The organism is Paracoccus sp. C2R09 (assembly GCF_018860625.1).
GTDB lineage: Bacteria > Pseudomonadota > Alphaproteobacteria > Rhodobacterales > Rhodobacteraceae > Paracoccus.
The window spans coordinates 1-57,671 of record NZ_JAHKQB010000019.1 but is presented as its reverse complement, the minus strand read 5'-3'; the positions used below and the strand labels follow the sequence as shown (position 1 = coordinate 57,671).

The window sequence follows — 57,671 nt, the reverse complement described above, 5'->3', positions numbered from 1 at the left end:
TTCCAGCCGCTTCAACAGCGGCGTCAGCGTGCTGCTGTCCAGCCCCAGATGCGCGCCGATTTCCCCGACCGCAAGATCACCTTCGCGCCACAGCGTCATCAGGACCAGATACTGCGGATAGGTGACCCCGAGCGGGTCCAGAAGCGGCTTGTAGATCCGACCGAATGCCAGGTTCAGGGCATACACATCGAAGCAGAGCATTTCAGCCATGGGCGAGTGATCGATCTTGGACATGCTGTTCTCCGCCATAGAAAAAGAGATACGCGACCTCATATCCTAAAGGATAGGAATACATCGAATTAACCTCAAGGTAGAAACGAACCATACGGTTTGGTCGATTGATCAATCAGGAAACCCTGAAGTTTTGGAATCATTTCCTAACGATCCGTAAACGGGCGTATCTGTTAAGGATTATTGTAGCGGCACGATTTTTCGCGCCAAAGTTGCGCGCGACAACGAACCGCATCGGCTAACATTAATCGAGGCCCGACATCGTCCTATCGACGCATCTCGGCGGTCATCTTCACCGCCAGCCAGCCGCGATTCGTCGACTCGCGCATGAAAAAGGCCCCCTCCGCGATCGCGAAGGGGGCCGTGATGCATCGCCATGGCGGCGTATCACGCAGGGGCGGGATCGCCCCCCGGGGCGGGCTTGCCGGCCTTCGGGACGGATGTGACCGCCGGGATCACGCTCGACGGGGTGTCATCGTCATCGCCGTCCAGCGATTCGCCCCGGATGATGCGGCCGATCTCTTCGCCGGTCAGGGTTTCGTATTCCAGAAGCCCCTTGGCCAGACGCTCGAACTCTTCGGACTTGTCCAGAAGGATCTGGCGCGCCTCCTGATAGCCGGTCTCGATCAGATCGCGCACTTCCTGCTCGATCAGCTCCTTGGTCGAGGCCGAGACCGAGAACCCGCCGGTATTGCCGGAATACCCCTCATGCGCCTCGGCGTAATCCACGGCACCGACCTTGTCGGACATGCCCCAACGCATGACCATCGCGCGCGCCAGCTGGCTGGCCTGCTGGATGTCGCCTGCGGGTCCGTTCGACACGCCCTCTTCGCCGTATTTGATGATCTCGGCGGCCTTGCCGGCCATGGTCATCGTGATCTTCTGCTTGGCTTCGTCCTTGTGGAAGTTCAGCCGATCCATCTCGGGCAGGCTGACGACCATGCCCAGGGCACCGCCGCGCGGAATGATCGTCGCCTTGTAGACGGGATCGCATTTCGGCATCGACAGCCCGACGATGGCGTGACCGGCCTCGTGATAGGCAGTCTTTTCCTTCTGTTCGGGCGTCAGGACCAGGCTGCGGCGTTCGACACCCAGCATGACCTTGTCCTTGGCGTTCTCGAAATCGGCCATGCTGACGAAACGGCGACCGATCCGCGCGGCGGTCAGCGCGGCCTCGTTCACCAGGTTCATCAGATCGGCACCCGAGAAGCCGGGCGTCCCCCGCGCGATTAGGCGCAGATCGACATCGGGACCGACAGGAACCTTGCGTGCATGGACCGACAGGATCTTTTCGCGGCCCTTGATGTCGGGGTTCGGCACGTGAATCTGGCGGTCGAAACGGCCCGGGCGCAGCAGCGCGGGGTCCAGCACGTCCTTGCGGTTGGTCGCGGCAACGATGATGATGCCTTCGTTCGCCTCGAAGCCGTCCATCTCGACCAGCAGCTGGTTCAGCGTCTGTTCGCGTTCGTCGTTGCCGCCGCCGATGCCGACGCCGCGCGCACGGCCCACGGCGTCGATCTCGTCGATGAAGACGATGCAGGGGGCGGACTTCTTGGCCTGCTCGAACATGTCACGGACACGGCTTGCGCCGACGCCCACGAACATCTCGACGAAGTCCGAACCCGAGATGGTGAAGAAGGGCACGCCAGCCTCGCCCGCGATGGCACGGGCCAGCAGCGTCTTGCCGGTGCCCGGAGGGCCGACCAGCAGCGCGCCTTTCGGGATCTTGCCGCCCAGACGGCTGAACTTCTGCGGGTTGCGCAGGAACTCGACGATCTCCTCCAGCTCTTCCTTGGCTTCGTCGATGCCGGCGACATCGTCGAAGGTAACGCGGCCGTGCTTTTCGGTCAGCAGCTTGGCGCGCGACTTGCCAAAGCCCATCGCCCCGCCTTTGCCGCCGCCCTGCATGCGGTTCATGAAGAAGATCCAGACGCCGATCAGGAGGATGAAGGGCAGCCAGACGCCCAGAAGCGACATGAAGCCCGAGCTCTGCTGCTTGACCACGCGGACATCGATGTCACGTTCGATCAACCGGTCCGAGATCTCTTCGCCCATGGGGCGGACGGTGGCGTATTGCTGGCCATCGGCACCGGTGAAGGTCAGATCCTCGCCGTCGATGGTGACGGCACTGACCTGATCGTTCTCGACCCTCTGAATAAAGTCCGAGTAGCTGATCTGGCGGCTGTTCATGGTGCCTGGTCCGTCGCTGAACAGGTTGAACAGCGCCAGGATCATCAGGAACAGGACCACCCAGAAGGCGAGGTTGCGAGCGTTGCCCAAATCGGGTTCCTCCGGCGGAAAAGCGGTTTGCCCATGAAGATAGGGATTATCTGAGAAGGTTCAATGCGCCTTCACCAGACTGCGGAAATCTGCCGCGCCCCGAAGCGGTCGCAGCAGGTCATCGGGATCGTCGCGCAGCAGGGGTGCGTCGACCACCATATCACCTTTCCAGATCGCGGGCGAGGCCGCGGCCTCGTCGCGCAGCAATCCGCTGCGACGCCAGTTCCGCCCCTCGAGCGCGGCGGTGCCAAGGGCCGCGACATGGTGGCCTTCGGGCAGCGTTCCGATCCGCCAGCGCCGGTCCCAGACACCTTCGGTCGCGGGCATGGCGCGGCTTGCGGCGGCGGCCTCTCGGGTGATGCGGATGCAGTCGCCCTGCATCGGGCTGACCAGGCAGCCGTCCAGCGTGACACGGGCCTGTGCGCGCAGCGCGTCCAGCGCATGCAGCAGCGTCGCCCGGCGGGGCGGATAATCGGCACCCGTCACCCATCGGCAGGAAGCGACCAGCAGCCTGCGCCGGATATCGGTCGGGCTGTCGCGCAGGACGTGGCGCGGCAGGATCAGGCTGCCGCGATCGACCTCGGCCCCCTTGGCCAGCAGTGACGCGTAATCCGACAGGGCCTGCCGCGCCTCGGAGATGTGGCGCGCGGAACGTGCCAGCCCCGAGACGTCCAGCCCGAGCGCCGCGATGGCGCGGCGCGTGCGGACACGTTCGTAATCGGTATTCTCGTTCGTGGGGTCGTCGATCCATTCGGCCCCCTGCCCGCGCAGCCAGTCGCGGGTTTCGGCGCGACCGACACCCAGCATGGGGCGCAGCCAGCGCATCCCGAAGGCGTCCCGCCATTCGGCCATGGCGGCCAGCCCGTCGATGCCCGATCCGCGCCCCAGCCGCATCAGCAGCGTTTCGGCCAGATCGTCGGCGGTATGCCCAAGCGCCACGGCGGGCAGGTCGTTGCGCTGCGCCCAGGCCGACAGCAGACGCAACCGCGCATCGCGCGCCTGTGCCATCAGGTTCCCCGCCTGCGTTTCGCGTTTCCACAGCAGGATCGCATGGGGCAGCCCAAGGGCGCGGGCCATGCGGGCGGTCCGCTCGGCCTCGGCGCCGCTGTCGGATCGCAACCCGTGATCGACGGTGGCGACCATCAGCTTGCGCCCCCCCGCCCATTCAGCGGCGACCCGCATCAGGGTCACGCTGTCGCCCCCGCCCGATACCGCCAGCCCGAGCGCGGGGCGATCCCCTGCCAGCCGGTCCAGCGCCCCACGGATGCGGGAGGCGACGTCACTCATGCACGGCCATGTCCGCAGCCGCCTCGGGGTCGAGGCCGGTGTCCAGCAACGGGTCCAGCGCACCCAGGTCGGCAGTTCCGCAGCCCAGGCGCTCGGCGCTGGCAAGCGCGGTCGCAGCCTCGGGGGAACCGGGGAAGCGGGCCGGGATCTCGGCCAGGTACAGGCAGGATGCGGTGCGGTCGCCCTCGCCCTCGATCACGCGGGCGATGCCCAGAAGGCTGGCCCCGCCCCGAGATCCGTCCGGATCGGCGGCGAAACCTTCCAGCCAGGCGGCGGCGGCGTCACGGGGCTGGCCCGCAAGCTCGAATGCCTGGCCCCGGCGGAACAGGGCCTCGGCGGTCAGGGGGCCGCCTGCATGGTTTTCCGCGACGGCCCCGAACATGCGGGCCGCGCGCAGGTGATCGCCCTCGGACAGGGCGGCCTCGGCGGACTCGAAATCGCTGCGCTCGGCCTCGGTCGAGGCGGGGTCGGATGCGGGGCGTTCGGACGGGTTCGCGGGCAGCAGTTCCGGCGTCACCCCGCCCGCGCCCGCGGTCATCGTCAGCTTGGACAGATCGCAGCCCTGCTCCATCTCGCACAGGCGGAACTCCATGTCGGCCAGCCGCCGTTCATTCTCGGCGGCGATGCGACCCACGCGGTTCTGCAGCTGTTCGGCCTGATTGGTCAGGCGGCGCAGCTGCGCCTCCATCGCGTTCATCCGGTCGATGGCCGAAGCCCCGCCTGCCGCGCGGATGCCCGAGGTTCCCGAACCCACCAGCTCGGCCCGAAGGGTCGTCAGGTTCCCCTGCAGCACCGTCAGTTCGGCGCGCAGATCGGCCAGGGTCGCCTGGTCCGGCGCGGGTTGCGCCAGTGCGGGCGTGCCAAGCCCGAGGAACAGCGTCAGCGCGATCTTGCGGATCATGCCCCGGGGCCTGCTTCGCTGACCACGGTGACGGCGCGGCGGTTGCGCGACCAGCAGCTCTCGTCCGAGCAGGTCGCCGCGGGACGTTCCTTGCCGAAGGACAGCGTGCGGATGCGACCGGGCGACACGCCCTCGGCCACGAGGTATTCCTGAACGGCGCTGGCGCGGCGCGCGCCCAGGGCAAGGTTGTATTCGCGGGTGCCGGTCTCCTCGGCATGGCCCTGGACCACCGCCTGGAAACCGCCATGGCTGTTCAGCCATTGCGCCTGACGCGCAAGGATCGCGCGGGCATCGGCATCCAGCGTGGTCTGATCGGCGGCGAACAGCACCGTGTCCCCGACCTCCGAACGGAAATATTCGGCCGTGGCCTGGTTGCCCAGGCTGCCCGTCGCCACATTGCCCTGAAAGACCGCCCCGCCGCCGGTATTGGCATAGGGATCGACCACAGGGGCGGCGGATTGGGGTGCAGGCTGGGCACAGGCGGCAAGGCCCAGAAGGGCCATCAGCAGGGCGGGTTTCGTCGCGGCGTTGATCATCTGGTCCTCATTGCATCAGGGGACCCCAGGACGGGTCCGAGGCGGCGAAATCGAGGTTCATCGGGCGCATGTTGCGACCCGTGATGTCCACGGAATGCAGGCGCGGCTGGCCGTTCCCGCCGGGCGTCACCCGCGTGAACATGACGACACGCCCATTGGGGGCCCAGGTCGGACCCTCGTCAAGGAAGGATTCGGTCAGCATCTTCTCGCCCGAGCCGTCGGTCCGCATGATCCCGATATGGAAGCGGTCGCCGACCTGCTTGGTGAATGCGATCATGTCCCCCTTGGGCGACCAGACCGGGCTGCCATAGCGCCCGTCGCCGAAGCTGATGCGCACCGGCTCGCCGCCATCCACCCCCATGATATAGAGCTGCGGGCTGCCGGAACGGTCGCTCTCGAAGACGATGCGCTGCCCGTCGGGGCTGAAGCTGGGCGAGGTCTCGATCGAGGGGGCGTCGGTCAGCGGGCGACCCGCGCCGGTATTGGGTGCCATCAGCCAGATGTCGGTATTGCCGCCCTGTTCGCGACTGTAGACGATCGACTGCCCCTTGGGACCGAAGCTGGGCGAGAAGGACATCGCCTGCGCGTCCTGCGTCAACGCCCGCGACGTGACCGTCGCCACGTCCAGCAGGCGGATCTGCGGAAAGCCGCTGTCATAGCTGGTATAGAGGATCTTGGTCCCGTCGGGCGAGAATTTGGGCGCCAGCACCAGCGAGGCGCCATTGGTCATCCACAACGTATTCTTGCCGTCGTAATCCATGACCCCGATGCGCTTGATCCGCGCGCTTTTCGGACCGGTTTCCTGGACGAAGGCGATACGGCTGTCGAAATAGGGCCGTTCGCCGGTCAGGCGGGCATAGACCTGGTCCGCGATCTTGTGGGCCGCGCGGCGCCAATCGGCGGCGCGGGCATCGAACTGCATCCCGTCGCCCTGTGGCTGCCCCGAGATGACGTCGAACAGGCGGAACCGGACCGAGATGTTCTCGCCCATCTGGCGGACCTCGGCGGTGACCAGCGCCTGCGCGTCGACCGCGCGCCAATCCTCGTAGCTGACGGGTTCCGCGAAGCTGCCCGGACGGGCGACCTGCGCCTCGGCCGGGATCTCGGAAAAGAGGCCCGTTCCGGTCAGGTCGTCGGCCACGACCTGTCGCACTTTGGCCGCGACCTCCTCGTCGCCGTGAAAGGCGGGGATCGCGATGCTCATAGGCTCGATCACCCCGTCGGTGATTTCGATCCGCAGGGGTTCGTCCTGCGCATGGGCGGGCATGACGGGCAGGACCGTCGCGGCCAGGCCGGCGGTCAGGAAGGTCGAGGCGAGGATCAGGGGGCGGAACATGGAAACCTCATTACCTTGGGTCTGCGAAAAGCAAAAGATGTCGGTGCATTATCAGAACTCGACACCATCGGGGCGGAAATCGACGACGATGTCGCGCCAACGCCCGTATTTCGACATCGGCAGGTCGAAACCTGCCCGCCCGCACATCAATATGGCGCGGCTTGCGATCTCGAATGCCTGCTGGGCGGCCCCTTCCGATCCGCCACGATATCCGGCCATGCGCAGGCTGTCCTGTTCGGGGATGCCCTCGGGGGACAGGCGCACCCCGACCGAGACGGTCATCTGCGAAGCCTCGACCGACAGCAGCCCCTTGTTCCAGCAATCGTGGATGGCAAAGCGCAGCTCGTCGCGTTCGGATTGGGACAGAGGATCGCCAAGGGGCAGCGCCCCCTGCTGCGACGGATCGGGAAGGGTCGAGGGGCGGATATCGCCCGGGACCAGCTGGTTCGGTGCAGCCGCGGGGGCGGCGCCGCCCGCATCCTCGGTCCCCGAACCCGCCGACATCGCGCCCGCAAGTGCGGCCGCAAGGGGGTCCATCTCGGCCGAGGCACCGCTGCCGCCCTCGATGCTCTGGCTGTCGCCGAAGGCATCGGCACCTGCGGCCGTGTCCGTGCCATCCGCACCGCCGCCTGCGCCCTGCGCCTCGCGGAGCGCGTCCTCCAGCGCCTGGCGGTCGGCTTCGGCGGCCTCTGCCGCGCGGCGCTCCTCCTCGGCGCGACGTTCGGCTTCGGCACGGCGTTCTTCTTCAGCGGTTTCCGCGGCTTCCGCAGCGCGGCGCTCTTCTTCCGCGCGGCGCTCGGCCTCGGCGGCCTCCGCGGCGCGACGTTCTTCCTCTGCGCGGCGCTCGGCTTCGGCACGACGCTCTTCTTCAGCGGCTTCGGCGGCTTCCGCCGCGCGGCGTTCCTCTTCGGCACGGCGTTCGGCCTCGGCGGCCTGACGCTCGGCCTCGGCCCGACGTTCCGCTTCCGCAGCCTCTTCCGCACGGCGTTCCGCTTGCGCGGCCTCGGTGGCACGGCGCTCTTCCTCAGCACGGCGTTCAGCTTCGGCGGCCTGCCGTTCCTCTTCGGCGCGCTGGCGCGCCTCGGCAGCCTCCGCCGCTTCGCGGGCTTCAGCCTCTTCGGCGGCGGCGCGGCGTTGTGCCTCCGCCTCAGCCTCAGCCTGCGCACGGGCCTCGGCCTGTGCCTCTGCTTGCGCATCCGCGGCCTGCTGCGCAGCTTCGGCCCGCGCAGCTTCGGCCCGCGCAGCTTCCGCCCGTGCGGCTTCGGCCCGCGCAGCCTCCGCAGCAGCTTCACGTTGCGCAGCTGCTGCAGCCTCGGCGGCTGCAGCTTCGGCCTGGCGCTGGCGATATGCCTCGACTAGCCCATCGGGACGCGATTGCGGGTTCCGTGATTGATCGAGCGCCAGCGCAGAGCGCGGGGCGACGGGTTCGGCCACCTCGTCCGGCGCAGGGGCCACCGGAACCGCAGCGCTGCGGCCCGTCTGCGGGGCGTCGGTCGCCCGGGGCAGGTCGGGCAGCGCCTCGGGGGTCGCGGGGGCCGTCGGATCGGGCAGATCGGTCGTGACCGCGACCGGATCGCGCGGCTCGAAATCGCTCAGATCGGGGGCGGGCTCGGATCGGTCCGGGGCCGACAGCTCGGCCGCATCATCCGTCGCGGGGGGCGATGCCGGGGCGGGCCGCGCGGCTTCGGCTTCGGGCTCGGCGGGGTTGGTCATCTGGTCGATATCGGTCGCATTCGCGCCCACCGGGCCCGATCCGCGCGCAGCAGCGGCCAAGGCTTCGAACTCGGCCCCGCTGATCGTGGATACCTGCGTGCTGCGCGTTCCCGGTCCCGGCTGGGGACGGAACAGCGCACCGCCAAGGATCAGCGCCACCAGCAGCGCGCCATGCACGCCGCCCGAGACCCACCAGCCGATCCTCTCGTCGCGATCCGCCATGGTCAGCCGTCCATCCGGGGGCCGCCGGTTTCGGTGACCAGAACGATGTCGGTGATGCCCGCGGCGTTCAGCGCGCCCATGATCTGCACCACGCGGGAATAGGGAATGCCGCCATCCGCGCGCAGATAGACGCGGGCCGATTGCCGCGTCTCCAGCACCTCGCGCAGGGCGGGCAGCAGGCCGGCATCATCGACGGCGCGGTCCATGACGCTCATCTGGCCCTCTGCCGGGATCGAGATCACCAGCGGCTCCTCCTGCTCGGTCGGGACCGCGCTGGCCGCCGTTTCCGGCAGGTTCAGCGGCACGCCCGCCGTCATCAGCGGCGCCGCGACCATGAAGATCACCAGAAGCACCAGCATCACGTCCACGAAGGGCGTGACGTTGATCTCGGACATGGGCTGGTTGCGCCTGCGTCCCTTGCTGCGGACCCGCTTGACCACCTGACCGGCCATGGATCAGGCCTCGTCCATCTGGCGCGACAGCAGGGTCGAAAATTCGTCCGAGAACTGCTCCCACCCGCCGGTGATGCGTTCGGCATCGCCCGACAGCTTGTTGTAGAAGACGACCGCCGGAATGGCCGCGACAAGACCCAGGGCCGTCGCCAGAAGCGCCTCGGCGATGCCCGGTGCGACGACGGCAAGGCTGGTGTCCTGCGACAGGGCGATACCCTCGAACGCGGTCTTGATCCCCCAGACGGTCCCGAACAGACCGATGAACGGCGCGGTGGAACCGACGGTGGCAAGGAAGGACAGGCCCCGGAACAGGCGGCCTTCCTCGCGCTGGATGGCCACGTTCATAGCCCGGTCGATCCGGGCGATGCCGCCGGGGATCAGTCGCCCGTCATCGCGGTGGCTGCGGCGCCATTCGGTCATGCCCGCGGCAAAGATCCGGGCCGAGGCCCCGCGCGGGCGGTCGCCCAGCTGGTCATACAGATCGTCCAGCGGTTCGCCCGACCAGAAGGCGCGGTCGAACTTTGCCGCCTCGCGCCGGGCGCGGGTGAAGGCCAGGAACTTCTGGATGATGATCGCCCAGGCCCAGACGGATGCGACGATCAGCACGATCATCACCACCTGCACGGTCAGGGATGCGCGCATGAACAGCGCCACGACCGAAAAATCGATGGCCTCGGCGGCCTGAATGGGTTCCATAGTCACTGCCTCATCGTCATGGACCGGGCGCGCGGATGCGGCCCGGTGTCGCGCGGTTTCTAGCGCGTTCCTAGGGCAGGTTTCATCCCCCGGCGCAACACAATGGCGTCACCCGAACCACGGGCCGCGGGGAATGTGCCGCTTTTGCCTCAGCCGGTCAGACATGCGACCAGCCCGGCCGGAAGCCGCGCCGGGCGCCCCGATGCCGCAAGGCAGGCGATCACGACCCTGGCCCGGAACAGGGTCTCGTCGCCCCGCAGCACCTCCTGGTCCACGGTGATCCGCGCGGGCGAATGATCGGACAGGCGGGTGCGGACCGTCAACAGGTCGTCGAAGATCGCGGGACGCAGGTAATCGGCCTCGACCCGGCGAACGGCAAAGACCAGCCCCTGATCCTTCAGGGCAAGCTGGTCGATGTCCAGATCGCGCAGCCATTCGCTGCGCCCCCGCTCGATGAACTTCAGATAGTTGGCGTAATAGACGATCCCGGCAAGGTCGGTATCCTCGTAATAGACGCGCAGGGTCAGGTCATGCGTCATCGTTCAGCCGTCGAACAGGGTCTGCTGGCCCTGCGGCTGGGGCGCCTCCAGCCCCAGATGCCGCCATGCGCGAGATGCAAGCTGGCGCCCGCGCGGGGTCCGCGCGATCAGGCCCTGCTGCAGCAGATAGGGCTCGATCACCTCCTCGATCGCATCGCGGCTTTCGGACAGCGCGGCCGAAAGGGTTTCCACCCCGACAGGCCCGCCCGCGTAATGTTCGGCCATCAACGAGATGTATCGTCGGTCCGCCCCGTCCAGGCCCAGGTCGTCCACCCCCAGCCGCGTCAGCGCCATGTCCGCGATCTCTCGGGTCAGGCGGCCGTCACCCTCGACCAGCGCGAAATCGACGACGCGGCGCAGAAGCCTGCCCGCGATCCGGGGCGTGCCGCGCGACCGGCGGGCAATCTCCCAGGTCCCCTCCTGATCGGCCGAGATGCCCATCATGCGTGCGCCGCGCTGGACGATCTGGTCCAGCTCGGGGATCTCGTAGAATTGCAGGCGGGTCGGGATGCCGAAGCGGTCGCGCAGGGGGGTCGTCAGCAGGCCCAGCCGCGTGGTCGCGCCGACCAGCGTGAAGGGCTGCAGCTCGATCCGGACGGTACGGGCGGCAGGCCCCTCGCCGATCACCAGGTCCAGCTCGAAATCCTCCATCGCGGGATAGAGGACCTCCTCGACCGCCGGGTTCATGCGGTGGATCTCGTCAATGAACAGAACGTCGCGGGCCTCGAGATTGGTCAGGATGGCGGCCAGGTCGCCTGCGCGCGCGATCACCGGCCCCGAGGTCATGCGGAAGTTCACCCCCAGTTCGCGCGCCATGATCTGCGCCAGCGTGGTCTTGCCCAGGCCCGGCGGCCCGAAGAACAGCGTGTGGTCCATCGCCTTGCCGCGCATCTTGGCGCTTTCGATGAAGACCTTGAGGTTGGCGCGCGCCTCGGCCTGGCCCACGAATTCGGACAGGTTCTGCGGGCGAAGGGCGCGATCCTCGAAATCGCCGTCCATCTTGTCGGGGCGGAGGACCGGGTCGGGTTGGCTCATGCATGCCCCCAGGGGCCGGCGCCGCCGTCATTGCCGCCGCTGCGCGGAATGCGGCTGGTGGCGGTCGGTTCGGGCCGCGCGGGCTGCATCGCCATCAGGCGGGCGATGCGTTCCTCGGTCGGGGGATGGGTGGCGAACAGCTTGTCGGCGCGCATGGCATGAAGCGGGTTGATGATGAACATCGACGCCGCCGCCGGATTGCGCTCGGCCGGGACATTGACGCTGCGCCCCGCCGCCCGCGCGATCGAGGACAGCGCCGTGGCCAGCGCGCGCGGATTGCCGCAGATTTCCGCCCCGGTGGCATCGGCCTCGTATTCGCGGGCCCTGGAGATGGCCATCTGCACCAGCATCGCGGCCATGGGGGCGAGGATCATGGCAAGGATCCCGCCGATCGCGCCCCCGCGCCCCTCGCGTCCGCCGGTGAACAGCATCATGTTGCCCATCATCGCGATGGCACCGGCCATGGTCGCGGTGACGGTCATGGTCAGCGTGTCGCGATGCTTGATATGGGCCAGCTCATGCGCGATCACGCCCGCGATCTCGTCCCGGTCCAGCGTGTCCAGCAACCCTTGGGTGACGGCCACGGCAGCGTTCTGCGGGTTGCGACCCGTGGCGAAGGCGTTCGGCTGTTCGGTCGGCAGCAGGTACAGCTTGGGCATCGGAAGATCGGCGCGGCGGGCCAGATCCGCGGTCATCCGGTACAGTTCGGCGCCCTGCCCGGGCGACAGCTCGACCGCGCCCTGCTGGCGCAGGACCATCTTGTCGCTGTTCCAGAAGGCAAAGAAGTTCATGCCCCCCGCCAGAAGCAGCGCAAGGATGGCACCGGTCATGCCGCCCATCATCCAGCCAAGCACCATGACAAGCGCCGTCAGCGCCGCCATCAGCATGAAGACCTTGATATTGCCCGCCATCGTCAGACCCCCTGATCAGTCCTTCGGCGCCAGAAGCCGCAGCGCCGCGCGGATCAACGCAGGCGTCGCAGCCGTCGGTTCCGCGGCCTGCGCCTCGGCCACGGCACCTGCCGCCTCGGAGGGACCATAGCCCAGATTGGACAGGGCCGACAGCGCATCCGCCATCGCCTGCCCGCTGTCCTGCGCAGGTTTGCGCGGGGGGCGCGCCTCGGTGCCGGGCATCGAGCCCGGCGCCGAGGCGGCGGTCGCGACGGGCTCGATGCCCGTCTCGACCGCATCCGCCCCGCCAAGCACATCGCCCGCATCGACCGTCAACGATCCCCCAAGCGCCATGACCGACGGCGCCTTGTCCTTCAGTTCCAGCACGATCCGCTGCGCAAGCTTCGGCCCCACGCCATTCGCCTTGCGCACCGAGGCCCAGTCCCCAAGCGCGATCGCCCGCGACAGCCCTTCGGCCCCAAGCGTTCCCAGGATCGCCAGCGACACCTTCGCACCCACCCCTTGGACCGAAGTCAGCAGCCGGTGCCATTCCTTTTCCAGCATGGTCGGAAAGCCGAACAGCTGCAGCAGATCCTCGCGCACCATCAGCTCGGTATAGAGCGCGGCCGCCTGACCCACGGGCGGCAGCCCCGCCGCAGTCCTTTCGCTGACATGCACGATATAGCCGACGCCGCGCACATCGATCAGCACGTGATCGTTCGCGCGGTGCAGGATCACGCCCGCGATGCGCCCGATCATGCCGCACCCCGCCTGGCCGTCACCGCGCGCAGGTTCCGCCCCTGCAGATGCCGCGCATGACAGATGGCGATGGCCAGCGCATCGGCCGCGTCGGGGCTGTCGAAGACGACGCCGGGCAGCTGCACACGGATCATGTGCTGCACCTGCTCTTTGCCTGCATGGCCCACGCCAACCACGGTCTTCTTGACCGCGTTGGGGGCGTATTCGCCGATCTCCAGCCCCGCCTCGGCGGGTGCCAGCAGCGCGACGCCACGCGCCTGGCCCAGCTTCAGCGTGCCGGTGGCGTCCTTGTTCACGAATGTCTGTTCGACGGCGGCCGCATCGGGTCGATGCGCCTCGATCACGGCGCACAGCCCGCGATACAGCGTCGACAGCCGCGGCCCCAGCTCCAGCGCCCCGTCCGAATGCACGCATCCGTTCGCGACATGGCGGATGCGCGGACCGTCCACCTCGATCACGCCCCAGCCCATGTTCCGCAGACCGGGATCGATGCCCAAGACCTTCATGCTGCCCCCTTTTTTCCGATGGCTAGCACGAAGCGGGAACATCTGGCCAGAAGAAACGGACCCGTGCTATTCCTCGATCACATCCAGAACGCCCGGAACCGCCCGCAGCGCCTGACGGGCGGGCGTGGTCAGGGGCGCGTCGTTCGCGACCTCAATCTCGATCATCTCGTCCCCCTCGCGGATGCGCAGGCGCACCGGGCCTCGGGCACGGGACGGGGCCACCAGCTCGGTCTGGATGCGGCCCAGGGTCTCGGCCAGACGGCCCACCGTATCCACGCCCTGGATTTCCACGGCCAGGGATCCAGCACCCGCATCCGCCACGAAATCCTCGAGGCCGGCGACGCTGTTGGCCAGCATCTTCACCTGTTCCCCCGAGGGTTCGACCTTGACCTGCATGACCACGTTCAGCCCCGGTTCCAGCCTGTCGCGCGATGCGTTCAGCAGGTCCGAGAACAGCGTGACCTCGTAGAGCCCCGTCGGATCGGACAGGCTGACGAAGGCGTATTGCGTGCCCTTGGCCGATTTGCGCTCCATCCGTGCGGCGACCGTGCCCGCGATGAAGGCAACCATCGGCCCGCCCGCCGCCTCGGCGGAAATCTCGGCCAGGGTCTGGACCTTCTTGCGGCGCAGCGCGGTCTGGTAATCGTCCAGCGGATGCCCCGACAGGTAGAAGCCGACGGCCTTGTGCTCCTCGCCCAGCTTCTCGGTCGGCAGCCAGACCTGCGCGATGGCCGGGCGCGGCGGCGGCAGATCCTCGCCGCCCCCGAACAGCGAGGACTGGTTCGAGGCCGCCTGTTCCTGCACGGCGGCCGACCATGCGACCAGCCCGTCCAGCGATTTCAGCACCCTTGCGCGGTTGTCGTCCAGCAGGTCGAACGCGCCTGCGCGCGCCAGCATCTCCAGCGGGCGCTTGCCCACGCGCTTCATGTCCACGCGGCGGGCGAAATCGGTGATGTCGCGGAAGGGCCGGTCGCCCCGCGCCTCGTGGATCAGGCGCATCGCCTCGATCCCCACGCCCTTGAGCGCCCCGAGCGCATAGTAGATGCGGTTCTTGCCCACGGTGAAGGTCGGGGCCGAGCGGTTGACGCAGGGCGGCACGATCTCGATCCCCATGCGGTCGCATTCGCGCTTGTAGATCGCCAGCTTGTCGGTCAGGTGGATGTCGCAGTTCATCACCGCGGCCATGAATTCGACCGGGTGGTTCGCCTTCAGCCATGCCGTCTGATAGCTGACGACCGCATAGGCCGCGGCATGCGACTTGTTGAAGCCGTAATTCGCGAATTTCTCCAGCAGGTCGAAGACCTCGCCCGCCTTCTTCTCGGGGACGCCATTCTCGACGCTGCCCTTGATGAATTTCGGGCGTTCCTTGGCCATCTCGGCGGCGATCTTCTTGCCCATGGCGCGGCGCAGAAGGTCGGCACCGCCAAGGCTGTATCCCGCCATGACCTGTGCGATCTGCATCACCTGTTCCTGATAGACGATGATGCCCTGTGTCTCGGCTAGGATGTGGTCGATGCTGGGATGGATGGATTCCAGTTCCCGTGCGCCGTTCTTGACGTCGCAATAGACGGGGATGTTCTCCATCGGGCCGGGGCGGTACAGCGCGACAAGCGCCACGATATCCTCGATGCAGGTCGGGCGCATGCGGCGCAGCGCGTCCATCATGCCGCTGGATTCCACTTGGAACACCGCGACGGTGCGGGCGCTGGCAAACAGGTCGTAGCTGGCCTTGTCGTCCAGCGGAATGGTGTTGATCTGGTTCTCGGTTCCCGCGGGGGGTCGGTACAGTTCGCGCCCCTCGGCATCGACATGCAGGGGGCGGCCCGCACCGTTGATCAGATCGACCGCGTTCTGGATGACCGTCAGCGTCTTGAGGCCCAGGAAGTCGAACTTGACCAGCCCGGCCTGTTCGACCCATTTCATGTTGAACTGGGTCGCGGGCATGTCGGATGCAGGATCGCGGTACAGCGGGACCAGCTGATCCAGCGGCCTGTCCCCGATCACCACGCCCGCCGCATGGGTGGACGCGTTGCGGTACAGCCCCTCAAGCTGTTCGGCATAATCCAGCAGACGGCCCACCACCTCTTCGCGCGCGGCCTCGCGCAGGCGCGGTTCCTCGGCGCGGGCTTTGGTGATGCTGACGGGCTTCACGCCCTCGACCGGGATCATCTTGGACAGGCGATCCACCTGGCCGAAGGGCAGCTGCAGCACGCGGCCCACGTCGCGCACGGCGGCCTTGGACAGAAGCGCGCCGAAGGTGATGATCTGGCCGACCTTCTCCTTGCCGTATTTCTCCTGCACGTAACGGATCACCTCTTCGCGGCGGTCCATGCAGAAGTCGATGTCGAAGTCGGGCATGCTGACCCGTTCGGGGTTCAGGAAGCGTTCGAACAGCAGGGAATATCGCAGCGGATCGAGGTCGGTGATCGTCAGCGCATAGGCCACGAGGCTGCCTGCCCCCGACCCCCGCCCCGGCCCGACCGGGATGTCGTGTTCCTTGGCCCAGCCGATGAAATCCGCGACGATCAGGAAATAGCCGGGGAAGCCCATCTGCTCGATGATGTTCAGTTCGAAATCCAGCCGCTGCTGGTATTCCTCGGGGGTGACGGCATGGGGGATGACCTTCAGCCGGGCCTGCAGCCCCTCGTTCGCCTGGCGGCGCAGTTCGGCCACCTCGTCATCGGCGAATTTCGGCAGGATGGGCGCGTGCTTGCTGACCGCGAAGGCGCAGCGGCGGGCGATCTCGACCGTGTTCTCCAGCGCCTCGGGCAGGTCCGCGAACAGGACGCACATCTCTTCGGGGGATTTGAAGTAATGCTGCGGCGTCAGGCGTCGGCGGGGCTGCGACTGGTCGACATAGGCCTTCTCGGCGATGCAGATCAGCGCGTCATGCGCCTCGTACATGGCGGGCTTCGGAAAATAGACGTCGTTCGTGGCGACCAGCGGCAGATCGCGGGCATAGGCAAGCTCGATCAGACCGGCCTCGCTGGCGGATTCCGCGGGCATCAGGGTTCCGTTCTCGCCCGGGTGGCGCTGCAATTCGACATAGAGCCTGTCGCCGAAGGCATCGCCCAACCGTGCGGCAAGCGCCGCGGCCTTGTCGCCCTGCCCCTGCGCGATCAACTGCCCGAGCGGCCCGAACGCCCCGCCCGTCAGGCAGATCAGCCCCTCGGCCCGTTCGCACAGCTCGTCCAGGGTCACATGCGGCAGCGCGCCCCCCTCGCGCAGATAGATGCAGGAGGACAGCGCCATCAGGTTCATCCAGCCCGCGCGGTTCTGCGCCAGAAGAACCATGGGACCTGTCGCGTCGGCCTGCACCGTCACCTGGCAGCCGATGATGGGCTGCACGCCCTTGTCCTTGGCCTTCACGCTGAATTCCAGCGCGGCGAACATGTTGTTCGTATCCGTCAGGGCAACCGCCGGCATGCCCATTTCAGCGGCAATTGCGGGCATTTTGCCGACCGGAATGGCACCTTCCAGCAAGGAATGCTCGGAATGTGTGCGAAGATGGATGAATCGGGGGGATTTTGCGGCCATGATTGCAACAGTATCGCAGCCTGACCAAACAGCGCAATTGCCAGCCCCGCGATTTGCGGTCTAAGCAGGCCGGGTTTCGCGCAAGGGACGACAGGGGAACGAAATTTGGACAGCGCCACGGTGTTTCGCGCGGACGGGATCGGCAAGAGCTATCCCGGCGTGCGCGCGAATGACGACGTATCATTCGAGGTCGCCCGCGGCGAGATTCACGCCCTGCTGGGCGAGAACGGCGCAGGCAAGTCCACGCTGGTCAAGATGATCTATGGCCTGGTGCGGCCCGATGACGGGCGCATGACGCTGCTGGACCGCCCGCACGAACCCTCGGACCCGCGTGCGGCCCGTGCGGCGGGCGTGGCGATGGTGTTCCAGCATTTCAGCCTGTTCGACGCGCTGAGTGTGGCCGAGAACATCGCCCTGGGGATGGAGAACCCGCCCCCCCGGCGCGAGCTGGCCGACCGGATCACCAAGGTCAGCCATGAATTCGGCCTGCCGCTGAACCCCGCGCGTCGCGTGGTCACCCTGTCGGCAGGCGAACGCCAGCGGGTCGAGATCATCCGCTGCCTGCTGCAGAACCCGCGCCTGCTGATCATGGACGAACCGACCAGCGTGCTGACCCCGCAAGAGGCCGAGCTGCTGTTCGCCACCCTGCGCAAGCTGGCGGCGCAGGGCACGGCCATCCTCTATATCAGTCACAAGCTGGAAGAGATCCGCGCCCATTGCGACTGCGCCACGATCCTGCGTCACGGGCGCGTGGTGGACAGCTGCAACCCGCGCGATCATTCCGCAAGCCAGCTGGCCGCCATGATGGTCGGAGGAGAGATGCGCCCGATCGACCGTTCGGGCCGCCACGCGGGCGAGACGCTGCTGGACCTGCGCGACCTGTCCCTGCCCGCCCCGACGGCCGAGGGCGTGGCCCTGAAATCCGTGTCCCTGTCCATTCGCGCGGGCGAGATCCTGGGCATCGGCGGCGTCGCCGGCAACGGGCAGGAGGAACTGCTGGCGGCCCTGTCGGGCGAGATGCCGTCCGCCCCCGGCACCCTGACCGTCGAGGGCGCCGACCTGTCGCAGGCCAGCCCTGCCGCCCGACGCCGCGCAGGCCTTCTGGCCGCCCCCGAGGACCGGCTGGGCCACGCCGCCGTGCCCGATTTCAGCCTGACCGAGAACACGCTGCTGACGGCGGGCGACCGCAAGTCGCTGGTGCGTCGCGGGCTGATCGACCATAACGCCGCCCGTGATTTCGCGCAGGCCGTGATCGCCGCCTTCGACGTGCGCACCCCCGGTCCCGGCACCGCCGCCAAGGCGCTGTCGGGCGGCAACCTGCAGAAATTCGTCATCGGCCGCGAGGTCATGCAGGACCCGCGCGTCCTGGTCGTGAACCAGCCCACATGGGGCGTCGATGCCGGGGCCGCCGCGGCCGTACGCCAATCGCTTCTGGACCTTGCGCGATCGGGCGCGGGCGTCATCGTCATCAGCCAGGACCTGGACGAGATCCTGGAACTGTCCGACCGGTTCTGCGCCCTGAACGAGGGGCGGCTGTCCGATCCGGTCCCGACCGAGGGGCTGACCCTCGAACGGATCGGCCTGATGCTGGGCGGCGCCCACGGGATGGAGGAAGCCCGCATATGATCCAGTTCGTTCCGCGCACCGACGCATCCGGGCCCTGGCAGATCGCAACGCCGATCCTTGCCGTGCTGGCCACGATGCTGACCGGCGGCCTGCTGTTCGCGCTCTTGGGCCACGACCCGGTCGCCGCGATCCGCACGATCTTCTGGGATCCGCTGTTCGGGATGGCCGCGTCCTATTCCCGGCCGCAATTGCTGGTGAAGGCCGCGCCGCTGATCCTGATCGCATCGGGACTGGCCGTGGGCTTCCGCGCCGGCGTCTGGAACATCGGCGCCGAGGGGCAGTACATCATCGGCGGTCTTTGCGGCGCGGGCGTGGCGCTCGCGCTCTATCCGCTGGATGCGTTCTGGATCTTTCCGGCGATGGTCGTGGCGGGGCTGGCGGGCGGCTGGGCCTGGGGCATGATCCCCGCCCTGCTGCGCAACTGGTTCGGCGCGTCCGAGATCCTCGTGTCGCTGATGCTGGTCTATGTCGCCCAGCGCGTCGCCGCGTGGATGGCCTTCGGCCCGATGAAGAACCCCGAGGGCTTCGGCTTTCCCGGCTCTCGCAACCTGCAGCAATATCCCTCGGCCTCGAACCCGGAACTGTTCGCGAATACCGGCGCGCATTGGGGCGTCTTCGCGGCACTTGCCGCCGTCATCGCGACCTGGGTGCTGATGAGCCGCCACATCCGCGGTTTTCATATCCGCGCGGCGGGCACCGCGCCCCGTGCGGCGCGTTTCGCGGGCGTGCGTCCGCAGGTGCTGGTGGCCTTCTGCCTGGGGTTGTCGGGCGCGCTGGCCGGTGCCGCGGGCCTGTTCGAGGTGGCGGGCCCCGCGGGCCAGGTCACCGACAAGCTGGGCACGGGCTACGGCTTCACCGCGATCATCGTGGCCTTCCTCGGGCGGTTGCATCCGGTCGGCATCCTGCTGGCGGGGCTTCTGCTGGCGCTGACCTATATCGGGGGCGAACTGGCGCAGCTGACCATGCAGCTGCCCGCCGCATCCGTGCAGGTCTTCCAGGGGATGCTGCTGTTCTTCCTGCTGGGCTTCGACATCCTGACCCGGTTCCGCATCGTCCGGAGGGTACGCGCATGATCGATCCGCTTTCGGTGTTCCTGCTGCTTCTGTCGGCATCGACCCCGATCCTGTTCGCCGCATTGGGCGAACTGGTCGTCGAACGCGCCGGCGTCCTGAACCTGGGCGTCGAGGGGATGATGATCACCGGCGCGCTATCGGGCTTTGCCGTGGCCCATGCGACCGGCAACCCCTTCGCGGGCTTTCTGGGCGCGGCCGTCGCGGGGGCCGCGATATCGCTTCTGTTCGCTGCGCTGACACAGGCGTTCCTGGCGAACCAGGTCGCATCGGGCCTGTCCCTGACGCTGTTCGGGCTGGGCATGGCGGCGATGTTCGGCAAGCCGCTGGAGGGGGTGAAGGCGCCCCCCATGCCCGCCGGTCCCTTCGGCATCAACTGGATCGTCTGGCTGGGCCTTCTGGCCGTTCCCGCGATCTGGTGGTTCCTGACACGGTCGCGCCCGGGCCTCGTGCTGCGCGGCGTCGGCGAAAATCACGATGCGGCCCACGCGCTGGGATACGACGTGCGCCTGACGCGGCTTGCGGCCATCGCATTCGGCGGTGCCATGGCCGGGATCGGCGGGGCGTTCATCTCGATCGCGACGGTGCTGCAATGGACCGAAGGCATGACCGCGGGGGCGGGCTGGATCGCGCTGGCGATCGTCGTCTTCTCCAACTGGACGGCGGTCGGCGTCCTGGCCGGGGCGTGGCTCTTTGGCGGGGTCACGGTACTGCAGCTGCGCCTGCAGGCGGCGGGGGTGAACGTGCCCGTGCAGCTTTTGTCGATGGCGCCCTATCTTGCCACGATCATCGTCCTCGTGCTGATCTCGGGTCGGCAGAAATACAGTCGCCGTGCGGGGGCCGCCGCGCCCGGATCGCTCGGCCGGAACTTCCACGCGCTGCGCTGAACGCAGCCGTCCATCAGGAGAGGGTAGACATGAACCGCAGAACACTTCTTGCCGGCGCGGCCGCGCTGTCGGCATTGATCGCCGCCCCGGCAATGGCCCAGGACGAGCCGCTGAAGGTCGGCTTCATCTATGTCGGCCCCGTGGGCGACGGCGGCTGGACCTATCAGCACGACCTGGGCCGCCAGGCGGTCGAGGCCGAATACGGCGACCGCGTGGAAACCACCTTCATCGAGAGCGTGCCGGAAGGCGCCGATGCCGAACGCGCCCTGACCCAACTGGCGCTGGCGGGCAACAAGCTGATCTTCGCGACCAGCTTCGGCTTCATGGATCCGACCATCAACGTCGCCTCGAAGTTCCCCGACGTGAAGTTCGAACACGCCACGGGCTACAAGCGTGCCGACAACGTCGCGACCTATGACGCGCGCTTCTACGAAGGCCGTGCGGTCATCGGCACCATCGCGGGCCGGATGACGGAATCGAACAAGATCGGCTATATCGGGTCCTTCCCCATCCCCGAGGTGATCCAGGGCATCAATTCCAGCTTCATCCACGCCCGCAAGGTGAACCCGGATGTCGAGATGAAGGTCGTCTGGGCCTATAGCTGGTTCGATCCGGCGAAAGAGGCCGACGCCGCATCCGCCCTGCTGGCCGAGGGCGTGGACGTGATCCTGCAGCATACAGATTCCACCGCGCCGCTTGCCAAGGCGCAGGAAGCCGGCGCCATCGGCTTCGGTCAGGCCAGCGACATGGCGGCCTTCGCCCCCAGCCCCCGCGTGGCATCCATCATCGACAACTGGGCGCCCTACTATGTCGAGCGTGTGGGCGAAGTGCTTGACGGCACCTGGGAAAGCAAGGCCACCTGGGCCGGCATCGGCGACGGAGAGGTCGTGATCGGCGACATCACCGAGGCCGTCCCCGCCGAGGTCAAGGCCGAGGCCGAGGCCCTGCGCGACAGCATCGGTTCGGGCGAATACCATCCCTTTACCGGCCCGCTGAACAAGGCCGACGGCAGCGTCTGGCTGGCCGAGGGCGAAACCGCCTCGGACGAGGATCTGCAGTCGATGAACTTCTATGTCGAAGGCATCACTGCCCAGATCCCGCAGTAAGACCCGTGCGCCCCGTCACGGCGGGGCGCGCAGCCTTCGGCTTGGCGCTTGCCACGGGACCTGCAGCATGTGAAGGATGACGAAACCGTGACCGGTATCTCATTCCCAGCAGGACCACATGCATCTGCCAGCCCCCGGACCGCTTTTCAGGCGGGTCTATCGCAAGGCCCCGAGCCCCTGGACATACGCCATCGAGGCGATCGGCCGGAAACGCGACCGCGCGCCTGCCAAACTGGACGTCATGACCTCGGTCGGGGGCAAGGACGCGGATATCCTGCAGGTGATGATCCGATCGCTGTCCGACAGCCATCCGAAGGACCGGATCGACTTCTGGCTGTTCCACATGCATCTGGGTCCCGAACAGCTGGCAGGCCTCACCCGCTTCTGCGAGGGGTTGGACAATCTGGACCTGCATATCGTCCATGTCACGCAGCACAAGGAATTCGCGGAACTGAGCAAGCTGGGGCGCAAGCCCTTCGGTGCCCGCTTCCTGTGGTATCTTGCGCATGAATACCTGCCGGGCGATCTGGATCGGGTGATCTATCTCGATCCGCTGGACGTGATCGTGATGGACGACCTGCTGCCCTTCCTGAACCAGCCGCTGATGGGCCGCATGGTCGCGGCCTGCCGCGAGTTGCCCTTCCTGCCACCGATCCTTGCCCGCCCCGCGACCGAGGCCGACCTGGAACCCAGGGCGATGGCGCGCACCCGCCGGGTCATGCACGGCGTCATCAACAGCGGCGGCATGGTCCTGAACCTGGCGCGGATGCGCAAGGAGGATCGCGGCCTGGCCCCCTATCTTGGGATGGGCCGCCTGATCGCCGAGAAGACCGAGCTGCCCTTCGGCGATCAGGGCCTGTTCTCGATGACCCATGGCAGCGATTACGTCCGCGCGCATGACCGCTACAACCTGCGTTTCCACATGGCCCCGCAGGGTCGGATCCGGCCTGCCATGGCGCATTTCGCAGGGCGCATCGCCAAACCCTTCCACCTGCGCTTCGACCCCGGGCAGGAGGACCTGATCCTGTCGCTGCTGCAGCGTACCGGCAGGCAGGCGCTGCCGCTGAATGCGACGCAGAACATCAAGGCGCAGGATCTGCCCTATTACCGGCTATGGTGGGACATCTGCGCCCGGACGCCGGTCCATGACCGCATCGCGCCCCTGGCCGATCGCTTCGCGGCCAAGGTCACGGCCGAGGATCAGCCGATGCATTCGGTCGTCTGAGCCCCGCCCTGAAAGGAAGGGATCGGGGCGCGCGGAGTGCGCGCCCCGGTCGCCCTCAGGCGGCGGGCATCCGCGCCTCGACCATGCCGGCATACCAGCTGGACCCCGCCGGGATCGCCTCGTCGTTGAAGTTGTAGGCCGGGTGATGGACCATGGCGGTATCGCCGTTGCCGACCCAGATATAGGCGCCCGGACGTTCGTTCAGCATGTAGCTGAAATCCTCGCCGCCCATCATCGGCTCCATCGCGGTATTCACCTCGCCCGAGATGCCCGCTGCCACGTCGATGGCCCATTCCGTGGCCCGATCGTCGTTCATCGTCACCGGGTATCCGCGTTCGTAATCGACCTGCGCCGTGGCCCCCATCGCGGCGGCGATGTTCGTGGCGACGCGGGTGATGCCTTCCTGCAGCTGGTCGCGGACCTGCGCGTCCAGGCTGCGCGCCGTGCCCTTCAGCTTCACCACCTGGGGGATCACGTTATGCGCGGTCGAATCGGTCGACACCACGCAGACCGAGATCACCGCGTTCTTCAGCGGATCGATGTTGCGCGACACGACCGACTGCACGGCCACGATGATCTGCGCGGCGGTCAGCGTGGTGTCGATGCATTCATGGGGCTTGGCCGCATGGCCGCCCTTGCCGGTCACGGTGATCTCGAACTGGTCGGCGGCGGCCATCATCGGTCCGGGCTTGATCGCGAAATGACCAACCGGCATGCCGGGCATGTTGTGCATCCCATAGAACTCGTCGATCTTCCAGCGATCGACCAGACCGTCCTCGACCATGGCCAGACCGCCTGCCCCGCCTTCCTCGGCGGGCTGGAAGATCACCACGGCGGTGCCGTCGAAATTGCGCGTCTCGGCCAGGTATTTCGCGGCCCCCAGCAGCATGGCGGTATGGCCGTCATGACCGCAGGCATGCATCGTGCCCGGTGTCTTGCTGGCATATTCGACGCCGGTCTGCTCCTCGATCGGCAGCGCGTCCATGTCGGCGCGCAGCCCCACGACGCGGCCCTTCGTGTCGGTGCGGCCCTTGATCACGCCGACCACGCCGGTCCGGCCCACGCCCTCGACCACCTCGTCGCATCCGAATTCGCGCAGCAGCTCCGACACCTTGCCCGCGGTGCGATGCACCTCGTAGAGCAGTTCGGGGTTCTCGTGGAAATCGCGGCGCCAGGCGGTGATCTCGGGCAACAGTTCGGCAAATCGGTTCTTGATGGGCATGTCGTTCTCCTTCGCGCAAAGACTGGCGCGTTCATGCAGATACTGCAAGCCTCGCGTCGCAGGTCTTTCGCGGATTGCATAGGCTGCCCGAAAACCGGACAGCCAACCTGTCAGCCATGGGTGACCGGATCGACCAGCACGCGGTGCCCCGGCGCGACCTCGCGATAGGTCGAGGGCACGGGCCGGTAATCGACCGGGTGGATCGGCGACGGGATCGGGCTGAAGTTCAGATCCTCGGAGATCTTCTTCTGCCGCGGATCGGCCACCGGCACCGCCGACATCAGCTGACGGGTATAGCTGTGCTGCGGGTTCTCGAAGACCTGCGCGCGGGTGCCCAGTTCGACGATGCGGCCCAGATACATGACGCCCACATGATGGCTGACGCGTTCGACGACGGCCATGTCATGGCTGATGAACAGCATCGAGATGCCCAGATCCTGCTGCAGTTCCATCAGCAGGTTCAGCACCTGCGCCTGCACCGACACGTCCAGCGCCGACACGGCCTCGTCGGCGACGATCAGGCGCGGGTTCAGCGCAAGGGCGCGCGCGATGGCGATGCGCTGGCGCTGGCCGCCCGACATCTCGTGGGGGAAGCGGCGCATGAAGCTGCGGGGCAGTTCGACCCGGTCGAACAGGGTCGCGATGCGGTCCTCGCGTTCGGAACGGCTGCCGATGCCATAGTTCTGCATCGGCTCGGCCACCTGGTCATACAGGTTCATATGCGGGTCGAGGCTGGCAAAGGGATCCTGGAAGATCATCTGCATGTCGCGCCGCGCCTTGCGCAGGGCCGATTGCGACAGCGCCAGGATGTCGGTGCCGCCCAGATCGACCGTGCCGCTGTCGGGTTCGACCAGCCGCAGCAGCGAACGTCCGCAGGTGGATTTCCCGCAGCCCGATTCGCCCACCAGCGACAGCGTCTCGCCGCCATTGATCGAGAAGCTGACATCCTCGACCGCGTGGACGCGCGCGACGGTGCGGCGCAGAAGCCCGCCCTTGACCTCGAATCGCGTGGTCAGGTTCCTGACCGTCAGCAGCGGCTTGGGATCGGCCACGATGATCGGTTCGGGGGCGCCGTGGCTGCCGTCGCGCATCAGTCGCAGGCGTTCTGGGGCAGGCTTGCCCGTCATTTCCCCCAACCGCGGCACGGCGGCCAGCAGCATCTTCGTGTAATCCTTCTGGGGCGCCTCGAAGATCTGTTCGACCGGGCCTTCCTCGACCTTGTCGCCGCGATACATGACCACGACGCGATCTGCCATCTGCGCGACCACCGCCATGTCATGAGTGATGAAAAGAACGGCAATCTGCTTCTCGCGCTTGAGCCGGTCGATCAGGGCAAGGATCTCGGCCTGGATGGTGACGTCCAGCGCGGTGGTCGGTTCGTCGCAGATCAGCAGACGGGGTTCGCAGGCCATCGCGATGGCGATGACGACGCGCTGGCGCATCCCGCCCGACAGCTCGTGGGGATACTGGTCCAGACGGCGTTCCGGTTCGGGGATGCGGACCTGGCGCAGGATCTCCAGCGCGCGGGCCCGGGCCTGCGTCTTGGTCATGCCACGATGGGCGATCAGCCCCTCGGTCAGTTGGTCGCCCACGGTGAAGACCGGGTTCAGCGCGGTCATCGGTTCCTGGAAGATCATGCCGATCTGGTTGCCCCGGATGTCGCGCATCACGCCGCTGGACTGCTGGGCCAGATCGATGTCGCGCCCCTTGTCGTCGGTGAACATCAGGCGCCCCCCCGCGATGGTCCCGCCGCCGAATTCGACAAGCCGCATCAGCGACAGCGAACTGACCGACTTGCCCGACCCGGATTCGCCCACCACGCAGACACATTCGCCCGGCTTGATGTCGAAGCTGACATCCTTGACGCCCACGACCACCCCGTCGCTCGTATCGAATTCGACGCGAAGTTTCTCAATGGAAACAAGTGGTTTGTCGTCAAGCATCATGGCCCCCAGATGAAGTTCAAGCCGGAAGGCTAATCCCTGTCCCCGAAAAGTCAAAGCCGAAAGCCCATCGGCCGAAGGCGCGATTAGTCTTGCATTATTTGCGGGCTTCATCCGAAGATGCCGCCATTCCGCAGGGCGACGACACGATGAAAGAAGCACCCGCGACACGAAAAGGGACGGACGCAATAACAACAGCCGACAAATGGCTGGTCGTGCCGTGGCAAGGACCGCGGAGCACAACACCCAACAGGAGAGTGTGATGAAACTGAAGACTGTTCTCATGGGCGCCGCCGCGATGCTTGCGATGGCCCCGGCTGCCATGGCGGAACGTGGCGGCGACGGGCAGCTGGGCCTGATCCTCTGGCAGGCCCCCTCGACGATGAACCCCTACCTGTCGGGTGGCACCAAGGAGGTCATCGCCTCCAGCCTGACGCTCGAACCGCTTGCCGGCTACGACGCGCAGGGCAACATCTATCCCCGTCTCGTGACCGAGATCCCGTCGCTGGACAATGGCGGCATCTCCGAGGACATGACTTCGGTCACCTGGACGCTGCGCGACGACGTCAAGTGGTCGGACGGCACGCCCCTGACCGCCGAGGACGTGGTCTTCACCGGCGAATACTGCATGCATCCCGAAGGCGGCTGCTCGCAGCTGGCCAAGTTCGAAGGCGTGACCGCGATCGAGGCGATCGACCCGCAGACCGTCAAGATCACCTTCGCATCGCCGCGCCCCGATCCCTTCGCGGCCTTCGTCGGTTCGCAATCGCCGATCCTGCAGAAGGCCCAGTTCGAAAGCTGCATCGGGTCGAACGCGCCGACCTGCACCGACCAGAACTTCAACCCGATCGGGACCGGCCCCTTCGCGGTGACCGAGTTCCTGACGAACGACACCATCTCGCTGGAAGCGAACAGCGAATATCGCGACCCCGAGAAGCCCGCCTTCGCGACCGTGCTGGTCAAGGGCGGCGGCGATGCGGCCGGTGCCGCGCGTTCGGTGCTGGAGACGGGCGAGTTCGACTATGCCTGGAACACCCAGCTGGCCCCCGATGTCATCGCCGGCATGGAAGCCGCCGGTCGTGGCAAGGTCGCGGCGGCCTTCGGCAGCCTCGTGGAACGCCTGCATGTCAACCTGACCGACCCGTCCTCGTCCCTGCCCGAGGGCGAGCGTTCGACGCTGGAGCATCCGCATCCCTTCCTGTCGGACCCCGCCGTGCGCAAGGCGCTGTCCATGGCCATCGACCGCGAACTGCTGGTCGAGATCGGCTATGGCCCCGCGGGCAAGCCGACCTGCAACTATGTCCCCGCCCCCGAGGCATGGGCATCCGAGAACACCGAATGCCTGACCCAGGACATCGAAGGCGCGAATGCCCTGCTGGAGGAAGCCGGCTGGGTGATGAACGGCAACGGCGTGCGTGAGAAGGACGGCGTGACGCTCAGCATCACCTACCAGACCTCGGTCAACGCAGTCCGCCAGGACTTCCAGGCGCTGATCAAGCAGTGGTGGTCCGAGATCGGCGTGGAAACCGAGCTGAAGACAATCGACGCGTCGGTCTTCTTCGGTTCGGATGCGGGTTCGCCCGACACGCTGCAGAAGTTCTATGCCGATATCGAGATGTATGCCGACAACTTCGACGGCACGAACCCGGCCCCCTACCTGTCCAAGCATACCTGCAACAAGGCACCCTCGCCCGCGAACCAGTGGCAGGGCGAGAATACCAGCCGCTTCTGCAACGAGGAATACGACCAGATGGTCGCGGACCTCGAAGGCATCGTGGATGCGGACGAACGCGCGGCGATGGGCCGCAAGATGAACGACATGCTGACCAAGGACAACAACGTCATCATCCCCATCGTCTATCGCGGCACCGCCTCGGCCCATTCGAACACGCTCGGCGGGGTCGAGCTGAACGCATGGGACAGCGAGATCTGGAACGTCGCCGACTGGACCCGCATCGAGGAATGACGACCCCTGCCGCCCCGGCCACGCGCCGGGGCGGCGCCCCCTCTCTCTTGGGGACGGCGCGCCCGTGTTCAAGATGGGGGAGGAGTCCCATGCCCGTCCACATCATGACCGAGGCGCCATGCTGAATTTCACCATCCGTCGGCTGCTGCTGGCGATTCCCACCCTTCTGTTCATCTCGCTGGTGATCTTCCTTCTGCTGGAAGCATCGCCGGGCGATCCATTGGGTGACGTCCCCCTGACCGTCCCCCCCGAGGTGCGCGAACGCATGCGCGCGGCCCTGGGCCTGGGCGAGCCATGGCCCGTCCGCTACGTGCTGTGGCTCAAGCAGTTCTTCTGGGTCGAGCCGCTCTACTGGTTCGACCAGGTCTTCGGAACGGCCCATGCCGCCGACATGCAGCGCATCATCAGCTTCCAGTCGCGCAGCCCCGTCTTCGACGTGATCGCGCAGCGCGTGCCCCAGACGCTGACGGTCGTCGGCATGTCCTATGTGGTGGGCATCCTGATCGCGATCCCGATCGGGATCATGTCGGCCTACAAGCAGTATTCCTGGTTCGACCAGATCGGGACGTTCATCTCGATGATCGGGTTTTCCATGCCGACCTTCTTCACGGGGGTCGTGCTGATCATCATCTTCGCGGTCAAGCTGCAGTGGTTCCCCTCGGTCTACGACACCACCCACGAGGTGACGGACTGGAACAGCTTCCTCGTGCAGGCGCGCCAGATGGTGATGCCGGTGACGGTGCTCGCGCTCTACAACGCGGCGCAGATCAGCCGGTTCATGCGGTCCTCGATGCTGGACAATCTGGGCCAGGACTATGTCCGCACGGCCCGCGCCAAGGGGCTGACCGAACGCGTGGTCGTGCTGAAGCACGTGCTGCGCAACAGCCTGATCCCCGTCGTCACCGTCATCGCACTGGGCCTGCCCGCCGTTTTCGGCGGCGCGATCATCACCGAACAGGTCTTCAAGGTGAACGGGCTGGGTCAGCTGCTGATCACCGCGATCCACGGCAGCGACATCCCGATGGTGCTGACGCTGACCTTCATCTTCGCCATCCTGATCGTGGTCTTCACCCTGATCGCCGACATTCTCTACGGGGTTCTGGACCCGAGGATCCGCTATGACTGAGCCGCACCGACCCGCAACGCAACCGACCGACGCGCTGAAGGCCGCTGCCGGAAATGCCGCCACCCCCGAGGGCGCAAGCCCGCCCGTCGTGCCGCCGGTCGCCGAACCCGAGATCGTCCAGACCCGCAGCCAGTGGCGCGACGTCTGGCGGCAGTTCCGCAGCCACCGGGGCGCGATCGTGGCACTGGCCATCTTCGTGTTCATCATCCTCTTCGTGTCGGTCGGGCCGCTGATCTGGCGGATCGATCCGACCTATGTGGATATCCGCGCGCGCAATTCGGGCTTCTCGCTGGCGCATCCGCTGGGGACCGACCAGCTGGGCCGCGACCTGCTGGCACGGCTGATGGCGGGCGGGCAGGTGTCGATCGCGGTGGGGCTGACGGCCATGGCCATCGCGATCTTCCTCGGCAGCCTCATCGGCGTCATGTCGGGATATTTCCGCCGGCTGGACGGCCCGCTGATGCGCCTGACCGAACTGTTCCTGGCGCTGCCGCTGCTGCCCCTGCTGCTGCTGATGGTCACGCTGTTCCGCGAACCGTTGTCCCAGACCTTCGGATCGGCGTTCGGGATCTTCCTGCTGATCGTGTCGGCCATCGGGGCCACCAGCTGGATGCAGTCCGCCCGCATCGTCCGGGGCGAGGTGCTGGGCCTGAAAGAGCGCGAGTTCATCCTGGCCGCGCGGTCCATCGGCACACCCTCGCATCGCATGATCGTCCGGCACATCCTGCCCAACGTGCTGTCGCCCATCATGGTGGCGGCCACCCTGGGCATCGCGACCGCGATCATCACGGAATCCGCGCTCAGCTTCCTTGGGCTGGGCTTCCCGCCCGATTTCCCGACCTGGGGGCGGCTTCTCTATGATGCGGTGGACCAGATGGTGCTCTATCCGCAGCGGGTAATCTTCCCGGGGCTGATGATCTCGCTGACGGTGCTGTGCGTGAACTATATCGGCGACGGGTTGCGCGACGCGATGGACCCGCGCATCCGCGGACGCTGAATGCGAAAGGGGGCCGATCCGGCCCCCTTTCACGTTTTAATAGGCCGCGCTGCCGCTGCCCGCGGGCAAGGCCCCATAGGGCAGCCAGATGGTCTTGGTCCGCACGGCGCGTTGCAGGAAGCCCTGCCCCTGCCCCTGCGCCTGCGCACCGGTCCAGTCGCGCGCGGTCACCGGCCAGACGGGCTTCAGGTTCCCCGCAGCCGCCCGGTCCACCTGACCCAGCAGATCCGTGCCCGCCGCGTGCCAAAAGCCCGCGACCTCTTCATGCGATGCCAGATGCGGGGCCAGATCGGCCACCGGGCCGGTCACGATGTTCACCACGCCCGCCGGCAGGTCCGAGGTGTCGAACACCTGGTACAGGTCCGTCACCGGCAGCGGATCGTCCTGCGAAGGGACGACCACGACCGAATTGCCCATCGCGATGGCCGGCATGACCAGCGACATGAAGCCCGCCAGCGGCTGGGCGTTCGGGCAGGCGATGCCCAAGACGCCCATCGGTTCAGGCAGCACGTTGACCAGGTGCCCCGGCTTGGCCTGCACATTGGCCCCGTCGAACTTGTCGGCCCATGCGGCATAGTGGAAGGCGCGTGCGATGGCGGCCTCGACCTCGGCCTTGCTGGTGCGGGCGGCGAATTCCTGCGCCCGCGCCGAGAGGTTCTCGGCGATGAAATACAGGACCTGCGCGCGGGCATGACCGCCCATCCCCGCCCATTTCCCGGCCTTGGTCGCGGCCTCGACGGCGTTGCGGATGTCCTTGCGGCTGCCCAGCGGCGCAAGCCCTCCCGGCACGGCATAGCTTGCCCCGCCATCGGGCCGCTTCTGCGCGCCGCCGATATACATCTTGGCCGTGCGGTCGATCCCCTGCGGCCTGGCCGCATCCACGGACGTGACGGCGACGGGCGGTTTGGGCGCGACCTCCTTGGCGGATTTCACCACAGGCGCTGACAGATAGTCCAGCATCCCCTGCGCCCCGCCCTCGCGGCCGTAGCCGCTTTCGCGATAGCCGCCAAAGGGGGCCGCCGCGTCGAACATGTTCGCGCCGTTGATCCAGATCACCCCGGCCTTGATGCGGGCGGCGATGTCGGTGGCGACGGTCGCGCTCTCGGACCAGACGGAACCTGCAAGCCCATAGCGGGTGTTGTTGGCCAGCTCGACCGCCTCGTCGGCGGTGCGGAAGGTCGACAGCGTCGCGATGGGGCCGAAGATCTCCTCTTGCATGCCGGGATTCGCGGGGCCGATGGCGCGCAGGTATCCGGGCGCGACGAAGCAGCCCTCCTGCGGCTGGCCGCCGACCAGTTCGGCACCTGCCGCCGTGGCGCGCTGGCAGATGGACAGGATGCGGGCCTTCTGCACCGGATCGACGATCGCGCCGATATCGGTGGACTTGTCCAGCGGCGCACCCACGCGCAGGCGGGCCATGCGGTCGCGCAGCAACCCCTCGAACCGCTCGGCTACCGATTCCGCGACCAAGATGCGCGAACCCGCGCAGCAGACCTGGCCTTGGTTGAACCAGATGCTGTCCACGACGCCATCAACGGCGGCGTCCAGATCGGCATCCTCCATCACCACGAAGGGCGACTTGCCACCCAGTTCCAGCGTCAGCCTGCGACCCGTCCCGGCCAGCGCCGAGGCGATCCCGCGCCCGACCTCGGTCGAGCCGGTGAAGGCGATCTTGTCCGCATCCGCGGCGACCAGCGCGGCACCCGTCGCGCCATCGCCGGTGACGATGTTCACGACGCCCGCGGGCAGGCCGACCTCCTGGCAGATCTCGGCGAAGGCCAGCGCCGTCAGGGGGGTGTATTCGGCAGGCTTCAGCACCACCGTGTTCCCGGCGGCCAGCGCGGGCGCGACCTTCCAGGCCAGCATCAGCAGCGGGAAGTTCCACGGGATGATCTGGCCGCAGACGCCCAGGGGCGCATGGTCGGCAAAGCGTTCGTCGCGCAGTTCGGCCCAACCGGCATGGTGATAGAAATGCCGCGCGACCAGCGGGATGTCCCCGTCGCGCGCCTCGCGGATGGGCTTGCCGTTGTCCAGCGTCTCCAGCACCGACAGGAAGCGTTCGCGCTTCTGCACATGCCGCGCGATGGCATAGAGGAACCGCGCGCGTTCATGCCCGGGCAGGTTGGCCCAGGGGCGCTGCGCCTTGCGGGCGGCCTTGACGGCGGCGGCCACGTCATCGGCGGTCCCTTGCGTCACGCGGGCCAGCAAATCCCCGGTCGAGGGGTCGCGCGTTTCGAAGACATCGCCCGGCGCGGTGAAGCTGCCGCCGATGAAGTGACCGAAGCTGCCCCGCCGTGCCAGCCAGTCGCGCGCGGCGCTGCTGTCCTCGGTCGAGGGTCCGTATTCCATGCTTTCCATGATCTCGCTCACGCGGCTCATATCTTCCTCAGGCGATGGCAAGGCGATGGGCGGCCGAGTAGCGGCCCGTCACGTGGTGACTGATCTGACGCTCGATATCGCCCAGAAGGCTGCTGGCGCCGATGCGGAACAGGTTCGGGGTCAGCCAGTCGCGGCCCAGTTCCTCGTTCATCATCACCTGCCAGCTGATCGCGTCCTTGGCGGTGCGCAGACCGCCCGCGGGCTTGAAGCCCACGATGTGCCCCGTCTGCGCGCGATAGTCGCGGATGGCGCGGACCATGACCAGGCTGACGGGCAGCGTGGCGTTCACGCCCTCCTTGCCGGTCGAGGTCTTGATCCAGTCGGACCCGGCCTGCATGGCGACATGGCTGGCGCGGGCGACGTTCTCCAGCGATTTCAGATCGCCGGTCGCAAGGATCGACTTCATCCGCGCGGACCCGCAGGCCTCGCGCATGGCGCGCAGCTCGTCATAGAGCGCGGCCCAGTCACCCCGCAGGACATGGGCACGGGTGATGACGATGTCGATCTCGTCCGCGCCCTGATCGACGGCATAGCGGATCTCGGCCAGGCGCAGATCCAGGGGCATCAGCCCCGCCGGAAACCCGGTGGCAACGCTGGCCACGGGGATGTCGGTGCCCTGCAGCGCGCGTTTCGCGGCGGCGACCATCGTGGGATAGACACAGACAGCACCCGTGGTCAGCCCCCCGACCCCCATGGCCGACAGCAGTTCGGGCGCGATGGGCTGGCGGGCCTTGGCGCATAACCGGGCCACGCGGTCCTCGGTATCGTCGCCCGCCAGCGTCGTCAGGTCGATGCAGCGCACCGCGTTCAGCAGCCAGGCCGCCTGGTGATCCTTCTTCAGGCTGCGCCGCGCGGGCAGCGTCGCGGCGCGGCGTTCGACCGCGGGCGTGTTGATGCGGATATCGGCAAAGCCGTCCGTCCGCAGGTCGGTTCCCGGATTGCCGGTCATGTCCTTCCCCTTCTGAAGCGTGCAAGCCCCGTCTTGCGGAACTGCACCAGCATGCGCCAGATCAGCAGCAGCAGCGCCAGAAGCGCCCCGCAGATCGCCATGGCGGGCCAGTTCGCAGGCCGCGCATCCGGCCCCGCCACGGTATTGATCGAGATCGCGTTCGGATAGATCGACATGGGCGCCACCCGCCAGCCATAGGCGGTGACATTGACCCAGATCGGGTCGGCACCCGTCGATTGCAGGTTCGTGGCCTCGGCCTGCAGGTTGGCGCTGTCATACTTGAAATAGGGCGGCCAGACCCAGCCCGTATCCTCGTTGCGATAGACGAAGACCTTCCCGTTCGGACGCACCGTGTCCATGAAGCGCACGTCGCGCTGGCCACGGGCGTTTTCCACCGTGCCGGTGCTGTCTGCGGCCCAGAAGATGCTGCTGGAGGCCGGAATGTTCGTCAGTCGGTTATAGGTGTTGCTGATCCGGACCACGTTCTGCGACGGCAGCGCGTAATCGAGGAATGCGAACAGAAGGACACCGAACAGGACGCCGATGGCGACGCGGGCATAATACATGTTTCAGGCACCCCCTTAGTGCCAGTTGACCAAGTAGACGGTGACCAGCACCGCCAGGTTGGGCAGGACGAAGACCAGAAGCGACAGGCGCGCCCTCAGACCGCGTTCGAACCCCGCCATGCCGCGTGCGACATAGGTGTCCTCGCCCGCCGCCCCATGGCCGTGCCGGTCGCGCCAGCGATCCCGCAGCCTCTCGGCCCGCCGCAGCCGCAGATACAGCCGCAACGCCAGAAAGAACACCGCTTCCACCGCCAGAAGCACTAGCCACAGCCGGATCACCGCCATCCCGTCAGCCCCTTTGCGCAAAGGCTAGCACGGGCGCGCGGCGATGGGCCAGATGTCCCGTCGCGTCGCGACCTTGCCGGGGCCGCGCCGGGGCCGCGTCGGGGCCGTCCCGGGAAACCCCGCGCCCCGCCCCGGCGTTCGGGTCATGCACGTCAGCCCGGAGAACCGATCATGAGCCTTCCCGCCACACAGCATGCCGACCTGACAGCCGAACTGGACCGCCTTGCCCATCGGCAGCTGGACAGTCGCGGCCTGATCCTGCGCGGGGTCGAGAATGTCGGCCGCATGGCCGAAAGCGCGGTCTCCTCGGTCGCGGGTCTCAGCCCCGACATGCTGGAAGGCGCGATGGAGACGGTGTTCCGCAGGCTGTATGACCTGTCCGAACGCGGAGAGCGGATCGAGATGCTGCGCAATTCGCCCCTGCGCGCGAACAGGGCTGCGGCGATCTTCAGCGGTGCGACGGGCGGTTGGTTCGGGATTGCGGGCATCGTGCCGGATCTGGTGGCCTCGACCACGGTGATCTTCAACACGATCCAGAAGGTCGCGCGCCAGCACGGCTTCGACACGTCCGACCCGCGGATCAGGCTGGAATCGCTGGCGGTGTTCCAGTTCGGCGAACCGGGCGAGGATGGCGACAGCGCCGCGCAATCCTATCTTGCGCATCGGGTCCTGACGAACGGGCAGACGGTGGCCGTGCTGATGAAACGCTTCGCTGCAGCCTTCAGCAGCCGCATCACCGCGAAATTCGGCGCGCAGACCATCCCGATCCTGGGGGCCGCGACGGGGGCCGCGATCAACTACGCCTATCTCGACTACTACGAGCGGGTGGCGAACATCCATTTCCGCCTGCTGCGCCTGGCCGAGGACCACCCCGATACCGATATCGAGGCGGCCTATGCCGCGGCGCTGCGCCGGGTGGGCAAGCCCGTCCGGCGGGCCAACTTCCTGGGGCGCGGAACGGCCTAGAACGGCACGTCGTCCGCGCCGTCCAGCGGCTGGACATAGGATGCCTTGATGGTGCGGAAACCGGCCTCGAACTGGATCGTCAGCGTATCCTCGGCGATGCCCATGATCTGCCCCTCGCCGAACTTGGCATGGGACACCCGGTCGCCGACCGAGAAGCGCGTAGCGGGTGCCGCGTCGATCGTCACCGGCACGCGCCCGACGGGGGCCTTGCGTTCGTTCGCGCGCGACTGCATCCGCCGCCAGCCGGGGCTGTTGTAGACATCCGCCTTGGCCGCGCGTTCCTGCATCTGGACGCCCCCCGCCATGGCCATCGCGGCACCATAGCCACCGCCATACAGGCCCGGCGGGGTCAGCACCTCGACATGTTCCTCGGGCAGTTCGTCCACGAAGCGCGACGGCATGCTGGACTGCCACTGGCCATAGAGCCTGCGGTTCCCCGCGAAGGTGATCGTGGCCAACCGCTCGGCGCGCGTGATGCCGACATAGGCCAGGCGACGCTCCTCCTCGAGGCCCTTGTTCCCCTGTTCGTCCATGGCGCGCTGGTTAGGGAACAGTCCCTCTTCCCATCCCGGCAGGAAGACGACGGGGAATTCGAGGCCCTTGGCGGCGTGAAGGGTCATGATGCTGACCTCTTCGGTATTCTCGCCATCGTCGCGATCCATGACCAGCGACACATGTTCCAGGAACCCCTGAAGGTTCTCGAATTCCTCGAGCGCCTTGACCAGTTCCTTGAGGTTGTCCAGACGACCCGGCGCATCGGGCGACTTGTCGTTCTGCCACATCGCGGTATAGCCGCTTTCGTCCAGCAGGCGTTCCGCGATCTGGATGTGATCGCCGCCCGCCTGGACCGACAGATGCGCACCGGTCATCAGGCCCGTGAATTCGCGCAGATTCGCCCCGCCCTTGCCGCCCAGATGCTTCTCCTCGACGGCAAAGCGCGCGGCGTCCAGCAGGGTCAGCCCGTGTTCGCGCGCAAGCCCCTGGATCGTCTTGACCGCCTTGTCGCCCAAGCCCCGCTTGGGGGTGTTCACCACACGCTCGAACGCCAGATCGTCCTCGGGGCTGACGGCCAGCCGGAAATAGGCCATCGCGTCGCGGATTTCCTGCCGTTCATAGAAACGCGGGCCGCCGATCACGCGATAGGGCAGACCGATCGTCATGAAGCGGTCCTCGAAGGCGCGCATCTGGTGGCTGGCCCGCACGAGGATCGCCATCTCGTTCAGGCTGACGCGACCGATGGCGGCGCGGTGGCCGCCCTGGAATGCCTCGATCTCCTCTCCGATCCAGCGGGCCTCGGCTTCGCTGTCCCAATGGCCGATCAGGCGCAGCTTCTCGCCCGCGGGGGCATCGGTCCACAGCGTCTTGCCCAGCCGCCCCTGGTTCGCGGCGATCAGCCCCGAGGCCGCCGCCAGGATCTCGGGGGTCGAGCGATAGTTCTGTTCCAGCCGGATCACCTGCGCGCCGGGGAAATCCTTCTCGAACCGCAGGATGTTGCCCACCTCGGCCCCGCGCCAGCCATAGATGGACTGATCGTCGTCGCCCACGCAGCAGATGTTACGGTGCGCCTGCGCCAAGAGCCGCAGCCACATGTACTGCGCGACGTTCGTATCCTGGTATTCGTCCACCAGGATGAAGCGGAAGCGGTCCTGCCACTGGCGCAGCACGTCCGGATGCGCTTGGAACAGCGTCACGCAATGCATCAGCAGATCGCCGAAATCGACCGCGTTCAGCGTCAGCAGCCGGTCCTGATACGCGGCATAGAGCTTGGCCCCATACCCGTCGAAGGCCGCCCCTTCGCCGCGCGGCAGATTGCCGGGCGTCAGGCAGCGGTTCTTCCAGCCGTCGATCAGATGCGCAAGCTGCCGGGCGGGCCAGCGTTTCTCGTCGATGTTCTCGGCCTGGATCAGCTGCTTCAGCAGGCGGATCTGGTCGTCGGTATCCAGAATGGTGAAGCTGGGCTTCAGATGCAGCTGGCCGTTGCCGATCAGTTCGGCATGACGGCGCAGGATCTTGACGCTGATCGAATGGAAGGTGCCCAGCCAGGGCATCCCTTCGACCGTTTCGCCCAGCAGCCGGGCGATGCGGTTCTTCATTTCCCGCGCGGCCTTGTTCGTGAAGGTCACCGCCAGCACCTGCCCCGGACGCGCAAGGCCCAGGGTCAGCAGATGCGCGATCCGCGTGGTCAGCGCCCGGGTCTTGCCCGTGCCGGCGCCCGCCAGCATCAGGACGGGCCCCTCCAGCGTTTCCACCGCGGCCAGCTGCGCTGCGTTCAGCCCTTCCATGTAGGGCTTGGGCCGCGCGGCCATCGCGCGGCGCGACAGGGGCAGATTCGCCCCGTTCTCGGAATCGTCGATCAGGTCCATGCGCCCAACATAGGGGCCGCAGCGCCACATGGGAAGCGCCGCGTTCCCTTTGTGTTCACGCCTTCAGCGCGGCAAAGGTCGCAGGGTCCAGCGAATCCTGTTCAAAGGTCGGGCCACTGGTCAACAGGCTGACCGCATCATGGGAATGCAGCGATTCCTGGTGGCTGGCCACGACGCGGAAATCGCCGATGCGGCTGTCGGCCATCAGCTGCCCGGCAAAGGCACGGACCGCATCCTCGACGAAGATCGGGTTCGCGGCGTTCAGTTCCGCGAAGGCCTGCTCGTCCTCGCGCTTGACCATGACCTGGGTTTCGGTCGGAACGGCGCGGCGGCACATGTCGATGACCTCCTCGAACCACAGGCGGTCCGGGCCCTCCATCACGACCGAGATGCGCGCCACCGAACGCTGCGAATGCGGCGTGGCCAGCCTGCCGCGCGATTCCCGCGCATGTTCGGACAGTTCCAGCGAACAGGGGCAGGTCGAACTGTAGACGTAATCGACATGCATCACCCGCAGCCGGCGCCCCGCCTTCTCGATCACCTCGAGGGTGACGTCGTAATACTGCCAGCCCGACAGCCCGGACCGCAGCGACCCCACCCGCATCGGATAGGAGAACTTCATCTGGATCCGTGCATCCAGCGCGTCCAGATCGGATTTGTAATCGTCCAGCGCGGCCTCGAGGACCGACAGGCTGAAGCTGCTGTCCGAATGGACATAGAAGGACCGCATGATCCGGGACATGTTGATGCCCTTGCGATCCGCCTCCAGGCTGACCGTGCCCGTGACGCTGGTTTCCAGCGTGATCTCTCCCCCCTCGCGGGTCAGGTAGGTGATCGGCAGGCGGAAGTTCGAGATCCCGACATGCTGGATCGGACGCCTGGCGCCCACGATCAGGCTGGCCGGACCGTTCTGCAGATCCGGCAGGCTGTCGCGATAGGCCTGGTCCACCCTGAACTCCGCATCATAGCGGCGCACGAGTGCGGGATAGGCCGTGGTCATGGGTCGGGCTTCGGTCATCGGGGCCTCCGGTTCACTTGCACAGGGATATATATCCTGGAACGGATTTTCACAGCCCCGATGACGCAATGCGGCATTGTCCCTCAGGCAAACGCGGTCTTCAGGTCGTCGATCAGATCCTGCGCGTCCTCCAACCCGATCGACAGGCGCAGCAGACCGGGCGTGATGCCCAGATGCGCGCGCTGATCTTCGGGCAGGCGCTGATGCGTCGTCGTCGCGGGATGCGTGACGATGGATTTGGCATCGCCCAGATTGTTCGAGATCTTGAAGATCCGCAGCCGGTCCAGCGCGGCGAAGGCCGCGTCCTTGCCGCCTGCCAGCTCGACCGCGATCATCGTGCCGCCCGACCCCATCTGGGACATCGCCAGTTCGTGCTGGGGATGTTCGGCCAGGCCGGGATAGATGACGCGGCTCAGCGCCTCGTGCCCCTGCAGCGCGCGGGCGATGGCATCGGCCGCATCGGCCTGGGCGCGCACCCGCAGGTCCATCGTGGTCAGGCCGTTCAGCATCAGCCAGGAATGGAACGGGCTGATCGCCCCGCCGGTATGCTTGAGATAGGGCTCGGCCACCTCGCGGACGAACTGGCGCGTGCCGCAGATGACGCCGGCCAGCGCGCGCCCGCCCCCGTCGATATGCTTGGTCGCGGAATAGACGACGACATCGGCCCCCATCTCGACCGCACGAGAGAAGACCGGCGTGGCGAAGACGTTGTCCACGACCACCGTGGCGCCGACGGCATGGGCCAGATCGGCCACGGCCCGCATGTCGATCACCTCCAGCGTGGGGTTCGACACGCTTTCGAAGAAGACCGCCGTGGTGCCCGGACGGACGGCATCGCGCCACTGGTCCAGATCGGTGCCGTCGACATAGGCCACATCGACCCCGAACTTCGCCAGCAGGTCCAGAACGTACAGACAGGATCCGAACAGCGCGCGCGCCGCCACCACCCGGTCGCCGGGCTTCAGCATCGAGAACAGCGCCCCGTTCACCGCGGCCATGCCGCTGGCGGTGGCGAAGGCGTCCTCGGTCCCCTCCAGGGCGGCGATGCGATCCTCGAACATGCGGCTGGTGGGGTTGCCATAGCGGGCATAGATGAACTCGTCCGGGCCGCTGCCCTGGAACCGTGCCTCGGCCTGCTCGGCGCTGTCATAGACGAAACCCTGCGTCAGAAAGATCGCCTCGGCCATCTCGCCATACTGGCTGCGGCGGGTGCCGTGATGGACGGCCTGGGTGCGGGGATGAAGCTTCTTTTCGGGCGTATTGGTCATCGGACGGCCTTTCGGGTGCTTGGCCCACGGCCTAGTGCGACATGCACCTTTAGGCAAGCCCCGCGCGCGTTCCGCCCTGCGGGACGGTCGCCCGAAATACCGGCCCCAAAGCATATAAAGCCCCGGATATTGCCGGCTGGAGTATGGATTACCTGTCCGAATGGCCAATTGGGCGCGGCAACTTTACGGTGTAAGGTTTCATTGGCACGGCAGAGTACGCGACCAGCTCTGACTTGCGCGACAGGGGGCGATCATGTGTTTTTGGCGGTTTTCGGGTTTCCGCCCCCTGACCAATGAATGGAATACGGCCCGACCCGTGGGCCGTATTCCCCTCAAGGCATGAAATGGCGCTTCGGACCGCAGGGTCCGGTGACAGACCCGGCACACACGAGACTTCGGCAAGTATTCATTTTCAACGATTGCAGTGCAGGCCGGTGGCGCCGGGGATCAACAATCCCCGGCGTTTTCGCATTCAAAGATAGTCGCTGCGCTGCAGGCCGTACTTGGCCATCTTCTCGTTCAGGGTCCGGCGCGGCAGGCACAATTCGTCCATGACGCTGGCGATGCTGCCCTTGTGACGGCGCATGGTGTTGTCGATCAGCATCTTCTCGAAGCTCTCGACATATTCCTTCAGCGGCTTGCCCTCGGTCGTGGTGGCTTCCTGCGTCTCCTCGCCATCGGCCATCAGCAGCGATGCGATGCTGCCCGACCCGCGGCGGTTCTGCAGAACCGCCCTTTCGGCCACGTTGATCAGCTGACGCACATTGCCGGGCCAGGGGGCCTGCAGCAGCTGCGCGGCCTCCTGCGCGCTGACCTGCGGCGGCTCGCAGCCGTATTCCTCCGAGAACTGTTCGGACATGCGGGTGAACAGCTGCAGGATATCCTCGCCGCGCGCACGCAGCGGCGGGAGGGTGATCTTCAGCGCCGACAGCCGATAGAAGAGATCGGGCCGCAGCGAATCCTCGGCCCGGCGGCCTTCGCCCCGAGCGTTCGAAATCGCGATGATGCGCGTCTCGGCAGGGCTGCCCTGATCGGCGATGAAGGCCAGAAGCCGCGCCTGCAGCCCCTCGGACAGCGCCTCGATATCCTCGAGGCACAGCGTCCCGCCACGGGCCTCCTCGACCGCGGGAAGCCCGTCTTCCAAGGGGCCGAACAGCTTCGCGGACAGCGCCTCGTCGTTATAGGCCGCGCAGGAGACCGGCACGAACTTCTTGGAGGCACGGGGCCCGACCGCATGCAGCGCATGGGCCACCAGCGTCTTGCCGGTGCCGGTCTCGCCGTCGATCAGCACATGGCCGTCGGCCTGCCCCAGGTCCAGGATATCCTCGCGCAGACGCTCCATCACGGGGCTGGAGCCGATCAGCTTGGACATGACCTGCTGACCCTCGGACAGGTCGCGGCGCAGGGCGCGGTTGTCCAGCGTCATGCGGCGGGCCTGCGTGGCCTTCTTGGCCAGCTGCGTCATGCGGTCGGGGTTGAAGGGCTTCTCCATGAAGTCCATCGCGCCGATGCGCATCGCCTCGACCGCCATGGGCACGTCGCCGTGACCGGTAATCATGATGACGGGCAGGCTGGAATCCACCGCCATCAGCCGCTTGAGAAACGCCATCCCGTCCATGCCCGGCATGCGGATGTCGCTGACGACGACGCCCGGCCAGTCCGGCCCGATGGCCTTCAGCGCATCCTCGGCCGAGGCGAAGGCCTCGGTCTCGAACCCCGACAGGACCAGCCACTGGCTGATGGATTCCCGCATGTCGGGCTCATCATCCACGATCGCGATCTTCAGTTTCCGGGACATCTGGGTTCCTCTCTCGTTACATCACTCGGCCGCAAGGGCCCGATACGGCTCTCCGGGTCGATAAAGCGGCAGCTCGACCTCGAAGACCGCACCGCCGTCGGTTTCATTATGCGCGGTCAGACGCCCGCCGAAATCGGCCACGATGGTGGAAGATATGGCAAGCCCCAGCCCGGTGCCCTCGCCGGGCTTCTTGGTTGTCCAGAAAGGTTCAAACAGCTTTTCGAGGTCCGAGATACCCGGCCCGTTATCGCGGACGGACACATGGGCGTGAGCGCCGACCTCGACCACGATCTCCATTCGCGCGTCGCGTGTGTCGCGCAGGGCGTCGATCGCGTTTCGCATCAGGTTGATCAGCACCTGCTCCAACCGGATGCGGTCGGCCATGACCATGACCTCCTCTCGCGGGACGTTCCGGCTGATGCGGATCGGGCGGGCGCGCAACTGCGGCTCCATCATGGTCAGGGCACTGCTGACGGCCGCGCGCAGGTCGACCGGCTCGACCGCCTCGCCGCCCTTCCGGGCATAGGATTTCAGCTGCCGGGTGATCGCGCCCATGCGGTCGATCAGATCGTCGATCCGCTGGAAGCTGGACAGCGCCTCCTCGGGGCGGGCGCGTTGCAGCAGCAGCCGCGCACCGGCCAGATAGGTCTTCATCGCGGCCAGGGGCTGGTTCAGTTCGTGGCTGACGCCTGCCGACATCTCGCCCAGGGCCGCCAGCTTGGAGGATTGCTGCACGGTCTGTTCGGCCACACGCAGCTCCTTCTGGACGCGCTCGCGCTCGGCGATCTCGCGGGTCAGGCGGGCGTTCAGGGCGCGCAGATCCGCGGATTCGCGCATATAGGCGACCGACTGGCGGCGGGCCCTGCGCGACAGCAGCCAGAAGGTTCCGGCCAGAAGGATCGCGAAGCCCATGATCTCCAGCGCCAGGATCGCGTTCACCCGTTCGCGCACGCTGCTGTAGGCGGTGAAGCTGATCATGCGCCAGCCGCGAAACGGCACCCGCGCCTCGGCCCGCATCACGGCGCGGCCCTGGACATAGGCATCCGCCGGGGTCGAGGTCCAGTCGGCCGTGACCTGGAAGGCCCGCTGGATCGCGGATGGCGCCGAACGCACGGACAGCGCCTCTTCCATGGTCAGCCCGCGCCAGCGCGGTTCGGTGGACAGGATGATGTTGCCTTCGCTGTCGGTGACGGCGACCGCGTCCGATATCCCGGCCCAGGACCGTTCCAGCCGCGTCAGGTCCGCGCCCACGACGATGACGCCAAGCGTCTTGCCATCGGCCAGCACCGCGCGGCTGTATGCGAATTCGAAGGCGCCGGATGCCTGTTCGGACACGGTGAAGACCGTGTCGCGCGACCGCAGCGCCTCGACGAAGAAGGGCTGGCTGCCGCTGCTCATCCCGATCTGGTACCGGTCGGTCGACCCCACCACCCTGCCCGTCGCGTCCAGCAACCGGATCGACGCCGCGCCGATTTCCTTCTGCGCCGCCATCAACCGCGCCGAGGTGGTCGAGAAGTCGTTGCCGTTCAGCGCCCCGATCAGCGCCGGATCGCGCGCCAGCAGCAGCGGCACGACCGAATTGCGCTGCAATTCCGACATCAGGTTCCCGGTATAGAGCGCGAGCCGCAGTTCCGACCGGACCCGCGTCGCCTCCGAGGAACGCTCGGTCAGCCAGGCATTGGTGATCCAGACCGAGGCCAGCGCCGCAAGGAAGATGCCCACCACGCTGGCACGCAGCCACCATGGGCTGACCAGCCGCGGCGGGCGGGTACGCCGCGGTGCTGCGGCATCCTCGATATCGGTCTCATTGGCCAAATGGCGCTCCGTCCCCTGCGGATCGACTGACGCAATCTACGGCGAAGGGGCGCGTCGCTCAAGTCAGGCGTTGGCCAGCGCGCCGACGATGCCTTCGAACAGCGCCGCACCGTCGGTGCCGCCCACGACCGGATCGGCCGCGCGTTCGGGATGCGGCATCATGCCCAGCACGCGGCGGTTCCCGGACAGCACGCCCGCGATATCCGCGACCGAACCGTTGATATCCGGGGCATAGGTGAAGGCGATCCGGTCCTGATCGCGCAGCGCGGCCAGCCCTTCGGCGTCGATCTGGTAATTGCCGTCGTGATGGGCCACCGGAACCGTGATCTTCGCGCCCTTGGCATAGCCGCCGGTAAAGGCGCTGTCGGCGGTCTCGACGTTCAGCACGGCGGGCTTGCACAGGAAGGTCAGCCCGTTGTTGCGCATCAGCGCGCCCGGAAGCAGCTTCAGTTCCGTCAGGACCTGGAAGCCGTTGCAGATGCCCAGGACGAACCCGCCGCGATCGGCATGGGCACGGATGGCGGTGGCAATGGGCGATTGCGACGCGATGGCCCCGCAGCGCAGATAATCCCCATAGGAGAACCCGCCCGGCACGGCAACGAGGTCGGTCCCCGCGGGCAGATCGCCGTCCTTGTGCCAGATGCGCGTCACCTCGGCCCCCGCGCGTTCAAGAGCGACGGCAAGGTCGCGATCGCAGTTGGATCCGGGGAAGGTGACGACGGCGGCTTTCATCGCAATGCTCCTGCAGGGGGATTGGCAGCGCCATAGCGCATGTCGGGGCTCGAAGAAAGGGGGCGATGGCCGTGAATGGCGCCCCGGATGCGGAAAGGGCCGGGTTTCCACCCGGCCCCTGCCCGTCGGATCAGGAAAGCGCCTTGTTCAGGTACTGATCGACCTTTTCGAGGAAGCCCATCGTGGTCAGCCAGCTCTGGTCCGGGCCCACCAGCAGCGCGAGGTCCTTGGTCATGTGACCGTCCTCGACGCATTTGACGGTGACCTTCTCCAGCGTCTGGGCGAAGTTCAGCAGCTCGGAATTGTCGTCCAGCTTGGCGCGGTGCTTCAGGCCGCCCGTCCAGGCGAAGATCGACGCGATCGAGTTGGTCGAGGTCGCGTTGCCCTTCTGATGCTCGCGGTAATGGCGCGTCACCGTGCCATGCGCGGCCTCGGATTCGACGATCTGCCCGTCCGGCGTCATCAGCACCGAGGTCATCAGCCCCAGGCTGCCGAAGCCCTGCGCGACGGTGTCGGACTGCACGTCGCCGTCATAGTTCTTGCAGGCCCAGACGTAACCGCCCGACCATTTCATCGCCGATGCCACCATGTCGTCGATCAGGCGATGTTCGTAATGGATGCCCGCGGCCTTGAACTTCTCCTCGAACTCGGCCTCGTAGGTTTCCTGGAACAGGTCCTTGAAGCGCCCGTCATAGGCCTTGAGGATGGTGTTCTTGGTGGACAGATACACCGGCACGCCGCGGCTGAGGCCGTAGTTCAGCGAGGCCCGCGCGAAATCGCGGATCGAATCGTCGAGGTTGTACATCGCCATCGCGATGCCGGCGCCCGGCGCCTGATAGACCTCGTGCTCGATCTCCTCGCCATCGTCGCCGACGAACTTGATCGACAGCTTGCCCTTGCCGGGGAACCTGAAGTCCGTCGCGCGGTACTGGTCGCCGAAGGCATGACGGCCCACGATGATCGGCTGGGTCCAGCCGGGAACCAGGCGCGGCACGTTCTTGCAGATGATCGGTTCGCGGAAGATCACGCCGCCGAGGATGTTGCGGATCGTGCCGTTGGGCGAACGCCACATCTTTTTCAGGCCGAATTCCTCGACCCGCGCCTCGTCGGGGGTGATGGTCGCGCATTTGACGCCGACGCCGTATTTCTTGATCGCCTCGGCCGCGTCCACGGTGATCTGGTCGTCGGTGCGGTCGCGCTCCTCGATGCCCAGGTCATAGTATTTGAGGTCGATGTCCAGATAGGGAAGGATGAGCTTCTGCTTGATGAAGTCCCAGATGATCCGCGTCATCTCATCGCCGTCGAGCTCGACGACGGGATTTGCGACCTTGATCTTCGACATGGGTGCCCCCTTGGTTGCGGCGAAATGTCAGGATGGCCCGTCGATACCCCAAACAGCGCCACGAGGGAAGACGGTATGCCATTGCATGCCATCCTGGCCGTCATAGGATTGACCTATCGACCATTACAGTTTGGCTAAAACCAATCTTATAGTTCGATAGCGTGCCATTTAACCGCCCGCTACTTCTGAACCCCTTTCAGTTCAGGAGTTCGTGGTCATGCCAGTGGCGCCGGTTACATGGATGTGGTTCGGAAACGGATCGCAGATCAATACCAACAGCAGCACCGCCGCCACGCAAGCGAACGCCAGTTCGATCGAGGGTCATACCGCCGTCGGGAAATCCGGCATCAAGGCCGTCACGCTGTCAGGCTCGACCCGGTCGATCAATGTCGACGGCACCCAGTCCGACGCGTTCGCGACCACCTACAACACGTTCTACTATGGCCGCGGGTCCTATCACTACCCGTCCTCATTCACCTATGCCCAGCCGGGTTCGGACAGCACCGTCACCTCGCAGATCACCGGCTTTCTTCGCGTCGACTATCTGCTGACCGCACCCGACGGATCGACCCAGACGCAGGAAGGCGTGCTGATCCAGATGGGCAATGGCGACATGTTCTTTCGCCCCTCGCTGGAGGATCTGAGCGATTGGGACAGCATCGATTCGCTGCATTCGGTCGAGGTGCTGAAGGCCGATCCGCTGGCCGCCAATGTCTTCGCGGCCAACATCTCCTACAATCCCAGCATCTTCGACCTGGAGATCATCTGCTTCGCGGCTGGCACGCTGATCCGCACCGACAAGGGCGAGACCCGGATCGAGGATCTGGCGGTGGGCGATCTGGTCTGGACACGTGACAACGGCCTGCAACCGGTTCGCTGGCTCGGTCGCCGCAGGCTGAGCGCACGGACCCTGCGCGACGACGAACGCCTTCGCCCGATCCGCATCGCGGCCGGGGCGCTTGGCGCAAACCAGCCCGCACAGGATCTGGTCGTGTCGCCGCAGCACCGCGTGCTGATCCGTTCGGCCATCGCCCAGCGCATGTTCGGCACTGACGAGCTGCTGGCCCCCGCCAAGCACCTGATCGGGACCCCCGGCATCGCAACGCTGACCGACGACCGGCCGGTCACCTATTGCCATATCCTGTTCGACGCGCACGAGGTGATCATGTCGAACGGCGCGCTGACGGAATCGCTCTATCCCGGCCCGCAGGCCATCGAGGCCTTGGGCCTCCGCGCCGTGGCCGAGATCGAGGCGATCTTTCCCGGCATCATGGCCGCGGACGCCCCTGCCGTCATCGCCGCACGGCGGTTGGAACGGGGGGCCAGGCTGCGCTGGATGGTGGAACGGCACGCGCAGAAGGCCCGCCCGCTGGTATCCTGACCAGAAAAAATAATCGCGCCAATAATGGAAAATATGTTATCCATTTAAATCGGTAAATGTTTTCCGTTTGTTTTTTCGGGTAAGCGCGATGAAAAGAATAGCCGTATTCTGCGATGGCACGTGGAGCAGCGCCGATCAGGAACACCGCACCAATGTCGCCCAGCTTGCGCTCTGCGTGCCGCCCTCGGGGGCGGACGGGGTCGCCCAGGTCGCACTCTATTATGAAGGGGTGGGCGTGCCGCAAGGCGGCAACATGCTGCAGCGGCTGGACGAGAAGCTGTCCGGCGGCGCGATGGGTTTCGGCCTGAACAACCGCATCGCCCAGGCATTCCAGGGCCTGGCGCGCCATTACGAACCGGGCGATCAGGTCTTTCTCTTCGGGTTTTCGCGTGGCGCCTATACCGCAAGGTCGTTGGCCGGGCTGATCCGAAACTGCGGATTGCCCAAGGGGGCATCGGACGATCTGATCCGCGATTGCTTCTGGCGATACCGCTCTCGCGGGACCGACGAGGAACCGGATTCCGACGAGAGCCTGGCCTTTCGGCTGCATCACTGCCCCGAAATCACCACCAGCCGGGCCGAGGATCTGTTCCGCAGGGCCATAGGACGTCCCGCCCCGCGTTTCCGCGTCACATATTTGGGGATCTGGGACACGGTCGGCGCGCTTGGCATCCCGTCGCATTGGGGGATCCCCGCAAATCTTCTGAACCGCAAGCACCAGTTCCACGACACGCAGCTGTCCGGGATGGTGTCGTCGGCCCGCCATGCCGTCGCCCTGGATGAACGCCGCCGCAACTTCCTGCCGACGCTGTGGGACAATCTGCCCATCCTGCGACACGAGAACCCCGAGGGGGAATACCTGCAGCAATGGTTCGCGGGGGTCCATGGCGCCGTGGGCGGGGGCGGCGATGTGACGGCATTGTCGTGCATCGCGCTGTCCTGGATCGCGGATGGCGCGGCACGGGCCGGCCTTGGGCTGGACCGCGCCATGCTGCGACAGTTGATGGCGGATGCCGATCCTTTGGGGCCGATCAGCAACAGCACCCGTGGGCCGGGATGGGGCAGAAGGATCCTCGATCTGTCCAGCATCGACCGCAGCGGCCCATCCGCCATTGCCGATCTGGCGCATCCGGCCATCGCGCGGTTCCATGCCAGAAGCCTACCCGCCGCATGGCAGGGGCGACCCTATCGCCCGAAATCGCTGGACCGCATCGGCCAGCAGATCGGCCGGGTCGACCTGGCGCAACTGCGCGATTACGCGCAGGCCTTCGCCTAGGCGAAGAACGCCCCCAACCGCCCGTCCAGCCACGACCACAATGCCGGGGCGCCGCGTTCGACCTGTCGGCCGACGCGATCCGTCACATGCTGGCGCGTCACGCCGTATTCGGCCCAGCCGATGCCACCACCCATGATGTTCTGAACGGCAGGCTGACAGCGATCCAGCGCCTTGGCAAAGATCGCATCGGGGGTCGCGGCATCCTCGAACTCGGTCCACAGATCCAACAGCTCCTGCCCCTGCCGTTCGGGCAGGATGCCGAAGATGCGCCGCGCGGCCTCCGCCTCGGCGGCCTTGATCCCGGCCGCGCCATGGGCCTGACCGCCTGCGGAATGCAGCGGCACGTCGCCCACGTCGATCTCGACCAGGTCGTGGATCAGCAGCATGCGGATCACCCGCCCCGCATCGACGCCCGCAGGCGCCTGCCTCGCCAGGATCAGCGCATAGAGCGCAAGGTGCCAGCTGTGTTCCGCGCTGTTCTCTCGGCGGGAATTGTCGATCAGCAGGCTGGCGCGGATCACCGATTTCAGCTGATCGGCCTCGGCCAGGAAACGCATGCGGCGGCCCAGGTCGTCATCGGGCAACGTGCCCCCGTCCATCAACCCCGTCGCGACCTCCATGAAGGCGGGCCATTCGCCTGCCAGGCGCGAGGCGCGGCCGGTGGTCAGGTTGTCCCGGACGATGCCCATGTGATTGGGCAGCGGATCCGGCGACATCAGCACTTGCAGGACGGGCTGGGTGTGATCCATGCGCTTGGCCATGGCGGCATCCGGGCTGCGGCCTTCCTCGAATTCCTGCCACAGCGCGATCAGCGTCCGGGCCTGTGGGGCCAGTCCGAAGATGCGGCGCGCGGCCTGGGCCTCGGCCTTCTGCAGGGCCGCGCTGTCATGGCCCAGATGGATCGGCTGGTCGCCCACGTCGATCTCGACCAGGTCGTGGATCAGGATCATCGCGATCGCCCGGTCCGAGGCCCCCATCACCATAGCCTGCAGCGCGACATGCCAGCTGTGTTCGGCGCTGTTCTCGGGGCGGGACAGGTCCATCAGGACATTCGCGCGGGTGACCGATTTCAGTCGGTCGGCCTCGCACAGGAATTGCATCGCGGAATCGAGCATCTCGGGCCTTCTGGCAGGAACGGGGCGGCGGCGGAAATGCAAGGGGCCGGGAAATCCCGGCCCCCTGTCTTCAGGTCGTGCGATCAGCGCGTGGTCTCGGTCAGGCGACGGCGGACATAGCCCTGCACCAGGTCGATCATCGGCTTCATGTGGGTTTCGTCGTCGCGATAGAAGTGGTCGGCACCCTCGATCTCTTCGTGGGTGATGGTGATGCCCTTCTGCTCGCGCAGCTTGCCGACCAGCGCATGGGTGTCCTTGGGCGGGGCGACGCGGTCGGCGGTGCCGTTCACGATCAGCCCCGAGGACGGGCACGGCGCGAGGAAGCTGAAATCATACATGTTCGCGGGCGGCGACACGCTGACGAAGCCGGTGATCTCGGGGCGGCGCATCAGCAGCTGCATCCCGATCCATGCACCGAAGCTGAAGCCCGCGACCCAGCAATGCTTGGAATTGGGGTTCATCGCCTGCAGATAGTCCAGCGCCGATGCGGCATCCGACAATTCGCCCACGCCCTGGTCGAATTCGCCCTGGCTGCGACCGACCCCGCGGAAGTTGAACCGCATGACCGTGAAGCCCATCTTGTGGAACGCGTAATGCAGGTTGTACACCACGCGATTGTTCATCGTGCCGCCATATTGCGGGTGCGGATGCAGGACGATGGCGAGGGGGGCGTCGGGCTTGCCGGGCTGCGGGTGGTAGCGTCCTTCGAGTCGGCCTTCGGGGCCGGGGAAAATCAGCTCGGGCATGGTCTTCCTTCACAGGGCTTCTTGGTTCCTTGACGCCTGCGCATGTGGCTTCTAAGGGGAACCGATATCTGGGCTGTCGCCACGGAATTCGCAACGAACAGCCTGCACGGCATAGCCTGCTGCGGGCTGGCGCGTCAATCCGAACAGCGGCCCGCCCGCGAAGTCGTGCCCCTGCCCCCGCAGGGGTCCGCGATGCAAGGACGGAGGAGCCGCCATGAAACTTTCGACGAAGGGCCGTTACGCCATCATCGCACTGGTCGATCTTGCGATCGCCAGCAAGGACGACCTGACCTCGCTGGCCGAGATTTCCAAGCGGCAGGACATCTCGCAGCCCTATCTGGAACAGCTGTTCGTCAAGCTGCGCCGCGCGGGCCTGGTCGAATCCGTGCGCGGCCCGGGCGGCGGATACCGCCTGGCCCGCCAGCCCGAAACGATCCGCGTGGCCGAGGTGCTGGAGGCCGTGGACGAGACGGTCAGCGCCATGCATATCGGCGCGGGCGCCTCGGGCGGCATTTCGGGATCGCGCGCCCAGACCCTGTCGAACCGGCTGTGGGAGGGGCTGTCGGCGCATGTCTACGTCTTCCTGCACAACCACACCCTGGCCGACATCGCCAAGAACCAGCTGCTGCCCTGCCCCGCCCTGCCGCGACTGCTGAAGGTCGTGGACGAATAAAGGGTCAGCCCGCCTCGGGGATGGGCAGCGCGAAGCTGGCCTTGATCTCCTCCATCGACAGAAGCGCCGTGACGTTGTGGATCTTCACCTCGGAGATCAGCGACTGGTAGAACCGGTCGTAGGCGCGCGCGTTCTTCACCTGCACCTTGAGAATATAGTCGATATCGCCCGCCAGCCGGTGCGCCTCGACGACCTCGGGGCGCTGGCGCAGCGCCTTGAGAAAACGCGCCGCCCAGTCGCGGTCATGTTCCGACGTGCGCACCAGCACGAAGAAGCAGGCCTCGAGGCCCAGGGATTCGGGGTCCAGCACCGCGACCTGCCTGCGGATCACCCCGGCCTCGCGCAGCTTGCGGATGCGGTTCCAGACGGGGGTCTTGGACGCGCCCACCTTGTCCGCGATCTGGTCCAGCGACAGGCTGGCATCGCGTTGTAGCAGGGACAGGATCTTGCGGTCCACCTCGTCCAGGCGGACGGGTGTTTGCGGGGATTTGGCATCGTCGGAAATCGGTTCCGGCATATTCGTTCACCTTGCTCAGATCATCCTTATTTCCGACAGTCCATCGCAATAATCCAGAATTATATTCTATACTGTCCATATTCTTCAGGGGTATTTCCGATGCAATTCGTGTTTCTTCCGACCGCAGCCCGTCCCGGCGTCATCCGGGCCGATGACATCGTGAACGGTCGCCGGGTCTGGATGACGGAAACCGGCTGGACCACCGATCCCGCGCAGGCCGCCCTGCACGAGGACGAGGCCATCGCCGAACTTGCCCTGCTGCGCGCGATGGGACAGCCCGACCGCATTGCCGCCGTCCAGCTGGTCGAGGTCCGTCGCGGCGCGAACGGCCCCGAACCGCTGGCCGGGCGCGACATGACGCCCGCTTGAACCGTCGGGGTCTTTCGCTGCGGGGCGATATCGACTAGATCACTCGGGAACCGATACAGACGCTGGACAAGCAAGTGCCCGACGCCTCCGCCGCCAAGAAGACCCTTCCCGACGCGCAGACCGTGACCACGGTGCGCCACTGGACCGACAGCCTGTTTTCCTTCCGGGTCAGCAGGCCCGCATCGCTGCGTTTCCGGTCGGGCGAATTCGTGATGATCGGCCTGCCGGGCGACAACGGCAAGCCGATCCTGCGCGCCTATTCCATCGCCTCGCCCAATTGGGACGACGAGCTGGAATTCTATTCGATCAAGGTGCCGGACGGGCCGCTGACCTCCAGGCTGCAGCATATCCGGCCCGGCGACGAGATCATCATGCGCCCCAAGCCGGTCGGCACGCTGGTGCTGGACGCGCTGCTTCCGGGCCGGCGGTTGTGGTTCCTTGCGACGGGCACGGGCATTGCGCCCTTCGCCAGCCTGATGCGCGACCCCGAGACGTTCGAGCGTTACGACCAGGTCGTGATGATGCATACTTGCCGCACCGCCGAGGAACTGACCTATGGCCGCGAGCTGGTCGAGAATCTGGCGCATGACCCGTTGCTGGGCGAGCTTTACGGCGCGGATTTCGCCAAGCGCCTGCTTTATTATCCGACCACCACGCGCGAGGAATCGCCGCTGATGGGGCGGATCACCGACAATCTGGTGTCGGGCAAGGTCAATGCCGATCTGAACCTGCCGCCCATTTCTGCCGAGACGGATCGCGCGATGATCTGCGGCAGCCTTGCCTTCAACCAGGACGTCAAGAAGGTGCTCGAGGATTTCGGCCTGCGCGAGGGCGCGAACTCCGAACCGCGGGAATTCGTGGTCGAGAAGGCCTTCGTCGGCGACGGCATCTGAGGGCTGTTCGGCACGGTATCGTCAGGGGGTGGGAAGCTGCGGCTTCCTGCCCCTTTTTCATGCATCGAATTGCCTATCGATCACGCAAAGATCACGACCATTTCGGGAACCCCCCGTCACCGCACCTGTTATGGCTGCGACATGACGACCGACGGGAGGAAGCACTCATGCGACGGATTATCAACAACACCACGGCCATCGCGGCATGCCTGTCGCTGCTGGCCCCCCATATGGCCGCGGCGCAGGGCCAACCCACCGACGCCCCGGCCGAGGCCGCGCAGCAGGGCGGTGACGCGCCCCTGCCCCCCAAGGCGCAGCAACAGGGCGGCGAAGCGCAGCCCGAGGACCAGTTGGACGAAGCGCTGAAGGCGCAGGAAGCGCCCGCCCCGGATCGGCAGCAGCCTGCCCAGGCCCCGGAAGACCGCCCCTCCGCGGCGACGGGCGAAACGCCCGATGCCGACACACGCGCGGAAGATGCCCGCCCCGAAGAGGCCCGCCCGGATGAGGGCCGCCCGAATGACGAGCGTCCGAAGAAGAATGCACGGCAGAAGGATGATGAGACCCGCCCAGCCGAGGCCGAGCGTCAGCAGCAGGAGCAGGAACGACCCGCCCCCAAGGCCGACCGCCAGGGGGACGGCGCGTCCGAACAACAGGGCGATCGTCCCGCACGCAGCGAACGGCGCCAGAATCAGGATGCCTCCGAACCGGCATCCGAGCCGCAGGAACAGCGCCCTGCCCGGAACGAGCGTCGCGATCGACAGCCCGAAGATCAGGCTGATCGGCAGGAACAGCGCCCCGCCCCCAAGAACGACGACAAGGATGCCAAGCGCCCGGCAGGAAAAGACCGTCCGACCGAGGATGAGCTGGGCCGCGCGCTGGAAACCCAGGCTCAGGATGATGAAAATCCCCGCGAAAACGCCCGTGGCGATCGCCGGCCCGAGGAACGCCGCGAGGACCGCGACGCCCAAGGTCGGCAGGACCGCGATGCCGCCGCGTTCAACCTGGCCGGCGGCGGCGTGCAGCAGGATCGTGCCCAATCGCTTCCGGGCCTTGCCTCGGTCCTGGATGAGGAAATCTCGGGCGGGCTGCGTGCCGATCAGCTGACCTGTCTGGAAGGCGGCGACGGCCCCTGCGACGGCCCTGCCACGACGCCGCGCGGCGTGGTGGTCGAACCGAATGGCGGCGGTGCCTTCCGCCTTGCCGCCCCCGAGGCGCAATCGCTGCGGGTGAACCGTGACGGCCAGCTGGTCCAGCGCGCCGCCGAAGAGGATGTCCGCGAGACCGAGGCCGCCCGCGAGGCTGCCCAGGCGCAGTCCCCCGCCAATGCCGCCGCACTGGAGGCGCAAGAGGGCAGCGGCAACGTCACCGAGGAACGCGTGACCGAGGCCGATACACGATCCTCGTCCGAGGATTTCGCGACGAACCTGCGCGACGCGCTGAATGCCCGTAACGGCAACGACGAGGCGCGCGAGGATGACGACGACGACAACGACCTGACCAAGGCTCTGCTTCTGGGTCTGGGCGCGGTCGCTGTCGGCAGCTATCTGAACAACAACCGCCAGGTGGCGCTGTCCAGCCCGGATCGCGTCGTGGTGACCCGCTCGGATGGCAGCCAGGAGGTGATCAAGGACGAGGTGGCGCTTCTGCGCCAGCCGGGCTCGACCGTCTCGACCGAGAATTTCGATGACGGCTCGTCGCGTACCATTGTCACCCGAGAGGATGGCAGCAAGGTCGTGACCATTCGCGACGCCGATCTGCGCGTCCTGCGCCGCACCCTCGTGTCGGCGGACGGGCAGACCACGCGCCTGATCGACGATACGCAGAACGTCCAGCCGGTCGATGTGGCCGACCTGCCCGATCCTGCGCCCGTGCAATACGACAACGGCACCTCGTTGGACGAGGAGGCGCTGCGCGATGCATTGCGCCAGGAGGCCGATATCGACCGCCGCTTCACCCTGTCCCAGGTCCGCAACATCCCCGAGGTGCGCGCGCTGGTGGCCCCGGTCAATATCGACGCGATCACCTTCGAGACCGGATCGGCGGCCATCCGTCCCGACCAGGCCAAGCAGCTGTCGGGTCTGGGCAATGCGATCCAGGACGCGATCGCGGAAAACCCCAGCGAGATCTTCCTGATCGAGGGCCATACGGACACGGTGGGTTCGGATCCCGCGAACCTTGCGCTGTCGGATCGCCGTGCAGAATCGGTGGCGCTGGCCCTGACCGAGTATTTCGACGTTCCGCCCGAGAACCTCGTGACCCAAGGCTATGGCGAACAGTTCCTGCGGGTGCGGTCGGAAGGTGATATCCGCGACAACCGTCGCGCCGCGGTTCGCCGGATCACCGACCTGATCGCGGAATGACACGGCCCGGATGATGAAAGGCCCCGGCATCGCGCCGGGGCCTTTTTCGTTTCAGGCGTCGGGTGCCAGAAAGCCGCCCGATTGCCGCTGCCACAGCCGGGCATAGATGCCCCCCTTGGCCAGCAGTTCGGTATGGCTGCCCTGTTCGACGATGCGGCCCTGATCCATCACGATCAGCCGGTCCATCGCCGCGATGGTGGACAGGCGATGCGCGATGGCGATCACGGTCTTGCCCTCCATCAGCGCCTCCAGACGCGACTGGATCGCGGCCTCGACCTCGCTGTCCAGCGCGCTGGTGGCTTCGTCCAGGATCAGGATCGGCGCGTTCTTCAACGCGACGCGGGCGATGGCGATGCGCTGGCGCTGACCGCCCGACAGCTTGACGCCCCGTTCGCCCACATGCGCCTCCAGCCCCTGCCGCCCCTGGCTGTCCGACAGGCCGGGAACGAAGCCCTCGGCCTCGGCCATGCGCAGGGCATCGGCGATCTGATCCTCGGTCGCATCGGGGCGGCCATAGGCGATGTTCTCGCGCACGGACCGATGCAGAAGCGAGCTGTCCTGCGTCACGACGCCGATGGCGCCGCGCAGGCTTTCCTGCGTCACGCCGGCGATGTCCTGACCGTCGATGGTGATGCGGCCATGTTCCACGTCGTGAAAGCGCAGCAGCAGGTTGATCAGCGTCGATTTACCCGCCCCCGACCTGCCGACAAGGCCCACCTTCTCGCCGGGTCGCAGATGCAGGTCCAGATCCTGCAGGACGGCCATGGGCGGACTGCCCGGCAGACCGGCATAGCGGAAGGTCACGCCCTCGAACCGGATCTCTCCTTGCGAGGGCTGCAGTTCCACCGCCCCCGGCGCATCCTCGACCGTGCGGGGCAGCGTCAGGCTGGAGATCCCGTCACGCACCGTGCCGATATTCTCGAACAGGGCCGCGAATTCCCACATGATCCAGTTCGACATGGAATTCAGCCGCATGGCCAGCGGCACGGCGACCGCGACCGCGCCCACTTCGACCAGCCCCTCGGACCAGAGCCACAGCCCCAGGCCCGCGACCGAGGCGACCAGCCAGACGTTCAGCAGGTTCAGCGCCATGTCCTGGATCGATGCCAAGCGCATCTGCCCGTGCACCGTGCCCAGGAACCCGTCCATGCCGGCGCGCATCCAGCGTTCCTCGCGGTCGGAATGCGAAAACAGCTTGACCGTCGCGATATTGGTATAGCTGTCGACGATCCGCCCCGTCATCTGGCTGCGCGCATCCGCCTGCGCCTGCGCGATCCGTGCAAGCCGGGGCACGATGAACCACAACAGCCCCCCGAAGCCCACGGCCCAGGCCGCGAAGGGCAGCGCCAGCCGCCAGTCCTGCGATGCCGCAAGGATCAGCGCGCCGGTGAAGTAGATCAGGACATAGCTGCCCACATCCATGATCTTCATCGCCACCTCGCGCACGGCCAGGGCGGTCTGCATCAGCCGCTGCGCGATCCGGCCCGCGAACTCGTCCTGGAAATACCCCACCGACTGGCGCAGCAACCAGCGATGCGCCCGCCAGCGGATCCGCTGCGGGAAATTGCCCATCAGCGACTGATAGAGCACGAGCGAGGCCACGATGTTCAGGACCGGGATCAGCACCAGCAGCGCCAGCGCCATCATGGCGACGCGTGCGCCTTCCTGCGACCAGAACAGTTCGCGGGGGGTGTCGGACAACCGGTCGATCAGTTCGCCCAGCCAGCCGAACAGCAGCACCTCGATCACGGCCAGCGCGCCCGACATCATCGACAGGATGACCAGCCACGGGATCGCCCCGCGGCTGTAATGCAGCATGAAGCCCCACAAGCTGCGCGGCGGGATGGCCGGGCGTTCCTGCGGATAGGGGTCTATGCGTCGTTCGAACCAGGCGAACATGGGTCTGCCTTCCCTGCGGCGATCACAGATACCTGCCGCCGCGCTGCAGGACCTCGATCTCGTAACCGTCGGGATCCTTGATGAAGAAGAAGCGGGCGATCACCTCGCCGCCCGGGGCGAAATCGACCAGCTTGCGGGGCGCATGACCCGCGTCGGTCAGGCGGGCGTGCAGCGCATCGACGTCGGGGACGGAAAACGCGACATGACCGTAGCCGTCACCCAGCTCGTAGGGTTCGGTCCGGTCCTTGTTCACGGTCAGCTCCAGCTCGGTCCCGGTTTCCTCGTTCGACAGGTAGATCAGCGTGAAGCCGTCGAAATCCAGCCGCTCGGCCACCTGCAGATCGAAGCAGTCACGATAGAACGCGACCGAGCGTTCCTCGTTCAGAACGCGGATCATGGAATGGATGATCTTGGCCATGCCGGCCCCCTTTTCATATGATATCGGGGGCAACCTAGGGGCGGGGTCGCGGCGCGGAAAGAGGCCGCGCGAAAGAAGTTCACCCCTGACAGAAGGCCTGCGGCCTGTTTGCGTCGCGATCATGGATGAGGGTCGCGGAATGCCCGGCACTGGAATCGGGACGTAGCGTAAACTCAGCGCATCGCATCCGGGGCCGGGGCGGCGAGATGTCAGGGGCCGGATGCGCCCTGTCGCTCCACATCGCGATCCGCCTGGCGATGGTGGGAGCGGGGCCGTCCGACCTATGGTTTGTTTCAGCGCCCGGGCAGGCGGATCAAGCCTAAGGCACCCGACGCCGCATCAGGGAAGCGTCCAGAACCCGCGATGCCGCTCATGCCCAAGGCGATGTAACCGATCGCGGTCATGCACCCTTGGCATCGCAAGGCGGCGAAGGATCGGCGCCATGAAAAAGGGCC

General features: G+C 66.6%; 48 protein-coding genes (1 of these 48 running past the window's edge). 15 read left to right on the top strand and 33 right to left on the bottom strand.

All coding sequences use genetic code 11. The annotated features are described in order from the left end of the window. The 15 genes from KO490_RS07670 to dnaE all read right to left on the bottom strand — a co-directional run. A protein-coding gene (locus KO490_RS07670; protein WP_216018822.1) for a MarR family winged helix-turn-helix transcriptional regulator crosses the window boundary here: on the bottom strand, positions 1-234 show its 5' portion. 213 nt of this gene lie to the left of the window's left edge; the window shows 234 of its 447 coding nt (coding positions 1-234); the start codon lies at positions 232-234; its stop codon lies off the left edge, out of view. A gap of 384 nt (positions 235-618) precedes the next feature. Further along, positions 619-2,511, bottom strand: coding sequence for an ATP-dependent zinc metalloprotease FtsH (ftsH, locus tag KO490_RS07665; protein ID WP_216018821.1), 1,893 nt, complete (start codon positions 2,509-2,511; stop codon positions 619-621). A 60-nt stretch (positions 2,512-2,571) separates the two neighbouring features. Further along, complete coding sequence (gene tilS, locus KO490_RS07660) at positions 2,572-3,798, bottom strand: tRNA lysidine(34) synthetase TilS (protein ID WP_216018820.1); 1,227 nt, start codon at positions 3,796-3,798, stop codon at positions 2,572-2,574. Further along, the gene (locus KO490_RS07655) at positions 3,791-4,699 is read right to left on the bottom strand and encodes a tol-pal system protein (RefSeq protein ID WP_216018819.1); all 909 of its coding nucleotides are present in this window, start codon (positions 4,697-4,699) and stop codon (positions 3,791-3,793) included. Before KO490_RS07655 ends, tilS begins: the two co-directional genes overlap by 8 nt. Beyond that, positions 4,696-5,235, bottom strand: a complete 540-nt coding sequence (gene pal, locus KO490_RS07650) for a peptidoglycan-associated lipoprotein Pal (protein WP_216018818.1) — start codon at positions 5,233-5,235, stop codon at positions 4,696-4,698. The genes KO490_RS07655 and pal overlap by 4 nt, the downstream gene beginning before the upstream one ends. A gap of 7 nt (positions 5,236-5,242) precedes the next feature. Then, entirely contained in the window at positions 5,243-6,559 is a 1,317-nt protein-coding gene (gene tolB / locus KO490_RS07645; protein ID WP_371822286.1) for a Tol-Pal system beta propeller repeat protein TolB, read from the bottom strand. A gap of 63 nt (positions 6,560-6,622) precedes the next feature. Further along, positions 6,623-8,506, bottom strand: a complete 1,884-nt coding sequence (locus KO490_RS07640; RefSeq protein WP_216018816.1) for a protein TolA — start codon at positions 8,504-8,506, stop codon at positions 6,623-6,625. 2 nt (positions 8,507-8,508) lie between these two features. Continuing rightward, positions 8,509-8,958 (bottom strand): ExbD/TolR family protein, encoded by a 450-nt coding sequence (locus tag KO490_RS07635; RefSeq protein WP_216018815.1) that lies wholly within the window; start codon positions 8,956-8,958, stop codon positions 8,509-8,511. Positions 8,959-8,961: 3 nt separating this feature from the next. Next, positions 8,962-9,654 carry a protein TolQ gene (tolQ, locus tag KO490_RS07630; protein WP_216018814.1) on the bottom strand — a complete coding sequence of 231 codons (693 nt, stop codon included), beginning with the start codon at positions 9,652-9,654 and terminating at the stop codon, positions 8,962-8,964. 149 nt (positions 9,655-9,803) lie between these two features. Further along, on the bottom strand, positions 9,804-10,193 hold the full coding sequence (ybgC, locus tag KO490_RS07625; RefSeq protein ID WP_216018813.1) for a tol-pal system-associated acyl-CoA thioesterase: 390 nt from the start codon (positions 10,191-10,193) through the stop codon (positions 9,804-9,806). 3 nt (positions 10,194-10,196) lie between these two features. Then, complete coding sequence (gene ruvB / locus KO490_RS07620; protein ID WP_216018812.1) at positions 10,197-11,228, bottom strand: Holliday junction branch migration DNA helicase RuvB; 1,032 nt, start codon at positions 11,226-11,228, stop codon at positions 10,197-10,199. After that, a complete protein-coding gene (gene htpX / locus KO490_RS07615; RefSeq protein WP_216018811.1) occupies positions 11,225-12,139 on the bottom strand; it encodes a zinc metalloprotease HtpX in 915 nt (304 codons plus the stop codon). Before htpX ends, ruvB begins: the two co-directional genes overlap by 4 nt. Before the next feature lie 15 nt (positions 12,140-12,154). Next, positions 12,155-12,877, bottom strand: a complete 723-nt coding sequence (gene ruvA, locus KO490_RS07610) for a Holliday junction branch migration protein RuvA (RefSeq protein ID WP_216018810.1) — start codon at positions 12,875-12,877, stop codon at positions 12,155-12,157. Continuing rightward, the gene (gene ruvC, locus KO490_RS07605; protein WP_216018809.1) at positions 12,874-13,383 is read right to left on the bottom strand and encodes a crossover junction endodeoxyribonuclease RuvC; all 510 of its coding nucleotides are present in this window, start codon (positions 13,381-13,383) and stop codon (positions 12,874-12,876) included. Before ruvC ends, ruvA begins: the two co-directional genes overlap by 4 nt. A gap of 66 nt (positions 13,384-13,449) precedes the next feature. After that, complete coding sequence (dnaE, locus tag KO490_RS07600) at positions 13,450-16,920, bottom strand: DNA polymerase III subunit alpha (protein ID WP_216018808.1); 3,471 nt, start codon at positions 16,918-16,920, stop codon at positions 13,450-13,452. Between the two features lie 105 nt (positions 16,921-17,025). Between dnaE and KO490_RS07595 the strand changes: the two genes are divergently transcribed. The 5 genes from KO490_RS07595 (at position 17,026) to KO490_RS07575 (ending at position 22,834) form a co-directional block, all read left to right on the top strand. Continuing rightward, positions 17,026-18,546, top strand: a complete 1,521-nt coding sequence (locus KO490_RS07595; protein ID WP_252727065.1) for an ABC transporter ATP-binding protein — start codon at positions 17,026-17,028, stop codon at positions 18,544-18,546. Beyond that, complete coding sequence (locus tag KO490_RS07590; RefSeq protein ID WP_216018807.1) at positions 18,543-19,619, top strand: ABC transporter permease; 1,077 nt, start codon at positions 18,543-18,545, stop codon at positions 19,617-19,619. The genes KO490_RS07595 and KO490_RS07590 overlap by 4 nt, the downstream gene beginning before the upstream one ends. Beyond that, entirely contained in the window at positions 19,616-20,503 is an 888-nt protein-coding gene (locus KO490_RS07585) for an ABC transporter permease (RefSeq protein ID WP_216018806.1), read from the top strand. The genes KO490_RS07590 and KO490_RS07585 overlap by 4 nt, the downstream gene beginning before the upstream one ends. A 29-nt stretch (positions 20,504-20,532) precedes the next feature. Beyond that, positions 20,533-21,609, top strand: a complete 1,077-nt coding sequence (locus KO490_RS07580) for a BMP family ABC transporter substrate-binding protein (RefSeq protein WP_216018805.1) — start codon at positions 20,533-20,535, stop codon at positions 21,607-21,609. Between the two features lie 118 nt (positions 21,610-21,727). Continuing rightward, positions 21,728-22,834 carry a glycosyltransferase gene (locus KO490_RS07575; RefSeq protein ID WP_216018804.1) on the top strand — a complete coding sequence of 369 codons (1,107 nt, stop codon included), beginning with the start codon at positions 21,728-21,730 and terminating at the stop codon, positions 22,832-22,834. Between the two features lie 55 nt (positions 22,835-22,889). Here KO490_RS07575 and KO490_RS07570 read toward each other — a convergent pair whose 3' ends face one another. Both KO490_RS07570 and KO490_RS07565 read right to left on the bottom strand, forming a co-directional pair. Then, on the bottom strand, positions 22,890-24,056 hold the full coding sequence (locus tag KO490_RS07570; RefSeq protein ID WP_216018803.1) for a M20 aminoacylase family protein: 1,167 nt from the start codon (positions 24,054-24,056) through the stop codon (positions 22,890-22,892). A 110-nt stretch (positions 24,057-24,166) separates the two neighbouring features. Continuing rightward, positions 24,167-25,999, bottom strand: coding sequence for an ABC transporter ATP-binding protein (locus KO490_RS07565; RefSeq protein ID WP_216018875.1), 1,833 nt, complete (start codon positions 25,997-25,999; stop codon positions 24,167-24,169). Between the two features lie 262 nt (positions 26,000-26,261). Here KO490_RS07565 and KO490_RS07560 point away from each other — a divergent pair, with 262 nt between their 5' ends. From KO490_RS07560 to KO490_RS07550, 3 genes are all read left to right on the top strand, one after another. Next, positions 26,262-27,965 carry a peptide ABC transporter substrate-binding protein gene (locus KO490_RS07560; protein WP_216018802.1) on the top strand — a complete coding sequence of 568 codons (1,704 nt, stop codon included), beginning with the start codon at positions 26,262-26,264 and terminating at the stop codon, positions 27,963-27,965. Positions 27,966-28,083: 118 nt separating this feature from the next. Next, positions 28,084-29,091: an ABC transporter permease gene (locus KO490_RS07555; RefSeq protein ID WP_216018801.1), complete on the top strand. Its 1,008-nt coding sequence runs from the start codon at positions 28,084-28,086 to the stop codon at positions 29,089-29,091. After that, positions 29,084-30,088, top strand: a complete 1,005-nt coding sequence (locus tag KO490_RS07550) for an ABC transporter permease (RefSeq protein ID WP_216018800.1) — start codon at positions 29,084-29,086, stop codon at positions 30,086-30,088. The genes KO490_RS07555 and KO490_RS07550 overlap by 8 nt, the downstream gene beginning before the upstream one ends. A gap of 36 nt (positions 30,089-30,124) precedes the next feature. Here KO490_RS07550 and KO490_RS07545 read toward each other — a convergent pair whose 3' ends face one another. From KO490_RS07545 to KO490_RS07530, 4 genes are read right to left on the bottom strand one after another with little or no spacing between them, the layout of a single operon-like run. Further along, the gene (locus KO490_RS07545; protein WP_216018799.1) at positions 30,125-32,467 is read right to left on the bottom strand and encodes an aldehyde dehydrogenase family protein; all 2,343 of its coding nucleotides are present in this window, start codon (positions 32,465-32,467) and stop codon (positions 30,125-30,127) included. 7 nt (positions 32,468-32,474) lie between these two features. Beyond that, positions 32,475-33,416 carry a deoxyribose-phosphate aldolase gene (deoC, locus tag KO490_RS07540; RefSeq protein WP_216018798.1) on the bottom strand — a complete coding sequence of 314 codons (942 nt, stop codon included), beginning with the start codon at positions 33,414-33,416 and terminating at the stop codon, positions 32,475-32,477. Next, positions 33,413-33,982 carry a DUF1523 family protein gene (locus KO490_RS07535; protein ID WP_216018797.1) on the bottom strand — a complete coding sequence of 190 codons (570 nt, stop codon included), beginning with the start codon at positions 33,980-33,982 and terminating at the stop codon, positions 33,413-33,415. The genes deoC and KO490_RS07535 overlap by 4 nt, the downstream gene beginning before the upstream one ends. Before the next feature lie 15 nt (positions 33,983-33,997). Continuing rightward, a complete protein-coding gene (locus KO490_RS07530) occupies positions 33,998-34,267 on the bottom strand; it encodes a hypothetical protein (protein WP_216018796.1) in 270 nt (89 codons plus the stop codon). Between the two features lie 171 nt (positions 34,268-34,438). On the opposite strand from KO490_RS07530, the gene KO490_RS07525 reads away from it, so the two are divergent. Further along, entirely contained in the window at positions 34,439-35,233 is a 795-nt protein-coding gene (locus KO490_RS07525; protein ID WP_216018795.1) for an EcsC family protein, read from the top strand. Here the strand turns inward: KO490_RS07525 and KO490_RS07520 are convergent. The 7 genes from KO490_RS07520 to KO490_RS07490 all read right to left on the bottom strand — a co-directional run bounded on the left by KO490_RS07520 (position 35,230) and on the right by KO490_RS07490 (position 45,569). Continuing rightward, positions 35,230-37,596 (bottom strand): ATP-dependent helicase, encoded by a 2,367-nt coding sequence (locus KO490_RS07520; protein ID WP_216018794.1) that lies wholly within the window; start codon positions 37,594-37,596, stop codon positions 35,230-35,232. The genes KO490_RS07525 and KO490_RS07520 overlap by 4 nt on opposite strands. 55 nt (positions 37,597-37,651) lie before the next feature. Continuing rightward, entirely contained in the window at positions 37,652-38,701 is a 1,050-nt protein-coding gene (gene folE2, locus KO490_RS07515; RefSeq protein WP_371822285.1) for a GTP cyclohydrolase FolE2, read from the bottom strand. Further along, on the bottom strand, positions 38,698-39,882 hold the full coding sequence (gene metZ / locus KO490_RS07510) for an O-succinylhomoserine sulfhydrylase (protein WP_216018792.1): 1,185 nt from the start codon (positions 39,880-39,882) through the stop codon (positions 38,698-38,700). Before metZ ends, folE2 begins: the two co-directional genes overlap by 4 nt. Before the next feature lie 472 nt (positions 39,883-40,354). Beyond that, positions 40,355-41,680 carry a sigma-54 dependent transcriptional regulator gene (locus tag KO490_RS07505; RefSeq protein ID WP_216018791.1) on the bottom strand — a complete coding sequence of 442 codons (1,326 nt, stop codon included), beginning with the start codon at positions 41,678-41,680 and terminating at the stop codon, positions 40,355-40,357. Between the two features lie 21 nt (positions 41,681-41,701). Continuing rightward, positions 41,702-43,477 carry an ATP-binding protein gene (locus KO490_RS07500; RefSeq protein ID WP_371822284.1) on the bottom strand — a complete coding sequence of 592 codons (1,776 nt, stop codon included), beginning with the start codon at positions 43,475-43,477 and terminating at the stop codon, positions 41,702-41,704. 81 nt (positions 43,478-43,558) lie between these two features. Further along, the gene (purQ, locus tag KO490_RS07495) at positions 43,559-44,227 is read right to left on the bottom strand and encodes a phosphoribosylformylglycinamidine synthase subunit PurQ (protein ID WP_216018790.1); all 669 of its coding nucleotides are present in this window, start codon (positions 44,225-44,227) and stop codon (positions 43,559-43,561) included. A gap of 130 nt (positions 44,228-44,357) precedes the next feature. Beyond that, positions 44,358-45,569: an NADP-dependent isocitrate dehydrogenase gene (locus KO490_RS07490; protein WP_216018789.1), complete on the bottom strand. Its 1,212-nt coding sequence runs from the start codon at positions 45,567-45,569 to the stop codon at positions 44,358-44,360. Between the two features lie 241 nt (positions 45,570-45,810). On the opposite strand from KO490_RS07490, the gene KO490_RS07485 reads away from it, so the two are divergent. Beyond that, positions 45,811-46,950, top strand: coding sequence for a Hint domain-containing protein (locus KO490_RS07485; protein WP_216018788.1), 1,140 nt, complete (start codon positions 45,811-45,813; stop codon positions 46,948-46,950). Positions 46,951-47,038: 88 nt separating this feature from the next. Beyond that, positions 47,039-48,226, top strand: a complete 1,188-nt coding sequence (locus KO490_RS07480) for a DUF2235 domain-containing protein (RefSeq protein ID WP_216018787.1) — start codon at positions 47,039-47,041, stop codon at positions 48,224-48,226. Here KO490_RS07480 and KO490_RS07475 read toward each other — a convergent pair. Further along, on the bottom strand, positions 48,223-49,341 hold the full coding sequence (locus KO490_RS07475) for an HD domain-containing protein (RefSeq protein ID WP_216018786.1): 1,119 nt from the start codon (positions 49,339-49,341) through the stop codon (positions 48,223-48,225). The genes KO490_RS07480 and KO490_RS07475 overlap by 4 nt on opposite strands. A gap of 83 nt (positions 49,342-49,424) precedes the next feature. Next, the gene (locus KO490_RS07470; protein WP_216018785.1) at positions 49,425-50,087 is read right to left on the bottom strand and encodes an alpha/beta hydrolase; all 663 of its coding nucleotides are present in this window, start codon (positions 50,085-50,087) and stop codon (positions 49,425-49,427) included. 214 nt (positions 50,088-50,301) lie between these two features. Between KO490_RS07470 and KO490_RS07465 the strand changes: the two genes are divergently transcribed. Next, positions 50,302-50,760, top strand: coding sequence for an Rrf2 family transcriptional regulator (locus KO490_RS07465; protein WP_216018784.1), 459 nt, complete (start codon positions 50,302-50,304; stop codon positions 50,758-50,760). Between the two features lie 4 nt (positions 50,761-50,764). Here KO490_RS07465 and KO490_RS07460 read toward each other — a convergent pair whose 3' ends face one another. Beyond that, positions 50,765-51,277 carry an Lrp/AsnC family transcriptional regulator gene (locus KO490_RS07460; RefSeq protein WP_216018783.1) on the bottom strand — a complete coding sequence of 171 codons (513 nt, stop codon included), beginning with the start codon at positions 51,275-51,277 and terminating at the stop codon, positions 50,765-50,767. Between the two features lie 99 nt (positions 51,278-51,376). Here KO490_RS07460 and KO490_RS07455 point away from each other — a divergent pair, with 99 nt between their 5' ends. The 3 genes from KO490_RS07455 (at position 51,377) to KO490_RS07445 (ending at position 54,899) form a co-directional block, all read left to right on the top strand. After that, on the top strand, positions 51,377-51,646 hold the full coding sequence (locus tag KO490_RS07455; protein ID WP_216018782.1) for a DUF2849 domain-containing protein: 270 nt from the start codon (positions 51,377-51,379) through the stop codon (positions 51,644-51,646). A 74-nt stretch (positions 51,647-51,720) separates the two neighbouring features. Further along, a complete protein-coding gene (locus tag KO490_RS07450; protein WP_216018781.1) occupies positions 51,721-52,539 on the top strand; it encodes a ferredoxin--NADP reductase in 819 nt (272 codons plus the stop codon). Positions 52,540-52,706: 167 nt separating this feature from the next. After that, positions 52,707-54,899, top strand: coding sequence for an OmpA family protein (locus KO490_RS07445; RefSeq protein WP_216018780.1), 2,193 nt, complete (start codon positions 52,707-52,709; stop codon positions 54,897-54,899). A 51-nt stretch (positions 54,900-54,950) separates the two neighbouring features. Here KO490_RS07445 and KO490_RS07440 read toward each other — a convergent pair whose 3' ends face one another. Together KO490_RS07440 and KO490_RS07435 are read right to left on the bottom strand one after the other, a co-directional pair. Beyond that, positions 54,951-56,798 (bottom strand): ABC transporter ATP-binding protein, encoded by a 1,848-nt coding sequence (locus tag KO490_RS07440; RefSeq protein WP_216018779.1) that lies wholly within the window; start codon positions 56,796-56,798, stop codon positions 54,951-54,953. Positions 56,799-56,820: 22 nt separating this feature from the next. Then, the gene (locus tag KO490_RS07435; RefSeq protein ID WP_216018778.1) at positions 56,821-57,216 is read right to left on the bottom strand and encodes a VOC family protein; all 396 of its coding nucleotides are present in this window, start codon (positions 57,214-57,216) and stop codon (positions 56,821-56,823) included. Positions 57,217-57,671 lie beyond the last annotated feature (455 nt).

Excerpts from the sequence above, each read along its gene's own strand:
- KO490_RS07490 (WP_216018789.1), bottom strand. The coding sequence starts at position 45,569 with ATGTCGAAGATCAAGGTCGCAAATCCCGTCGTCGAGCTCGACGGCGAT.
- tilS (WP_216018820.1), bottom strand. The coding sequence starts at position 3,798 with ATGAGTGACGTCGCCTCCCGCATCCGTGGGGCGCTGGACCGGCTGGCA.
- KO490_RS07460 (WP_216018783.1), bottom strand. The coding sequence starts at position 51,277 with ATGCCGGAACCGATTTCCGACGATGCCAAATCCCCGCAAACACCCGTC.
- purQ (WP_216018790.1), bottom strand. The coding sequence starts at position 44,227 with ATGAAAGCCGCCGTCGTCACCTTCCCCGGATCCAACTGCGATCGCGAC.
- KO490_RS07505 (WP_216018791.1), bottom strand. The coding sequence starts at position 41,680 with ATGTCCCGGAAACTGAAGATCGCGATCGTGGATGATGAGCCCGACATG.
- KO490_RS07560 (WP_216018802.1), top strand. The coding sequence starts at position 26,262 with ATGAAACTGAAGACTGTTCTCATGGGCGCCGCCGCGATGCTTGCGATG.
- KO490_RS07445 (WP_216018780.1), top strand. The coding sequence starts at position 52,707 with ATGCGACGGATTATCAACAACACCACGGCCATCGCGGCATGCCTGTCG.
- KO490_RS07480 (WP_216018787.1), top strand. The coding sequence starts at position 47,039 with ATGAAAAGAATAGCCGTATTCTGCGATGGCACGTGGAGCAGCGCCGAT.
- KO490_RS07475 (WP_216018786.1), bottom strand. The coding sequence starts at position 49,341 with ATGCTCGATTCCGCGATGCAATTCCTGTGCGAGGCCGACCGACTGAAA.
- KO490_RS07590 (WP_216018807.1), top strand. The coding sequence starts at position 18,543 with ATGATCCAGTTCGTTCCGCGCACCGACGCATCCGGGCCCTGGCAGATC.
- KO490_RS07555 (WP_216018801.1), top strand. The coding sequence starts at position 28,084 with ATGCTGAATTTCACCATCCGTCGGCTGCTGCTGGCGATTCCCACCCTT.
- ybgC (WP_216018813.1), bottom strand. The coding sequence starts at position 10,193 with ATGACGCATGACCTGACCCTGCGCGTCTATTACGAGGATACCGACCTT.
- KO490_RS07485 (WP_216018788.1), top strand. The coding sequence starts at position 45,811 with ATGTGGTTCGGAAACGGATCGCAGATCAATACCAACAGCAGCACCGCC.
- KO490_RS07520 (WP_216018794.1), bottom strand. The coding sequence starts at position 37,596 with ATGGACCTGATCGACGATTCCGAGAACGGGGCGAATCTGCCCCTGTCG.
- KO490_RS07635 (WP_216018815.1), bottom strand. The coding sequence starts at position 8,958 with ATGGCCGGTCAGGTGGTCAAGCGGGTCCGCAGCAAGGGACGCAGGCGC.
- KO490_RS07465 (WP_216018784.1), top strand. The coding sequence starts at position 50,302 with ATGAAACTTTCGACGAAGGGCCGTTACGCCATCATCGCACTGGTCGAT.
- ruvB (WP_216018812.1), bottom strand. The coding sequence starts at position 11,228 with ATGAGCCAACCCGACCCGGTCCTCCGCCCCGACAAGATGGACGGCGAT.
- pal (WP_216018818.1), bottom strand. The coding sequence starts at position 5,235 with ATGATCAACGCCGCGACGAAACCCGCCCTGCTGATGGCCCTTCTGGGC.
- ruvA (WP_216018810.1), bottom strand. The coding sequence starts at position 12,877 with ATGATCGGGCGCATCGCGGGCGTGATCCTGCACCGCGCGAACGATCAC.
- KO490_RS07575 (WP_216018804.1), top strand. The coding sequence starts at position 21,728 with ATGCATCTGCCAGCCCCCGGACCGCTTTTCAGGCGGGTCTATCGCAAG.
- KO490_RS07640 (WP_216018816.1), bottom strand. The coding sequence starts at position 8,506 with ATGGCGGATCGCGACGAGAGGATCGGCTGGTGGGTCTCGGGCGGCGTG.
- KO490_RS07435 (WP_216018778.1), bottom strand. The coding sequence starts at position 57,216 with ATGGCCAAGATCATCCATTCCATGATCCGCGTTCTGAACGAGGAACGC.
- KO490_RS07565 (WP_216018875.1), bottom strand. The coding sequence starts at position 25,999 with ATGCTTGACGACAAACCACTTGTTTCCATTGAGAAACTTCGCGTCGAA.
- KO490_RS07535 (WP_216018797.1), bottom strand. The coding sequence starts at position 33,982 with ATGTATTATGCCCGCGTCGCCATCGGCGTCCTGTTCGGTGTCCTTCTG.
- KO490_RS07570 (WP_216018803.1), bottom strand. The coding sequence starts at position 24,056 with ATGCCCATCAAGAACCGATTTGCCGAACTGTTGCCCGAGATCACCGCC.
- KO490_RS07545 (WP_216018799.1), bottom strand. The coding sequence starts at position 32,467 with ATGAGCCGCGTGAGCGAGATCATGGAAAGCATGGAATACGGACCCTCG.
- KO490_RS07550 (WP_216018800.1), top strand. The coding sequence starts at position 29,084 with ATGACTGAGCCGCACCGACCCGCAACGCAACCGACCGACGCGCTGAAG.
- KO490_RS07655 (WP_216018819.1), bottom strand. The coding sequence starts at position 4,699 with ATGATCCGCAAGATCGCGCTGACGCTGTTCCTCGGGCTTGGCACGCCC.
- KO490_RS07525 (WP_216018795.1), top strand. The coding sequence starts at position 34,439 with ATGAGCCTTCCCGCCACACAGCATGCCGACCTGACAGCCGAACTGGAC.
- KO490_RS07530 (WP_216018796.1), bottom strand. The coding sequence starts at position 34,267 with ATGGCGGTGATCCGGCTGTGGCTAGTGCTTCTGGCGGTGGAAGCGGTG.
- KO490_RS07580 (WP_216018805.1), top strand. The coding sequence starts at position 20,533 with ATGAACCGCAGAACACTTCTTGCCGGCGCGGCCGCGCTGTCGGCATTG.
- metZ (WP_216018792.1), bottom strand. The coding sequence starts at position 39,882 with ATGACCAATACGCCCGAAAAGAAGCTTCATCCCCGCACCCAGGCCGTC.
- KO490_RS07585 (WP_216018806.1), top strand. The coding sequence starts at position 19,616 with ATGATCGATCCGCTTTCGGTGTTCCTGCTGCTTCTGTCGGCATCGACC.
- dnaE (WP_216018808.1), bottom strand. The coding sequence starts at position 16,920 with ATGGCCGCAAAATCCCCCCGATTCATCCATCTTCGCACACATTCCGAG.
- ruvC (WP_216018809.1), bottom strand. The coding sequence starts at position 13,383 with ATGAAGGTCTTGGGCATCGATCCCGGTCTGCGGAACATGGGCTGGGGC.
- KO490_RS07440 (WP_216018779.1), bottom strand. The coding sequence starts at position 56,798 with ATGTTCGCCTGGTTCGAACGACGCATAGACCCCTATCCGCAGGAACGC.
- htpX (WP_216018811.1), bottom strand. The coding sequence starts at position 12,139 with ATGGCGGGCAATATCAAGGTCTTCATGCTGATGGCGGCGCTGACGGCG.
- KO490_RS07455 (WP_216018782.1), top strand. The coding sequence starts at position 51,377 with ATGCAATTCGTGTTTCTTCCGACCGCAGCCCGTCCCGGCGTCATCCGG.
- tolQ (WP_216018814.1), bottom strand. The coding sequence starts at position 9,654 with ATGGAACCCATTCAGGCCGCCGAGGCCATCGATTTTTCGGTCGTGGCG.
- deoC (WP_216018798.1), bottom strand. The coding sequence starts at position 33,416 with ATGACCGGCAATCCGGGAACCGACCTGCGGACGGACGGCTTTGCCGAT.
- KO490_RS07470 (WP_216018785.1), bottom strand. The coding sequence starts at position 50,087 with ATGCCCGAGCTGATTTTCCCCGGCCCCGAAGGCCGACTCGAAGGACGC.